43 protein-coding genes and 1 tRNA gene (1 of these 44 running past the window's edge) are annotated in these 57,671 nt (G+C 65.1%); 22 read left to right on the top strand and 22 right to left on the bottom strand.

What is annotated here, in order from left to right; translation table 11 throughout:
* The 6 genes from AVHM3334_RS05335 to AVHM3334_RS05310 all read left to right on the top strand — a co-directional run.
* Window positions 1-515, top strand: the 3' portion of a protein-coding gene (locus AVHM3334_RS05335; RefSeq protein ID WP_284410275.1) for a BMP family protein. The gene continues 496 nt to the left of window position 1, outside the view; only the last 515 of its 1,011 coding nucleotides appear in the window; its start codon lies off the left edge, out of view; the stop codon is at window positions 513-515.
* Window positions 512-2,149 carry an ABC transporter ATP-binding protein gene (locus tag AVHM3334_RS05330; RefSeq protein WP_284410273.1) on the top strand — a complete coding sequence of 546 codons (1,638 nt, stop codon included), beginning with the start codon at window positions 512-514 and terminating at the stop codon, window positions 2,147-2,149. Before AVHM3334_RS05335 ends, AVHM3334_RS05330 begins: the two co-directional genes overlap by 4 nt.
* Window positions 2,146-3,207 carry an ABC transporter permease gene (locus tag AVHM3334_RS05325; RefSeq protein WP_284410271.1) on the top strand — a complete coding sequence of 354 codons (1,062 nt, stop codon included), beginning with the start codon at window positions 2,146-2,148 and terminating at the stop codon, window positions 3,205-3,207. The genes AVHM3334_RS05330 and AVHM3334_RS05325 overlap by 4 nt, the downstream gene beginning before the upstream one ends.
* Before the next feature lie 109 nt (window positions 3,208-3,316).
* Window positions 3,317-4,240: an ABC transporter permease gene (locus tag AVHM3334_RS05320; protein ID WP_284410269.1), complete on the top strand. Its 924-nt coding sequence runs from the start codon at window positions 3,317-3,319 to the stop codon at window positions 4,238-4,240.
* Between the two features lie 115 nt (window positions 4,241-4,355).
* Entirely contained in the window at window positions 4,356-4,748 is a 393-nt protein-coding gene (locus AVHM3334_RS24015) for a hypothetical protein (protein WP_502869857.1), read from the top strand.
* A gap of 300 nt (window positions 4,749-5,048) precedes the next feature.
* The gene (locus tag AVHM3334_RS05310) at window positions 5,049-6,323 is read left to right on the top strand and encodes an amidohydrolase family protein (RefSeq protein ID WP_284410267.1); all 1,275 of its coding nucleotides are present in this window, start codon (window positions 5,049-5,051) and stop codon (window positions 6,321-6,323) included.
* Between the two features lie 45 nt (window positions 6,324-6,368).
* Here the strand turns inward: AVHM3334_RS05310 and AVHM3334_RS05305 are convergent, their stop codons facing one another.
* Together AVHM3334_RS05305 and AVHM3334_RS05300 are read right to left on the bottom strand one after the other, a co-directional pair.
* A complete protein-coding gene (locus AVHM3334_RS05305) occupies window positions 6,369-8,510 on the bottom strand; it encodes an NAD(P)-binding protein (protein ID WP_284410266.1) in 2,142 nt (713 codons plus the stop codon).
* Between the two features lie 84 nt (window positions 8,511-8,594).
* Window positions 8,595-10,139: a winged helix-turn-helix domain-containing tetratricopeptide repeat protein gene (locus AVHM3334_RS05300; protein ID WP_284410265.1), complete on the bottom strand. Its 1,545-nt coding sequence runs from the start codon at window positions 10,137-10,139 to the stop codon at window positions 8,595-8,597.
* A 150-nt stretch (window positions 10,140-10,289) separates the two neighbouring features.
* Between AVHM3334_RS05300 and AVHM3334_RS05295 the strand changes: the two genes are divergently transcribed.
* The gene (locus AVHM3334_RS05295) at window positions 10,290-10,805 is read left to right on the top strand and encodes a hypothetical protein (protein ID WP_284410264.1); all 516 of its coding nucleotides are present in this window, start codon (window positions 10,290-10,292) and stop codon (window positions 10,803-10,805) included.
* 155 nt (window positions 10,806-10,960) lie between these two features.
* Here AVHM3334_RS05295 and AVHM3334_RS05290 read toward each other — a convergent pair whose 3' ends face one another.
* Both AVHM3334_RS05290 and AVHM3334_RS05285 read right to left on the bottom strand, forming a co-directional pair.
* A complete protein-coding gene (locus tag AVHM3334_RS05290) occupies window positions 10,961-11,674 on the bottom strand; it encodes a YebC/PmpR family DNA-binding transcriptional regulator (RefSeq protein WP_092745062.1) in 714 nt (237 codons plus the stop codon).
* Window positions 11,675-11,930: 256 nt separating this feature from the next.
* A complete protein-coding gene (locus AVHM3334_RS05285) occupies window positions 11,931-12,326 on the bottom strand; it encodes a TfoX/Sxy family protein (protein ID WP_284410263.1) in 396 nt (131 codons plus the stop codon).
* Window positions 12,327-12,702: 376 nt separating this feature from the next.
* On the opposite strand from AVHM3334_RS05285, the gene adh reads away from it, so the two are divergent.
* The 3 genes from adh to AVHM3334_RS05270 all read left to right on the top strand — a co-directional run bounded on the left by adh (window position 12,703) and on the right by AVHM3334_RS05270 (window position 15,732).
* Window positions 12,703-14,223, top strand: coding sequence for an aldehyde dehydrogenase (gene adh / locus AVHM3334_RS05280; protein ID WP_284410261.1), 1,521 nt, complete (start codon window positions 12,703-12,705; stop codon window positions 14,221-14,223).
* Between the two features lie 106 nt (window positions 14,224-14,329).
* Window positions 14,330-15,292 (top strand): zinc-dependent alcohol dehydrogenase, encoded by a 963-nt coding sequence (locus AVHM3334_RS05275; protein WP_284410260.1) that lies wholly within the window; start codon window positions 14,330-14,332, stop codon window positions 15,290-15,292.
* Window positions 15,289-15,732 carry a DUF779 domain-containing protein gene (locus tag AVHM3334_RS05270; protein ID WP_284410259.1) on the top strand — a complete coding sequence of 148 codons (444 nt, stop codon included), beginning with the start codon at window positions 15,289-15,291 and terminating at the stop codon, window positions 15,730-15,732. The genes AVHM3334_RS05275 and AVHM3334_RS05270 overlap by 4 nt, the downstream gene beginning before the upstream one ends.
* Here AVHM3334_RS05270 and AVHM3334_RS05265 read toward each other — a convergent pair.
* The 3 genes from AVHM3334_RS05265 to sbcB form a co-directional block, all read right to left on the bottom strand.
* Window positions 15,707-17,905 (bottom strand): sigma-54-dependent Fis family transcriptional regulator, encoded by a 2,199-nt coding sequence (locus tag AVHM3334_RS05265; protein ID WP_502869860.1) that lies wholly within the window; start codon window positions 17,903-17,905, stop codon window positions 15,707-15,709. The genes AVHM3334_RS05270 and AVHM3334_RS05265 overlap by 26 nt on opposite strands.
* 223 nt (window positions 17,906-18,128) lie before the next feature.
* Window positions 18,129-19,049, bottom strand: coding sequence for an NAD-dependent protein deacetylase (locus AVHM3334_RS05260; protein ID WP_284410257.1), 921 nt, complete (start codon window positions 19,047-19,049; stop codon window positions 18,129-18,131).
* Window positions 19,050-19,072: 23 nt separating this feature from the next.
* Window positions 19,073-20,509, bottom strand: coding sequence for an exodeoxyribonuclease I (sbcB, locus tag AVHM3334_RS05255; protein WP_284410256.1), 1,437 nt, complete (start codon window positions 20,507-20,509; stop codon window positions 19,073-19,075).
* Between the two features lie 61 nt (window positions 20,510-20,570).
* Between sbcB and AVHM3334_RS05250 the strand changes: the two genes are divergently transcribed.
* Entirely contained in the window at window positions 20,571-21,968 is a 1,398-nt protein-coding gene (locus AVHM3334_RS05250; RefSeq protein ID WP_284410255.1) for a lytic murein transglycosylase, read from the top strand.
* A 136-nt stretch (window positions 21,969-22,104) separates the two neighbouring features.
* Here the strand turns inward: AVHM3334_RS05250 and clpA are convergent, their stop codons facing one another.
* The 3 genes from clpA to dnaE form a co-directional block, all read right to left on the bottom strand.
* A complete protein-coding gene (gene clpA, locus AVHM3334_RS05245) occupies window positions 22,105-24,453 on the bottom strand; it encodes an ATP-dependent Clp protease ATP-binding subunit ClpA (RefSeq protein ID WP_284410253.1) in 2,349 nt (782 codons plus the stop codon).
* Between the two features lie 57 nt (window positions 24,454-24,510).
* The gene (clpS, locus tag AVHM3334_RS05240) at window positions 24,511-24,879 is read right to left on the bottom strand and encodes an ATP-dependent Clp protease adapter ClpS (RefSeq protein ID WP_272563803.1); all 369 of its coding nucleotides are present in this window, start codon (window positions 24,877-24,879) and stop codon (window positions 24,511-24,513) included.
* 67 nt (window positions 24,880-24,946) lie between these two features.
* Window positions 24,947-28,495, bottom strand: a complete 3,549-nt coding sequence (dnaE, locus tag AVHM3334_RS05235) for a DNA polymerase III subunit alpha (protein WP_284410251.1) — start codon at window positions 28,493-28,495, stop codon at window positions 24,947-24,949.
* A 186-nt stretch (window positions 28,496-28,681) separates the two neighbouring features.
* On the opposite strand from dnaE, the gene AVHM3334_RS05230 reads away from it, so the two are divergent.
* Window positions 28,682-29,479, top strand: coding sequence for an outer membrane protein assembly factor BamD (locus tag AVHM3334_RS05230; RefSeq protein ID WP_284410249.1), 798 nt, complete (start codon window positions 28,682-28,684; stop codon window positions 29,477-29,479).
* On the opposite strand, the gene yoaA is transcribed toward AVHM3334_RS05230, so the two are convergent.
* Entirely contained in the window at window positions 29,442-31,547 is a 2,106-nt protein-coding gene (gene yoaA / locus AVHM3334_RS05225) for a DNA repair helicase YoaA (protein WP_284410468.1), read from the bottom strand. The two genes, AVHM3334_RS05230 and yoaA, sit on opposite strands and share 38 nt — an antisense overlap.
* A 200-nt stretch (window positions 31,548-31,747) precedes the next feature.
* On the opposite strand from yoaA, the gene AVHM3334_RS05220 reads away from it, so the two are divergent.
* Window positions 31,748-32,536: a PP2C family protein-serine/threonine phosphatase gene (locus AVHM3334_RS05220; protein WP_284410247.1), complete on the top strand. Its 789-nt coding sequence runs from the start codon at window positions 31,748-31,750 to the stop codon at window positions 32,534-32,536.
* Between the two features lie 65 nt (window positions 32,537-32,601).
* On the opposite strand, the gene AVHM3334_RS05215 is transcribed toward AVHM3334_RS05220, so the two are convergent.
* The 5 genes from AVHM3334_RS05215 to AVHM3334_RS05195 form a co-directional block, all read right to left on the bottom strand.
* The gene (locus AVHM3334_RS05215) at window positions 32,602-33,312 is read right to left on the bottom strand and encodes a hypothetical protein (protein ID WP_284410244.1); all 711 of its coding nucleotides are present in this window, start codon (window positions 33,310-33,312) and stop codon (window positions 32,602-32,604) included.
* A 14-nt stretch (window positions 33,313-33,326) separates the two neighbouring features.
* Window positions 33,327-34,424, bottom strand: a complete 1,098-nt coding sequence (gene zapE, locus AVHM3334_RS05210) for a cell division protein ZapE (RefSeq protein ID WP_284410242.1) — start codon at window positions 34,422-34,424, stop codon at window positions 33,327-33,329.
* 86 nt (window positions 34,425-34,510) lie between these two features.
* Complete coding sequence (gene lpdA / locus AVHM3334_RS05205) at window positions 34,511-35,938, bottom strand: dihydrolipoyl dehydrogenase (RefSeq protein WP_284410240.1); 1,428 nt, start codon at window positions 35,936-35,938, stop codon at window positions 34,511-34,513.
* An 87-nt stretch (window positions 35,939-36,025) separates the two neighbouring features.
* On the bottom strand, window positions 36,026-37,309 hold the full coding sequence (odhB, locus tag AVHM3334_RS05200; protein WP_284410239.1) for a 2-oxoglutarate dehydrogenase complex dihydrolipoyllysine-residue succinyltransferase: 1,284 nt from the start codon (window positions 37,307-37,309) through the stop codon (window positions 36,026-36,028).
* 51 nt (window positions 37,310-37,360) lie between these two features.
* Entirely contained in the window at window positions 37,361-40,240 is a 2,880-nt protein-coding gene (locus AVHM3334_RS05195; protein WP_284410238.1) for a 2-oxoglutarate dehydrogenase E1 component, read from the bottom strand.
* A gap of 233 nt (window positions 40,241-40,473) precedes the next feature.
* Here AVHM3334_RS05195 and AVHM3334_RS05190 point away from each other — a divergent pair, with 233 nt between their 5' ends.
* From AVHM3334_RS05190 to AVHM3334_RS05180, 3 genes are all read left to right on the top strand, one after another.
* The gene (locus AVHM3334_RS05190) at window positions 40,474-41,532 is read left to right on the top strand and encodes an AI-2E family transporter (protein WP_284410237.1); all 1,059 of its coding nucleotides are present in this window, start codon (window positions 40,474-40,476) and stop codon (window positions 41,530-41,532) included.
* 46 nt (window positions 41,533-41,578) lie between these two features.
* A complete protein-coding gene (locus AVHM3334_RS05185) occupies window positions 41,579-43,879 on the top strand; it encodes a diguanylate cyclase domain-containing protein (RefSeq protein WP_284410236.1) in 2,301 nt (766 codons plus the stop codon).
* Between the two features lie 110 nt (window positions 43,880-43,989).
* The gene (locus AVHM3334_RS05180; protein WP_284410235.1) at window positions 43,990-44,364 is read left to right on the top strand and encodes a FlxA-like family protein; all 375 of its coding nucleotides are present in this window, start codon (window positions 43,990-43,992) and stop codon (window positions 44,362-44,364) included.
* A gap of 135 nt (window positions 44,365-44,499) precedes the next feature.
* On the opposite strand, the gene AVHM3334_RS05175 is transcribed toward AVHM3334_RS05180, so the two are convergent.
* Genes AVHM3334_RS05175 through AVHM3334_RS05160 form a run of 4 tightly spaced genes read right to left on the bottom strand, consistent with a single transcriptional unit; the run spans window position 44,500 to window position 50,225 of the window.
* Window positions 44,500-46,209, bottom strand: a complete 1,710-nt coding sequence (locus AVHM3334_RS05175; protein WP_284410234.1) for an ABC transporter ATP-binding protein — start codon at window positions 46,207-46,209, stop codon at window positions 44,500-44,502.
* The gene (locus AVHM3334_RS05170) at window positions 46,206-47,285 is read right to left on the bottom strand and encodes an ABC transporter permease (protein ID WP_284410233.1); all 1,080 of its coding nucleotides are present in this window, start codon (window positions 47,283-47,285) and stop codon (window positions 46,206-46,208) included. The genes AVHM3334_RS05175 and AVHM3334_RS05170 overlap by 4 nt, the downstream gene beginning before the upstream one ends.
* A gap of 19 nt (window positions 47,286-47,304) precedes the next feature.
* A complete protein-coding gene (locus AVHM3334_RS05165; RefSeq protein ID WP_284410232.1) occupies window positions 47,305-48,339 on the bottom strand; it encodes a microcin C ABC transporter permease YejB in 1,035 nt (344 codons plus the stop codon).
* Between the two features lie 53 nt (window positions 48,340-48,392).
* Window positions 48,393-50,225 (bottom strand): extracellular solute-binding protein, encoded by a 1,833-nt coding sequence (locus AVHM3334_RS05160; RefSeq protein WP_284410231.1) that lies wholly within the window; start codon window positions 50,223-50,225, stop codon window positions 48,393-48,395.
* 121 nt (window positions 50,226-50,346) lie between these two features.
* Between AVHM3334_RS05160 and fabI the strand changes: the two genes are divergently transcribed.
* Together fabI and AVHM3334_RS05150 are read left to right on the top strand one after the other, a co-directional pair.
* Entirely contained in the window at window positions 50,347-51,144 is a 798-nt protein-coding gene (fabI, locus tag AVHM3334_RS05155; RefSeq protein ID WP_284410230.1) for an enoyl-ACP reductase FabI, read from the top strand.
* A gap of 75 nt (window positions 51,145-51,219) precedes the next feature.
* Window positions 51,220-52,077 carry a DNA ligase gene (locus tag AVHM3334_RS05150; RefSeq protein WP_284410229.1) on the top strand — a complete coding sequence of 286 codons (858 nt, stop codon included), beginning with the start codon at window positions 51,220-51,222 and terminating at the stop codon, window positions 52,075-52,077.
* 165 nt (window positions 52,078-52,242) lie between these two features.
* Here AVHM3334_RS05150 and AVHM3334_RS05145 read toward each other — a convergent pair whose 3' ends face one another.
* Complete coding sequence (locus AVHM3334_RS05145) at window positions 52,243-52,803, bottom strand: fasciclin domain-containing protein (protein WP_284410228.1); 561 nt, start codon at window positions 52,801-52,803, stop codon at window positions 52,243-52,245.
* Between the two features lie 188 nt (window positions 52,804-52,991).
* Complete coding sequence (locus tag AVHM3334_RS05140; protein ID WP_284410227.1) at window positions 52,992-55,370, bottom strand: arginine/lysine/ornithine decarboxylase; 2,379 nt, start codon at window positions 55,368-55,370, stop codon at window positions 52,992-52,994.
* 134 nt (window positions 55,371-55,504) lie between these two features.
* Between AVHM3334_RS05140 and AVHM3334_RS05135 the strand changes: the two genes are divergently transcribed.
* The 4 genes from AVHM3334_RS05135 to AVHM3334_RS05120 all read left to right on the top strand — a co-directional run.
* The gene (locus AVHM3334_RS05135; protein WP_284410466.1) at window positions 55,505-55,930 is read left to right on the top strand and encodes an NfeD family protein; all 426 of its coding nucleotides are present in this window, start codon (window positions 55,505-55,507) and stop codon (window positions 55,928-55,930) included.
* A gap of 81 nt (window positions 55,931-56,011) precedes the next feature.
* Complete coding sequence (locus AVHM3334_RS05130) at window positions 56,012-56,932, top strand: SPFH domain-containing protein (RefSeq protein ID WP_284410226.1); 921 nt, start codon at window positions 56,012-56,014, stop codon at window positions 56,930-56,932.
* Window positions 56,933-56,992: 60 nt separating this feature from the next.
* Window positions 56,993-57,082: transfer RNA gene (locus AVHM3334_RS05125), tRNA-Ser, on the top strand.
* A gap of 107 nt (window positions 57,083-57,189) precedes the next feature.
* A partial coding sequence (locus AVHM3334_RS05120; RefSeq protein ID WP_284410225.1) for a transposase domain-containing protein occupies window positions 57,190-57,671 on the top strand: 482 nt, incomplete at its 3' end.

Raw genomic sequence — 57,671 nt, 5'->3', positions numbered from 1 at the left:
CCGAGGTCAATCGCCTGATGCACGCCTTCATGGCCGGTGCCAAGGAAGTGAACCCGAAGGTGGAGTTCACCATCACGTTCATCAACAGCTGGTTCGACCCGCCGAAGGCCAAGGAGGCCACCTTCGCCATGATCGACAAGGGCGCCGACGTGCTGTACGCGGAGCGTTTCGGCGTGTCCGATGCGGCCAGGGAAAAGGGCAAGCTCGCCATCGGCAACGTGATCGACACACAGGCCCAGTACCCTGACACGGTGGTGGCTTCGGCGCTTTGGAACATGGAGCCCAGCGTGGACCGCGCGATCCAGCAGGTCAAAGAAGGCAAGTTCGCCGCAGAGGACTACGGCCCCTATTCGATGATGAAGCACAAGGGCTCCGAACTGGCGCCGCTGGGCACGTTCGAGAAGAAGGTGCCGGCCGACGTGGTGGCCAAGGTGAAGGCCAGGGAGGCCGACATCCTGGCGGGCAAGTTCACCGTGAAGGTGGACGACAGCCAGCCCAAATCGACGGCGAAGTGAGCGGTGAAGGGGCCAACGGCCCAAGCACCGGCGATGGCCCCGTTCTGCGCCTGAGCGGCATCACCAAGCGCTTCGGCCCGCTCGTTGCCAACGACGGCATCAGCCTGACGCTGGCGCGCGGCGAGGTACTGGCACTGCTGGGGGAGAACGGCGCGGGCAAGTCCACGCTGATGTCGATCCTGTTCGGCCATTACCGGGCCGATGCCGGACACATCGAGGTCTTCGGCCAGCCGCTGCCGCCGGGCCAGCCCCGCGCGTCGCTGGCGGCCGGCATCGGCATGGTGCACCAGCACTTCACGCTGGCAGACAACCTGAGCGTGCTGGACAACGTGATGCTGGGCAGCGAGCCGCTGTGGCAGCCGTTCTCCCGCAGGGCCGAGGGCCGTGCGCGGCTGATGGCGGTGTCGGCGCAGTTCGGGCTGCCGGTGGCGCCCGATGCCCGCGTGGGCAACCTGTCGGTGGGCGAGCGGCAACGCGTGGAGATTCTGAAAGCGCTGTACCGCGGCGCGCGCATCCTGATCCTGGACGAACCCACCGCCGTGCTCACGCCCCAGGAAAGCGAGGCGCTGTTTCGCACCCTGGCCCAGATGGTCGCGCAAGGGCTGTCGATCGTGTTCATCAGCCACAAGCTGGGCGAGGTTCTGCGCGTGTCGCACCGCATCGCCGTGCTGCGCCAGGGCAGGCTGGTGGCCGAGGCACCGGCGCAAGGCACCACGCAAGGGCAATTGGCGCAGTGGATGGTGGGCCATGCGGTGGATGCCGCCGCGCGCAGCCCCGCCATGGCGGTCGGCGCGGCGGTGTGCACGCTGGACGACGTGCGGACGCACGCTTCGTCTCCTGCGGCCCAGGATGCGCTGCGGGGCGTGAGCCTTACCCTGCATGCCGGCGAGATCGTGGCGATCGCGGGCGTGTCGGGCAATGGCCAGGTGGCGCTGGCCGACGTGCTGTGCGGCGTGCGCGTGGCGGTTGCAGGCACGGCCACGCTGCTGGGCGGGCCGCTGCAAGCGCGTCCGACGCGCTTGGTGGCGCAGGGCGTGGCCCGCATTCCCGAGGACCGCCACACCGTCGGCGTGGTCGGTGATCTGCCGGTGTGGGAGAACGCCGTCTCCGAGCGCTTGCCCAGCCGCTGGTTTTCGCGCGGATGGTTCACGGGGTTCTGGGTCCGGCGCGGTGCGGCACGCCAGCATGCGCGCCGCGTGGCCGAAACCTTCGACGTGCGCGGCGGTGGCCTGGATGCGCCGGCGCGCTACCTTTCGGGGGGCAACATGCAAAAGCTCATCCTCGGCCGGGCCCTGCTGTCGCCCGGGGACGGCACGCAGCCCACGACCGTGCCGCGCCTGATCGTGGCGCACCAGCCCACCTGGGGCCTGGACATCGGCGCGGTGACTTTCGTGCAGCGGCAACTGGTGGCGGCCCGCGACGCCGGCGCGGCCGTGCTGCTGATCTCCGACGACCTGGACGAGGTGCTCGCCCTGGGCGACCGGGTGGCGGTCATGCACGGCGGCCACCTGAGCGAAGCCCGTCCCGCAGTGGCCTGGACGCGCGAGGCCATCGGCCTGGCGATGGCCGGCGCGGCCGTGCCCGGCCCGAACATTTCTCCGCCGTCTTGCGGCCCTGAAAGCACTGCCCCATGAGGCTGGAAAAACGCGATCGCACTTCGGCCCTGGCTTGTGCAGCCGCCCCCATCGGTGCCGTGGCATTCACCCTGCTGGTGAGTGCCCTGCTGGTGCTCTGGGCCGGCGCGCCGGTGGGCCAGACCTATGCATTGCTGGCCAAGGGCGCGTTCGGGTCGGTGTTCGCGCTGACCGAAACGCTCACGCGCGCCACGCCGCTCATCCTGACGGGCCTGTCTGCTGCCGTGGCGTTTCGGGCACGCCTTTTCAACATCGGTGCGGAGGGGCAGCTGTACGCCGGTGCCATCGCGGCCGTGGCGGTCGGGGGCATGCACGCAGGCACGGGGCTGCCACTGCCATCGGCGGTGCTGTTCCCGCTGATGATGCTGGCGGCCGCGCTGGCCGGTGCAGCCCTGCTGCTGGGCCCGGCGCTGATGAAGGCGCGCCTGGGGGTGGATGAGGTGGTGACGACGCTGCTGCTGAACTTCGTGATGCTGCTTTTGGTGTCCGCCCTGCTCGACGGCCCGATGAAAGACCCGCTGGCGCTGGGCTGGCCGCAAAGCGTGGCGCTGCAAAGCGAGCTGGAACTGTCGCGCCTCGTGCCGCAGACGCGGCTGCACACCGGCCTGCTGTGGGCGGTGGGCCTGGCGGTGCTGCTGTGGGCGCTGCTGTCGCGCACGGTGCCGGGCTTTCGGATTCGTGCGGCCGGCGCCAACGCCCGCGCGGCGGCGTTTGCCGGTGTGCCAGTGACGCGCACGGTCGTGCTGGTGGCATTGCTCTCCGGAGGCCTGGCCGGGTTGGCCGGCGCCATCGAAGTGGCGGGCCGCACCAGCTACGTGACGCTCGACATGTCGCCCGGCTACGGCTACAGCGGCATCGTGATCGCCATGCTGGCGGGCCTGCATCCGCTGGGCGTGGTGGCTGCGGGCGTCTTCGTGGCCGGCGTGCTGGTGGGGGCCGACAGCATGAGCCGGGCGGTCGGCGTACCCACCTATATCGCCGATGTGATCGTGGCCGCCTCGCTGATCGCAGTGCTGGTGGCGGGCCTGCTCACGCAGTACCGGGTGCGCTGGAAATGAGCGCCGTGCATTCAACGGGCGATTTCGAGGCGAACATGCCCTCTGCCGCCGTATTCATTGCGCTGGCAGCTATGAATTCAATAGCAAAACTTTTCTGGCCTGTGGTGCGATGACCGAACTGTTCGACATTCTGGCCAATCCCGCGTTCTGGATCGCGACGCTGCGGGTGGCCACGCCGCTCATCCTGGGTACCCTGGGCGTGCTGCTGTGCGAGCGGGCGGGCGTGCTCAACCTGGGCATCGAAGGGATCATGGTCGCGGGGGCGTTCACCGGCTGGCTCACCGTGTATGCGGGCCATGGCCTGTGGACCGGCGTGCTGGTGGCCGCGCTCACCGGGGCGGCGTTCGGGCTGCTGCATGCCTGGCTCACCGTGGGTCTGGCGCTGTCGCAGCACGTGTCGGGCCTGGGAATCACATTGCTGGCCACTTCGCTCAGCTACTACGGTTACCGGGTGGGCTTCCCGAAGGTCACCACGCCCCCCACCATCGAGCCCTTCCAGCCCATGGCGTGGCTGGGCATTCCCATTCTTTCGGCACAGACGCCGCTGACTTTGCTGGCGCTGGCGCTGGTGCCGCTGCTGGCCTGGGCGCTGCTGCGCACGCCGCTCGGGCTGGCGGTTCGCATGGTGGGCGAGAACCCGCAGGCGGCCGAAGGCCAGGGCATTTCGGTGGCGGCCACGCGCACGGCGTCGGTGGTGGCGGGCTCGGCGCTCATGGGCGTGGCCGGGGCGTTCCTCACGCTGTCGGCTTTCAATGCGTTCTTCTTCAACATGGTGAACGGGCGCGGCTGGATCTGCGTGGCGCTGGTGGTCTTCGCCTCGTGGCGGCCGGGCAAGGCGCTGCTCGGCGCCCTGCTCTTCGCCTTTTTCGATGCGCTGCAATTGCGGCTTCAGCAAGCGGGCGATGCCTGGCTGCCGTATCAGGTGTACCTGATGCTGCCTTACCTGCTGTCGATCCTGGCGCTGGTGCTGGTGGCGCGCAAGGCGGCGTATCCGCAAGCGCTGATGAAGCCCTACCGCAAGGGCGAGCGGTAGAAAAAGCCGGGTGGCCGGGCGGCCGGGCGCCGGCCCGCCCCTCCCATCGCATCGCATCGCATCGGCGCATGCCGACATCCCTGCCCACGGAAACCTTCGTGCCCATCGCCCCGGCGTGACCTGCGTGCAGATCGACGCCCAGGGGGCCGCGCACTGGATGGTGTCGCATTTGCCGCAGCAGGCCTACGGCGTGCCCGCCGGCGCCGGTAAGGACTGGATGGGCTTTCGGCTGCACCTCGGCGTGGTGGTGGACACCGCCGCCCTGCTGCATGCCGTGCAGGCCATCGACCTGAACCGCGAACCGGCCGAAACCGTCGCCCGCGTGCACGCGGCGCTGGTGGACTTCACGCGGTGCGGGGCGCCCGCCACTGCGCGCTGCGGGTTCTTGCCAAGCCGGGCCATGAGCTTCAACGACGAGAACGCCAGCGCGGTGGCGCCCGTGTCCATCTCGCCGAAATCGCCTTCCTCGTGCACGAAGCGGCGCGACAGGCCGAAGGCGGCTTCGTAGAAGGCGACGGTGGCGGGCACGTCTTCGACGTAAAGAATGGTGTAGCCGAACTGCATGGGATTCCCTTCGGTAAAAAAGACAGGTGGATCGAACGTGCCCGCAGCATAGGTGGCCTTTTCCACCCCGTCTGGAAGAAATCCGACACATGCCGCCCCATCGTCTGCCCGTGTGGCCGCATCGGGCTGCGGCCTACACTGACAGACCGGCGGCGCTTTCCGGGCAAGCCTTTTGCATGCCTGGCCGCACCGCATCTCCCGCCACAAAAACAGCCCCTGTCCTCCCTCCAGCGCCATACACACCATGCTCGATCTGCTCATCCACAACGCCACCCTGCCCGACGGCCGCACCAACATCTCCGTGGCCGTGCAAGACGGGCGCATCGCGGAAGTGACCGAGGGGCTGAAAGCGCCTGCGCACGAAACCGTCGATGCCGCCGGCCTGCTGCTCAGCCCGCCATTCGTCGATGCGCACTTCCACATGGATTCCACGCTGAGCTACGGCCAGCCCCGCGTGAACGAAAGCGGCACGCTGCTGGAAGGCATCGCGCTGTGGGGCGAACTCAAGCCGGACCTCACGCAGGAGGCCATCGTCGAACGCGCGCTGCGGTATTGCGACTGGGCCGTGGCGCGCGGCCTGCTGGCCATCCGCTCGCACGTGGACACCAGCGATCCGCGGCTGCTGCCGGTGCAGGCCCTGATCGACGTCAAGCGCCGCGTAGCGCCCTACCTCGATTTGCAGCTGGTGGCCTTTCCGCAGGATGGCTTGCTGCGCGCCGCAGGCGGCCTGGACAACCTCAAGCGGGCGCTGGACATGGGCGTGGATGTGGTCGGCGGCATTCCGCATTTCGAGCGCACCATGGTGCAGGGTGCGGAAAGCGTTCGCATCCTGTGCGAGCTGGCAGCCAATCTGGGCAAGCGGGTGGACATGCACTGCGACGAGTCGGACGACCCGCTTTCGCGCCATGTCGAAACGCTGGCTTTCGAGACGCAGCGCCTGGGCCTGCACGGCCGGGTGACGGGGTCGCACCTTACCTCCATGCACAGCATGGACAACTACTACGTGAGCAAGCTCATTGCGTTGATCGCCGAGGCGCAACTGGGCGTGGTGGCCAACCCGCTCATCAACATCACCCTGCAGGGCCGGCACGACACCTACCCCAAGCGCCGGGGCATGACGCGCGTGCCCGAGCTGATGGCGGCCGGCCTGACCGTGGCGTTCGGCCACGACTGCGTGATGGACCCGTGGTACGGCGGCGGCAGCGGCGACATGCTGGAGGCAGCGCACATGGGCCTGCATGTGGGGCAGATGACCAGCCAGAGCGCCATGCGCCAGTGCTTCGAGGCCGTCACCAGCAACCCGGCGAAGCTGCTGGGGCTGGAAGGCTACGGCCTAGAAGCCGGCTGCCATGCCGATTTCGTGCTGCTGCATGCGCGCGATCCGGCCGAGGCCATCCGCCTGCGCGCCGCACGGCTGGCCGTGTGGCGTCGCGGCAAGAAGGTGGCGAGCAGCCCTGCCCCCGTGGCAGAGCTGTACCTGCCTGGCCGGCCCGGCCGCGCAGACTTCCTGCGCGGCTGAAAGGGCTGGCACCGGGCTGCAGGAGCCCTGCCCGCCCCCGGCTCTTCAATGGCTCTCTGAGGCAGCAGGCACGATGGTTGACGTGCCGCCCGACGCATCGGTGGCCGGATAGCCCACGATGTCGGCCAGCGCCGGGTAGCCGCTGATGGCATGGGCCGCCAGCCGTCCGCCCATGGTCGCGCCCTCCGCGCTGCCCACGTTCAGGCCGGTATAGATCCAGTCGCCTGCGAGCACCAGGTTGGTGAAGCCGGATTCCCAGGCCTTGAGCCGGGCTGCCGTGCTGCCCGGCGGGCTGATCACGTAGCGCTCGGACGGATCGATGTTGGCGCGCCAGAACTGCTGGTCGAACCGTTGCACGCCCAGGCCCGGATTGGCCGGATCGTGGTCTTGCAGCAGGCTGAAATCCATGCCGGTCGGATCGCCCGGCGGCGACACCGCATTGGTGGTGGACTTGGGCAGCAGCGGCCCCATGCACACCTGCAGGTACTGGATGCACTGCGCCTTCACCCGGGCGTGGGCGCGTGCGGGATAGTCGGTATCGGTCAGCGGTGGTGGCGGCTCGTAGTCCGCCATCGCACCCGAGAAGTACCAGAGCGATTTCGGCATCTGGGCGGCCGGCCAGGACTCCCACTGCAGCAGGTGGGTGAAGTCCACCTGCCCATCCAGCGGGTTCATGTAGGTGGCACCGATCACCGTGTCGGTGGGGTTCTTCATGGGAATGTCCCAGCCCAGGTCGGTCGTGGTGCGGTTCAGCCAGACCTGCATGGTCTGCGTCTGAACGGTAGGCACCTTCTCGACCATGTTGCGCCACGCGGGGCGGGCGGCCAGCAGTTCCTTGCACAGGTAGGGCACGGCGCCCACGGCGATGGCCAGCACCACCTGATCGAAGTCTTCGCCGGCCTTCAGGGTTTTCTCGCCCACGTTCTTCCACGGCGTCCAATACGACTCCAGGTCGATGTTCTGCTCGCGCAGCGCATCGCCCTGCACCAGTTGGTCGTAGCCGGGGCCCGAAGGCCAGGACGGCAGCCCCTCGACGGGCACCAGCGGCTCGTAGGGCGAGTCAGGCTTCACCAGCGTGGCCTGCACGCCCATCTGCACCGCGGCGACCGACTGGCCATCGGCCGACAGGGCCAGGTTCTCGACCTTGTGGAAAAACTCGAACTGCACGCCGCGCTGGCGCAGCACCAGGTACAGCGGCGCGATCACCGTCTCGCCGGTACCCGCCGCGAAGAGCCAGGCGAAAGCGCCCATGTAGGCGTAGCTGCGCAGCGACCAGTGCAGATAGGCCCCGGCCGCCATGCTGGCGGTGCGGGCCGTGTCGCCCTGCGGGTACTGGTACGACAGGTTCACCGTGTTGAGCGCCAGCGGCGAGGACACGGTCATCACCGAGGCGCCGTGGCGCGCCAGCCAGTCGCTGAAGTTCTCGTTGTCGATCACATCGAAGCCGCGTTCGATGATGTGGTCGGCCAGCACCCCCCGAACGATGGACAGCAGGTATTCCAGCAGGATGTACAGGTGCCGCAGATCGCCGTTCTCATCGATCAGCGCTTTCAGGTGCGACTGCAGCCATTCCCACACCTCGTCGAGCACCGGATGGGTTGCGCCCAGCTGGGTCGTTTCGTCGAGGATCGCGGTCTGCAGGCGCTCCAGGATCTCCTGGCCGGCGAGCAGCTCCAGCTTGTGCATCTCGCTCAGTCCCGGCGTGGCCTTCGGGTCGATCAGGCCCTGTGCGGTCTCGATCAGTCCGCCGATCCACTGGCGAATGGTCTGCAGCGACGAGGAATCGTCCGGCGTGAGCGCGTTGGTCGGCACGGTCATGGGCCAGCGCTTGAAGCCGCCGTTTTCGAACTCCCACATCAGCACGAAGCTCTCGGGAATGAAGGCCTGCTCGAACGTGGCCAGCTTGGCGTCCGCGGGACGGCCCAATGCCTTGTAGCAGTCGGCCATGAGCGGCAGCGCGTTGTAGTAGCTGCCCAGAAAACCGTGGATGCCGTGCTCTTCGATGCGGTTGTTGGGTCCCCGCTTGGTGGCGCACTTGCCGCCCAGGCGCCAGCCCATCTGGTAGATGGTGATGGCGTATCTATCCTGCCAGCCGGGCTGGCTGGTCAGTTCGTAGGCCGCCGTGAGGGCGGCCAGACCGCCCCCGAGAATGGCGATTTTCTGGGGTGAACGATTCGCGTCAGACATAACTTCTTCCCTCTTTCTCTCTCTTTGGATGGCCGGTGGCTTCTTGTCGGAACGTTTTCACGGTCCTGGCGTGATGGGTTCGCCTCACTCGCTCCAGCCCGCCTCCCGCAGGCAGTCGGTGTAGCGGTTGAAATGGTTTTCGTCCACGAAGGGGTGCCCGGCCTTCAGCGCCTGCAGGGAGTAGGGGCCGAACTTTTGCGCCTGCCGCAGGGTTTGCTGGGCGTTCTCTCGCAGCCCGGCCGCGACCTGGCAAGCCGCCAGCAGGTAATGGTTGAAGAACCAGTCCGGCCGTTTCGACAGGGCCTGCAGCGCGAACCCGAGCGCTGCCTGGTAATCCTCTTCGATGAAGCTGGCCAGCGCGCGCGTGCGAATCCAAAGGCTCAGGTGCGGATCGAGCGGGCTGGCCTCGCAGGCCTGCAGCGCGTAACCCGCGGCCTCCTGCGTGCGCCCGCAAAACGCCAGCAGGCGCCCCAGTTCGCCCGCCGCTGCGGCGAACTGCGGATAGATCGACAGCGCATGCTCCTGCTCGGAGATCGCCTGCGGAAAATTGTGCGAAAACGAAAGCACCGTGCCCAGCGTGAAATGGGCGAACGCGTCGGTGTCGTCGTGGCTCACCGCCAGCAAGGCGAGGCGGTTGGCCTCGGCGATGTCCATGCGGGCTGAATCGGACCAGCCCGCCCACACCCGAGACATCAGCACGAAGGCCATCAGCGCCAGGCTGGGCGGATCGTCAGGCTTGGTATCCAGCGCCTTCTGCGCGAAATACTCTGCCTTCTGCATGTGGTCGCGCGTGGACCGCCAGAAATGCCAGCGAGCGCGCATCAGCAGTTCCCAATGCTCCCGGTCGCGCGGGGTGGTCTGGCTGCTGACCCATTCTTCGCGCCGCAGATAGACCGGCTCGATCGCGCTCACGATGGCGGCCGATATTTCGTCCTGCACCTGAAAGAGATCGTCCACCGGGCGGTCGAAGCTTTGCGCCCAGATGGTCTCGTTGCGCGGGCCATCGATCAGCTCTGCGGTGATGCGAAGCCGGTTGCCGTTGAAACGGATCAGCCCCGTCACGAGGTAGCGCACGCCCAGTTGCTGGCTGATGGTGCCGTTGGGGGGCAGCGGATGCCGGTAGCTCACGGAGGAACTGCGGGCGATGACATACAGCCAGCGCGAGCGCGAAAGCCGGTTGATGATGTCCTCGGCCATGCCATCGGCAAGATAGCCCTCTTCGGCGACCCCACCCGCCACGCCGAAAGGCAGCACCGCCACCGACCGCGATGTACTCGGCGCCGCGATGGCCGCCGGCTCGGGCACGGCCTTGTCCGCTGCCAAGGCCTCCACCGGCGCAACGCGGGCGACGAACCGGTAGCCCTGCCCCGGAATCGTCATGATCAGTTCGGCGCCCAGCAGCTTGCGCAGCGAAGAGACGTGCACCTGCAGGTTGTTCTCCTCCACCACCATGCCGGGCCAGACCAGGTTGAACAGCTCCGACTTGGTCACCAGAGCGCCCGCCTTGTGCACCAGAGCGCACAGCACGTCGAAGGCACGCGCCCCCAGCAAGACGGGCTTGCCATGGTCCAGCAACTGGCGCTCATGGACTCTCAAAGTGAAGTGGGAAAACGTGAATTCAGTGGTCATTGCGCCTGCACAAGGTCTTGTTCCATGAAACGACCCGGCCTCCCCCGGTTGGAAGCCGACTCTACACCAAGATTGTTTCAGAACGCTTCAGGATTTTCCAAGGCTTGTTAAGGGCAAAGCACGGACGTGCCGCACAAAATCCGCCCACTCGTGAAACGCATTAAGGAGGGGTTTATTCAAGGGATAAAAAAAACCGTTGAATATTCTTTCAACGTGCGTCATGAGCCACTGCCCGGAAAAATACGCCGTATTTTCCGAAGCATTTTTCGCAAAGAAACAATAGAAAGCCAAGAGATGTCCGACTGTAACTGCAACCAAAACAACGTTCAATCCAACAGCAACGCAGAGCATGTGCCGAATTTCGCCGTCGCAGGTTTCGACGGAGAACATACGGCCAACTTCGATGCCATCGCTTCCGCATTCGAAGGGGTGGATGCGGCGCAGATCAAAGCCTGCGTCAGCGCGACCTACGATCCGGCCACGAAAAAGCTGTGCTTCAAGCTGCCGATCATCGGCCATTTTTGCATTACCCTGCCCATCCCCGTGCCATTCGGGGCAGACCTCAAGGTTTGCGCCCAAACGTGCGGCATTATTCCTCGCGGCGCGAAAATCACCGTTTATCTGAATGGCCATGCCATTTACAGCACGACCGTCGGCAAGTGCTGATTATTCGACGCATGGAGGGCAGCAAGGGTTAATCCCCCGAAACGGGACCGATGATTTATTCACCGGCATTCAACCTCCATTCGAAATAGAAAAAGGCCGCACTGGAACACTCCAGCGCGGCCTTTTTCATTCGATTCGAATGGCTGCTACTGTTTTCAACCCGCCAACGCCACGAAGACGTTCTGCACGTCGTCGTTGCCGTCGATGGCCGCCAGGAACGATTCGACCTCTTCCAATTGCTCGGCGCTGAGGTTGGCCGGGTTCACCGGGTTCTTGGGCCGGTAACCCAGCTTGGCCGCCAGCACCGTGAAACCTTGTGCCGGCAACGCCCGGCACACCAGGTCCAGATCGGTCGGGTCGGTCCAGAACGTGGTGTTGCCCTCTTCCTCGCCGGGCTCGAAATCCTGGGCGCCAGCTTCGATGGCGGCCATTTCGGGGTCGGCATCGGCAGAGGCTGGCTCTGCTTCGATGATGCCCACGTGGTTGAAGTCCCAGGCCACCGAGCCGGACGTGCCAAGCTGGCCCTTGCGGAACAGCACCCGCATCTCGGGCGCGGTGCGGTTCACGTTGTCGGTCAGGCACTCCACCATCACCGCGACCTGGTGCGGGGCGAAGCCCTCGTAGATGACCCGCTCGTAATTGACGGCGTCGCCAGAAAGGCCCGCGCCCTTCTTGATGGCACGCTCCAGCGTGTCCTTGGGCATGGACACCTTGCGGGCCTGCTCCACCACCAGGCGCAGCCGTGCGTTGCCCGCCGGGTCGGCGCCGCCGCGCGCGGCGACCATGATTTCCTTGACCAGCTTGCCGAACAGCTTGCCTTTGGCATCCGCGACCTGTGCCTTGCCCTTTGCTTTCCACTGCGCGCCCATCGTGACGATTCCTTGTGTTGCGGCGCTCCAAAGGCGTCCGGCTTCGTTGATTGGATGACAGGCCGGGCGGCGGCTCGGAAAAAAGGATCCTTGCGCCCAGCGGCGCGGCACGGGCGCCCGACCCGAAGGGCATCGGTTATACACCCAGGCACCCTTGCCGCCGCAGTCTCCGTGGCGATCTGAGCAAAAAAGACCTCCTGCCGCCGTATTGATTGCCTGCATAGCTATTAAATCGATAGCGCAATACGCCTCACCCTTATCGACTGCTCTCGCCCTCGCCCTCGCTGTCACCGTCACCGTCGCGCGGGCGCCGGCTCCGCGCCTGCGGCTTGGCGGCTGACCGCAAGACGGCCTCCCAGGCGCGGCTCGCCCATTCGATGGCCTCGGCAGGGCCTTCGTACATCTCTGCAGGGGCTTGCCGGTATGACGGAGCGACCGGGCGGCCGCTGCGCTCGTAGAAGAAGGGCCGCAACCCTTTTCGCTCGAAGGCCGGTTCCGTCTGCGCATCGGCCTTGAGGTACAGCGTGTCGTGAATCACCAGCGCCAGCATGAGCCCTTCGTGAAACACGCCCCAGCCTCCGAACATTCGGCGCAGCTGCACGGGCCTCCAGGGGGCGAAGACCGAGGGAAGTTCCTGCGCGAAAGCGCTCATGGGATTGGCAGGTGGTTTTTTCACGCGCGAAACGATCCTGAGGGGGGTAGTCGATGGGAGCGCGTTGTGTCCGCCCGGGCGAGCACGCTGTCGATGGGCTGAGGCATTGAACCGGTGTTGCGCACTGCTCACTGGCTGCTCCGTAACGGAACAGTCGGTACAGACCGGTTCAGAGCGGTACAGATCGGGCGGCTCATGCCGAGAAATATCAGACCCCATCAAAATCGGCACCAGCGCAATCAAAACCTTGTTTTATTGCTATCAATTTTGATATTCAACGGGGCAGAAGCCAACTGGCACGGGCATTGCGCGAATGTCCGGGCCCGCACCACTCGCCGTGGCGCGGAACACCAACCGTTCCAAGGAGACAAGCACCATGAACATGGCAGAAATCGCCAGCCTCGGCATCGCCAACCCTTACAAGAAGCAATACGGCAACTACATCGGCGGCCAGTGGGTGGCGCCCATCGACGGGCAGTATTTCGAGAACGCTTCGCCGATCAACGGGCAGGTGTTCACCTCCATTCCCCGATCCAACGACAAGGACATCAACGCCGCGCTGGATGCCGCCCACAAGGCCAACGCCGCCTGGGGCAGGACCTCCACCACCGACCGGGCCAATGCCCTGCTGAAGATCGCCGACCGCATGGAGGCCAATCTGCTCACCATCGCCGTGGCCGAAACGCTGGACAACGGCAAGCCGCTGCGCGAAACCATGGCGGCGGACATTCCCCTGGCCATCGACCATTTCCGCTACTTCGCCGGATGCATCCGCGCGCAGGAAGGCGGCATCAGCGAGGTGGACCACGAAACCATGGCCTACCACTTCCATGAGCCGCTGGGCGTGGTCGGACAGATCATTCCTTGGAACTTCCCCATCCTGATGGCGGTGTGGAAACTGGCACCGGCGCTTGCCGCCGGCAACTGCGTGGTGCTCAAGCCCGCCGAGCAGACGCCCGCCTCCATCCTCGTGATGCTGGAGCTGGTGGGCGACCTGCTGCCGCCCGGCGTGGTGAACGTGGTCAACGGTTTCGGCCTGGAAGCCGGCAAACCGCTGGCCAGCAGCCCACGGATCGCAAAAATAGCCTTCACCGGCGAGACCACCACGGGCCGGCTGATCATGCAGTACGCCAGCCAGAACATCATCCCCGTCACGCTGGAGCTGGGTGGCAAGAGCCCCAACGTGTTCTTCGAAGACGTGATGGCGGCCGACGACGGCTTTTTCGACAAGGCGCTGGAAGGGTTCGCGATGTTCGCGCTCAACCAGGGCGAAGTCTGCACCTGCCCGAGCCGCGCGCTGGTACAGGAGTCGATCTACGAGAAGTTCATGGAACGCGCGCTGAAGCGCGTGGCGGCCATCAAGCAGGGCCACCCGCTGGACAAGAGCACCATGATCGGCGCGCAGGCCTCGCAGGAGCAGCTGGAAAAGATCCTCTCGTACCTGAACCTGGGCAAGCAGGAAGGCGCCGAGTGCCTGATCGGCGGCGAGCGCAACCACCTGGGCGGCGACCTGGCCGGCGGCTACTACGTGAAGCCCACGGTGTTCAAGGGCCACAACAAGATGCGCATCTTCCAGGAAGAGATCTTCGGCCCCGTGCTGTCGGTGACCACGTTCAAGACCGAGGAAGAAGCCCTGGAGATCGCCAACGACACGCTCTACGGCCTGGGCGCCGGCGTGTGGAGCCGCGACGGCTCACGCGCGTTCCGCATGGGCAAGGGCATCCAGGCCGGCCGCGTGTGGACCAACTGCTACCACCAATATCCCGCGCATGCGGCCTTCGGGGGCTACAAGCAGTCGGGCATCGGCCGCGAGAACCACAAGATGATGCTGGACCACTACCAGCAGACCAAGAACCTGCTGGTGAGCTATTCGCAGGCGCCTTTGGGGTTCTTCTGACCGCTTGATCTGGGTCAGCACGCATGCGGGTGTCCGGGCCCAAGGTGAAAGGCCCGACACCCGTTCCCACCATTGCCTGCACTGCAGGCGAAAGGATCTTTTCACCATGACCGCCAAGACCATGAAGGCCGCCGTCGTCCGCGAGTTCGGCAAGCCGCTGGCCATCGAACAAGTGCCGGTTCCGACGCCCTCGGACGACCAGGTTCTCGTGAAGATCGAAGCCTCCGGCGTTTGCCACACCGACCTGCACGCGGCCGAAGGCGACTGGCCGGTGAAGCCCAGCCCCCCGTTCATCCCGGGCCATGAAGGCGTGGGTTTCGTGGCGGCCATCGGCAAGAACGTCAAGCACGCGAAGGAAGGCGACCGGGTTGGCGTGCCGTGGCTGCATTCCGCCTGCGGCCATTGCACCCACTGCATGGGAGGCTGGGAGACCCTGTGCGAATCGCAGACCAACACGGGCTATTCGGTCAACGGCGGTTTTGCCGACTACGCCCTGGCCGATCCGAACTTCGTGGGCCACCTGCCCAAGGACATCGGCTTCATCGAAATAGCGCCGGTGCTGTGCGCCGGTGTCACGGTCTACAAGGGGCTCAAGGTCACCGACACGAAACCCGGCGACTGGGTGGCGATCTCGGGCATCGGCGGCCTGGGCCACATGGCCGTTCAATACGCCAAGGCCATGGGCCTGAACGTGGCGGCGGTGGACGTGGAAGACGACAAGCTCGAACTGGCCCGCCAGCTCGGTGCGAGCGTGACGGTGAACGCCAGGACGACCGACCCGGCCGCTTACCTGCAAAAAGAGATCGGGGGCGTGCATGGCGCTCTGGTGACGGCCGTGTCGCCGAAAGCCTTCGAGCAGGCGCTGGGCATGGTGCTGCGCGGCGTGACGGTGCGCGGCTCCATCGTGGGCACCCAGCTCGACCTTCAGGAGTCGCTCGACTTCGCGGCGCGGGGACAAGTGAAAGCCACGGTCGCCAGCGAGAAGCTCGAAAACATCAACGACGTATTCGCGCGCATGCACCGGGGGCAGACCCAGGGGCGCATCGTGCTGGACATGGGGGCATCATGACGACGCCCCCCGCCGAATCCATCGAGCCGGCAGTGCCGGCCACATCCGCCGGGGCCGCAGATGCGCACGCCGCCTGCCGCGTGTCGGCCACGCCTGCGGCGGTCGCGCTCATCGAGCGCCTGGCCGCGCAGCACGGCCCGCTCATGTTCCACCAGTCGGGCGGCTGCTGCGATGGCAGCGCGCCGATGTGCTTCGCGCTGGGGGAGTTCATGGTGGGCGATGCCGATGTGCTGCTGGGCGAGATCGCAGGGACGCCGTTCTACATGAGCCGCTCGCAATTTGCGTACTGGGAACACACGCACCTCATCATCGACGCGGTGCCCGGCAACGGCGGCATGTTCTCGCTCGAGCGGCCCACGGGGCTGCGTTTCCTGACCCGGTCGCGGCTGTACAGCGATGCGGAATGGAAAGCCGTCAGCGCGCTCGGGCCGCCACGCTGAAGGTTGCGCGCGCCCCCATCGGCGGCTCGGCAGATGCAGCATGCGCGGCCTGCATCGCCTTCAAGTGGCGGTAGATGGTATTGCGTGACACGCCCAGCGCACGCGCAGCGGCGGACACGTTGCCGCCATGCGCGTCCAGCGCCCGCCCCAACGCCGCCGCGGTGGTGTCGCCCAGGCGTGGCACGGCAGTGCCGGAAACGGGAGCGCCCGAACGGAACGGCAAAGCATGCCCATCGGCAGTCCCCTGCGGTCCAGAAGACGCACTGCGGTGGAAAGCCGTTTCGCCCGCCGAGTCCGCCATGCCGTTCGCGTGCGCCAGCAACTGGTCGCAATCCTCCAGAAAATCTTCGGGCAGGTGCGTTCGCTGGATCACACCGCCATCGCCGCGCGCCATCAGCGCGCCGGTGCGCAGCACGCTGCTGAGCTGGCGCAGGTTGCCCGGCCAGGCATGCGCGGCGAAGAGCGCCATGGCTTGCGGCGCGATCCGCGGCACCGCACCGCCCGTGGACCCCATGGACCCCGTGGACTCCTCGGCCTGGGCGCGGAGGACGCGCTCGACGATCACCGCAAGATCGGTGCGCTCGCGCAGTGCCGGCAGCCGCACGACCAGGCCATTGAGCCGGTAATACAGGTCATCGCGGAACGTGCCTTGCGCCATCATCTCGCGCAGGTTGCGGTGGGTGGCGCAGACCACCGCGACATCCACCGGCACCTGCCTGGCTGAGCCCAGCGGCGATACGCTGCGCTCCTGCAGCACGCGCAGCAACCGGGCCTGCATCGACAGCGGCATGTCGCCGATTTCATCGAGAAACAGCGTGCCGCCATCGGCCTGAGCGATCTTGCCCACGCTGCCCTTGCGCCGCGCGCCGGTGAAGGCACCTTCGTCGTAGCCGAACAGTTCGGACTCGATCAGCGACTCGGGAATCGAAGCGCAATTGACCGCAACGAACGGCCCGCGGTGGCGAGGCCCGTCCTGGTGAATGGCGCGGGCCAGCAGCTCCTTGCCGGTTCCGGTTTCGCCGAGGATCAGCGTGGACACATCGCTGCCCAACAGCCGCGTCACCCGGTCGATGACCTGGGCCAGTTGCGCATCGCCCGTATCCAGGTAGCACAGGCTGGACAGCTTGCCCGGCATGGCCTGGCGGGGGCGCGCGGACCGGGGCATTGCGCCGTCGCCCGGCTCTGCCGCATCCGCCGAACGTGATGGCAGGCCTCGATGGTTCTTTGCGCATGCCGCATCGGTCAGGCCGCCCGCTTCATTGAGATCGTCGCGTTCACCCGCTTCGGCCATCGGCAGCAGCGTGCCCGACCGCAGGCGGAACTCCACCTGGGCCTGGACCGCAACGCCACCGGGCAACTGCAAACGCAACAGTTCCGGAACGGACTGCCGCGCATGCGCGAGCAGCGCGCCCATCGACAACCCGAACAGCGAGGGGAAGGTGTGCGCCTGCAGCGCGTTGGCAGACAGCCCCAGCTGGAACTGGCCGCTGCGGTTGGCCGCGAGAAATCGGCCATCGGGGGTGAACGCGGCCAGCCCTTCCACCAGCGTGCCCAGAAACTCCGGGCGGGCATGAAAGCGCAGCCGCACCGCGTCTTCGAAGACTTTGCCGAAAAGGTGGTTCTCCACCATCTTGGCCGACATGCGCACCAGCGCCAGGGTGTGGGCGCTCTGGCTGCGGTGGTCGCCGCTCACGTCGAGCGCGCCGATCACGCGGCCGTGCGGATCCAGGATGGGCGCGCACGAACACGTCAAAAAGTGGTTGGCTTGCAGGAAGTGCTCACTGCCATTGACCTGCAGCGCTTCGCCCAGTGCCAAGGCCGTGCCGATGGCGTTGGTGCCCTTGCTGCGCTCGGACCAAGCGGCGCCGGGGCGCAGGGCAACGCGGCTCGCACGGTCCAGGAATTCGTCGTCGCCCAGCGCGTGCAGCACCACGCCTCGCGCATCGGTCAGCAGCACCATGCTCTGGGTGCCGGCGATCTGGGCCGACAGCGTTTCCATCACCGGCCGCGCATGGGCAAAGAGGGCTTCGTTGCGGGCCACCATCCAGGCCAGGGCCTCGGCGTCCACCGGCTGCAGATCCGCCGCTTCGGTCCGCCGAAGGCCGAATGCGGTGGAGCGCTCATGGGCCCGCGCGATCTGCTGCGCTGCCAAAGCGGCCATTTCGCCCGGCATCGTGCCGGGCGCACCGAGGAATGCGTTCGTCTGCATGCTGTCTCCTTGGGGCTCAGTCGTCGCCCGGCATGGCTGGCGTGCCGGGGTGCCGGGGTGCTTGCGGCTGGCACCTTAGCACCAACGGCTTTCGCCGTCGCTCCCCAAAACCCTGGAGGCCCATCGGGCGGCCGGGCGCAGCGAGCACTGCGCCGCCAGACCCTACCGCGCAAACGCGGGAGAAGGCTCAACCCGCCCCGAGGGACGGCGCGCCCAGCGCGTGGGCCAAGGCGCCGAGCACCGCTCCGACCTCGTGCTCCACCTTGAGCGACAGCAGGGGATCGGCCCGCGTGCGCCCCCAGTTGACGGCGGCCACCGGCTTGCCTGCGTCCACCGCCATCTGAACGAAGCGAAACCCCGAATACACCATGAGCGAGGAACCAGCCACTAGCATGGCATCGGCCCGCAGCAACGCATCGCGCGCGGCCTGCACCCGCTCGCGCGGCACGCTTTCGCCGAAGAAGACCACGTCGGGCTTCAATACGCCGGTGCCGCAGCGGGGACACGGCGGCACGTCGAACGCACTGAAATCCTGCAGTTCCAGGTCGGCATCGCCGTCGGGTGCGGCCTGCGCCTGCAGCGCGGCCCAATCCGGATTGCGGCGCAGCAGTTCTGCCTGCAACTGCGCGCGGGGCATGCGGGCTTCGCAGGCCATGCAGCGAACGGTGTCGATGCGGCCATGCAGGTCGATGGTTTGCCGGCTTCCGGCCGCTGTGTGCAAGCCGTCCACGTTCTGGGTGAGCAGCATCTCCACCCGCCCTGCCGCCTCCAGTGACGCCAGTGCGTGGTGTGCTGCGGCAGGCTGTGCGCGGCCCATCACGCGCCAGCCGATGAAGCTGCGGGCCCAGTAGCGCTGCCGCGTGGCGACGTCGCCCATGAATGCCTGATAGGTGAGCGGAGGTGGGCGCTTCCAGTCCCCGTTGCCATCGCGGTAGTCCGGTATGCCTGCCGCGGTGCTGCAGCCTGCGCCAGTCAGCACGAACACCCGGGGGTGCGCGGCCATGAACGCCACCAGCGCAGGCAAACCGCTCGCAGATGACGTCGGCTCAACCGCGCTGGCAGAGGGTGCAGGCGCCGCACCGGGATCTCGGGGTGGGGTCAGGGACATCGGTTTTCGATTCAAGCTTGCGTTCACATCGCCGGCGCAATGCTCTCAGCGTAGTCGTACAGGGCACCCAGGATTTCTTCTCCCCGCTCATCGGCTTCGGCTCCCAGCTGGTCCAGCCGCGCGAACAGTTCGTCGAAGGTGAGTGCGCCGCCAGAGCCTTCCATCAGGCAGGCCACGCGATGGGTTTCCCAGCGTTCCTGGTCCGCCGCATCCAGCGTGTGCGGAAAATTGCGCGCACGGTAGCGCCACACCAGCTCTTCCAGCCGCTCATCGTCAAAGCCTGTCTTGGCCGCAGCCAGTGCTTCGGGCGGCAGGGTGCGCAGGCGGTTCAGTCGGCGCCGATCCTCATTGCCCAAGAAGCCGCCGTACAGGTCCTGATCCACGTCGGGCGCGGCTTCTTGCGGGCGGGTAAACACGCTGGCCCAAATGGCGCTCATGTCGGGCAGGTCGCGCGCCACCTCGGCGTGGCCGGCCGCCCGCTCCAGGTCGATGGACCAGCGCTCGGCCATTTGCGCCGTGAGGGTGTTGACGTTGCCCACCACCATCGGCGACTTGTTCAAATGCACGGTCTTGATGGGCAGACGCGCCACGCCTTCAGGCAGGGCATCCGTCCGGCTGAACAGGCGCTCGCGGATCGCATCGGCGCCCAGCAGGGCCAACTCCGACGGGTCGTGGGCCAGGTCCCAGGCGATCAACTCGTTCTTGTTGGTCGGGTGGCTGGCCAGCGGCCACATGACCGCCACACAGCCGCGCTCGGCAGAGAACATGCCCGAGATGTGCAGAAACGGCCGCGCCGTTTCTGCCGTTGCCGGCAAGCGCAGTTCGGCAGCGACGCGGTCCTTCTTGTGCAGCCCGAGCGCGAACTCGAACAGCTTGGGCTGGCGATCGCGGATCAGCCGCGCCAGCGCGATGGTGGCGCGAACGTCGGACAGCGCATCGTGCGCTGCCTCGTGCACCAGGCCATTGGCCTTGGACAGGTGCTCCAGCTTGAAGCTGGGGGAACCGTCTTCCTTCTTTGGCCAGACGATGCCGTCGGGCCTCAGCGCGTAGCACATGCGCACTACGTCGAGCAGATCCCAGCGGCCGCACTGGTTCTGCCATTCGCGGGCATACGGGTCCATCAGGTTGCGCCAGAACATGAAGCGCGTGATTTCGTCGTCGAACCGAATGGTGTTGTAGCCGACCCCGATGGTGCCGGGCAATGCCAGTTCGGCCTCGATACGGGCGGCGAATTCATGCTCCGGCAGACCACGCTCCAGCGCCAGTTGCGGCGTGATGCCGGTGATCAGGCACGACTCGGGATCGGGCAGGTAGTCGGGCGCGGGACGGCAGTAGACCATCAGCGGCTCGCCGATTTCGTTCAGCTGCGCATCGGTGCGAATGCCGGCGAATTGCGCAGGCCGGTCACGGCGCGTGTTGGCGCCAAAAGTTTCGTAGTCGTGCCAGAAAAAGGTATGCATGAAATCGTGCAGCCAGTAACACCAAAGCCCGCAAGTATGCCGGGGCGCCGGATAATGAGGCATGCACCGACGCCTTGCCCCATCCTCGCCCCGTCCCCTCCATCCCCACCGCGGCCCCACGGCAGCGACCTGGTTGGCGCCTCTCATCGCCGCGCTGGCTTTGGCCAGCTGCGCCTCGGAGCCCCGCGCCCAGGGACCGCAGGCGCTGCCAACCGCTCCACCGGCCGCAGTTCCGGTGCCCCAGCCGCAACCCGCCCCTGTACCTCCCACCGAACCGGCCGCGCCGGTGGTGCCCCCCACCGCTGCGCCCCCCACGCCTGAGGAGGCGGCCGCCGAGCAGGCCGGCTTCACCGCCTGGATTGCGGCATTCACCCAAGAGGCGCTGGCCGCGGGCATTCGCCCCGAGACCGTGCAGGCCGCATTGGCAGGCGCCCAATTGCAACAGCGCGTAATCGAACTGGACCGCGCGCAACCCGAGTTCACCCGCACGCCGTGGGCCTACCTCGACAGTGCCGTCTCAGCCCAGAGCATCGCCCAGGGCCAGGCCAAGCTGGCCGAGTACGCAGCGCCGCTGCAAGCGGCGGCTGCGCGGTATGGCGTGCCCGCATCGATCATCACGGCCATCTGGGGCATTGAAAGCAACTACGGCAGCAACTTCGGCACCTTCCGTGCGGTCGATGCGCTGGCGACCCTCGGTTTCGAAGGCCGCCGGGCCCAATGGGCGCGCACCGAACTGATGGCAGCGCTGCGCATCCTCGACCAGGGCGACATCGCCGCCGAGCGGATGATCGGCTCCTGGGCCGGTGCCATGGGACACACGCAGTTCCTGCCTTCGGCGTTCCTCGCCTATGCCGTCGATGCCGATGGCGATGGCCGCCGCGACATCTGGGGCAGCATTCCCGACGTCGCCTCGTCCACGGCCAACTACCTGGCCAACTCCGGCTGGCGCACGGGCCAGCCATGGGGGGTCGAGGTGCAACTGCCCCCCGGCTTCGATCACGCACGTGCCGAAACCACGGTCCGACAATCGGCAGCCCAGTGGGCGAGCGAAGGGGTCGTTACCATCGACCGCCAGCCATTGCCGGACCTGGGCGCGGCCTCCGTCATCGCCCCAGCGGGTGCGCGGGGGCCCGCATTCCTGGTGGGCGACAACTTCCGCAGCATCCTGCGCTACAACAACTCCGTGAATTACGCGCTGGCCGTGGGGTTGCTGGCGCGGCAGATCGAAGGCGGTAACGGCGTGGTCGCCCCATGGCCACGGGATCTGCAGCCGCTGTCGCGCAGCCAGGTCAAGGACCTGCAGACGGCGCTGAACCAGCGCGGGTTCGCCACCGGAACGCCGGATGGCGTGATGGGGCCTGCCACACGGGGCGGCCTGCGCCAGTACCAGCAGAGCATCGGTGCCATCGCCGATGGCTATCCCACCCTGGAACTCCTGCAACGCCTGACAGCGCCTTGATGAGCGGCTGGGAATTGCCGGTGCCTTCATGAAGGCAAAGCATCCGCCCGGACGCCAATTAAAAAACCCGCGACGAACGCGGGTTTTTTATTGAACGATTGAACACATCGGCCACCGGCAGCCGTGGCACTGGCGGTCAGTCGGTGGTGGCCTCTTCCGGCTCGGCGGGTTCCGACTTCGCAGAGCGCTCCCTCTTGGGCAGCGGCTGAATATCGAGCAACACGTCGGGCGTTTCCACGCCTTTGTCGTCCGTCTTCACCTCGATGTCCACCGTCAGGCGGCCCCCTTCGGTCAGTCGTCCGAACAACAGTTCGTCGGCCAGCGCACGGCGGATGGTGTCCTGGATCAGGCGCTGCATCGGGCGGGCACCCATCAGCGGATCAAACCCCTTCTTGGCCAGGTGCTTGCGCAAGGTGTCGGTGAAGGTCACCTCCACCTTCTTCTCGGCCAACTGGGTTTCGAGCTGCAGCAGGAACTTGTCCACCACGCGCAGGATGATCTGCTCGTCCAGCGCCTTGAAGTTCACGATGGCATCCAGCCGGTTGCGGAACTCGGGCGTGAACAGGCGCTTGATGTCGCCCATTTCATCGCCTGCCTGCCGCGGGTTCGTGAACCCGATGGTGGCCTTGTTCATGGTTTCGGCCCCCGCATTCGTCGTCATGATGACGATGACGTTGCGGAAGTCGGCCTTGCGCCCGTTGTTGTCGGTCAGCGTGCCGTGGTCCATCACCTGCAGCAGCACGTTGAAGATGTCCGGGTGCGCCTTCTCGATCTCATCGAGCAGCAGCACGGAGTGCGGCTTCTTCGTGACGGCCTCGGTCAGCAGGCCGCCCTGGTCGAAACCGACGTAACCCGGAGGCGCGCCGATCAGGCGGCTTACCGCATGTCGTTCCATGTATTCGGACATGTCGAAGCGGATCAACTCGATGCCCATGATGTAGGCGAGCTGCTTGGCCGCTTCGGTCTTGCCGACGCCAGTCGGGCCGCTGAACAGGAACGAACCGATCGGCTTGTCGCCCTTGCCCAGGCCGGAGCGCGCCATCTTCACTGCGGACGCGAGCACCTCCAGCGCCTTGTCCTGGCCGAAGACAACGCTCTTGAGGTCGCGTTCGATCGTCTGCAGCTTGCTGCGGTCGTCGTTGGAGACGTTCGCGGGCGGAATGCGCGCGATCTTCGCCACGATTTCCTCGATCTCGGCCTTGCCGATGGTCTTCTTGCGCTTGCTGGCAACCTGGATGCGCTGGGCCGCACCGGCCTCGTCGATCACATCGATGGCCTTGTCGGGCAGATGGCGGTCGTTGATGTACTTGGCCGACAGCTCGGCCGCTGCCTGCAGCGCCGCAGCCGCGTACTTCACGCTGTGGTGTTCCTCAAATCGGGACTTGAGACCCTTGAGGATGTCCACCGTTTCCTGCACGGTGGGCTCCACCACGTCCACCTTCTGGAAGCGCCGCGACAGGGCCGCGTCTTTTTCGAAGATGCCGCGGTACTCGGTGAACGTGGTCGCACCGATGCACTTGAGCTGGCCGCTGGAGAGCGCCGGCTTGAGCAGGTTGGAGGCGTCCAGCGTGCCGCCCGAAGCAGCGCCAGCGCCGATCAGCGTGTGGATTTCGTCGATGAACAGCACGGCGTTGGGCTTGTCCTTGAGCGACTTGAGCACGCCCTTCAGACGCTGCTCGAAATCACCCCGGTACTTGGTGCCCGCCAGCAGCGCACCCATGTCGAGCGAGTACACCACCGCTTCGGCCAGGATTTCCGGCACGTCGTTCTGCGTGATGCGCCAGGCCAGGCCCTCGGCAATGGCCGTCTTGCCCACGCCGGCCTCACCCACCAGCAGCGGGTTGTTCTTGCGGCGACGGCACAGGATCTGGATCGTGCGCTCCACCTCGTAGTGGCGCCCGATCAGCGGATCGATCTTGCCGTCCTTGGCCGCCTGGTTGAGGTTCTGCGTGTACTGCTCGAGCGGCGAGGCCTTTTCGTTGCGTTCGCCACCACCGCCCTCTTCGCCCTCGGCCTGGTTTTCAGGCTTGGCGGGTTCTGGCGGTTCGCCCTTCTTGATGCCGTGGGCAATGAAATTGACCACATCCAGCCGCGTCACGCCCTGCTGGTGCAGGTAGTAAACCGCATGCGAATCTTTTTCGCCGAAGATCGCCACCAGCACGTTCGCGCCGGTGACTTCCTTCTTGCCGTTGCCGGTGGACTGCACGTGCATGATGGCGCGCTGGATCACGCGCTGGAAACCCAGCGTGGGTTGCGTGTCCACCTCGTCCGTGCCGGCGACCTGAGGCGTGTTGTCTTTGATGAAGTTGGCCAGCGATGAACGCAGATCATCGATATTGGCCGAGCATGCGCGCAGCACTTCGGCTGCGCTGGGATTATCGAGCAGTGCAAGCAACAGATGCTCCACGGTAATGAACTCGTGGCGCTGCTGGCGGGCCTCGACAAAGGCCATGTGCAAGCTGACTTCCAGTTCCTGGGCAATCATGTGAACTCCTTTGTGCTTGCGTGGAAGGGATTACTGTAGATCGGGACCAAAGGCCGTTTATTCAACAGGCTCACTGAGGCATTGCAGCGGATGCCCCGCTTTGTGGGCCGCCTCGCGCACCTGCTCCACCTTGGTCGCCGCGACGTCGCGGGAATACACCCCACATACGCCTTTGCCGTCCAAATGGATTTTCAGCATGATCTGCGTGGCGGCTTCCCGGTCTTTGCTGAAGAATTCCTGCAGCACGACGATGACGAATTCCATCGGCGTGAAGTCATCATTGAGCATGACCACCTGAAACATCTGTGGCGGCTGGGTCTTTTGCGTGCGCCGTTCGAGCACGACCGAACCGCCGTCGTCCCGCGCTGGCGTCCTGGTGGGCGGAGCGGGGGTGGGGGAAGGTGGTTTAGTTGCCATGGATTTCATTCTACCGAGCCACGGCGATCGCCGCAGCCTCTCCCATGTAGTGATCACCCAACGGTGTTTCAAGCCTTCAGCCTGCGTCATACACGACATTGACCGAACCCGTGCCGGCTTGCGCGCTCCATGCAGCCAAAGCGGCATCGGACGGAAAGAACCGGCTGCCCTCGCCCAACTGCAATTCGGCCGTCGCCTGGCCCGGCCCTCCCTTGCACCGGACCCCCATTCGCACCCGCAGGCCGTGGACCAGGACCTCGCCCTGCTCGGTTTCCTGGCGGCGCGGAGGGAACTCGCGCACCAGCCGCTGTACATCGGGTGCGGTGTCGCCGATGGCGACCTGCAGATACCGGCCGAATTTGGCCCGGGCCCCCGCCAGATCCCACACCTGCTGCACCTTCACCCGAAGGCCACCGCTGAAATGGTCGAGCTGAAGGCGCCCGCTCATGACCACGAACTCGTCGTCCTTGAGCATGTCGCGGTGCGCATTGACGACGTTCTCGTCGGCCGAAGCTTCGATGGTGGCGGACTTGTCGTCCAGCTTGAACAGGGCCAGCCGCCCGCGCTGGCCATTGATCACCCTGAAGTCGCTGATGATGCCGGCCAGGATCTGTGGCTCGCGGCTGTCGAGCAGCTCGTCGATCTGGGTGCGCACGAAGCGGCGCACTTCGCTGGCGACCTCATCGAACAGGTGGCCGGACAGGTAAAAGCCCACTGCGGTCTTTTCCATCGTGAGGCGCTCTTTGACGCCCCACGGGGTCATTTCCACCAGCTCGGGCTCTTGCGTGCTGGAGCCGTGGACGTCCTCGCCCATCATGTCGAACAAACCGCCCTGGTTGGCATTGGCCAGCGTGGCGTTGGCGAAATCGAACGCCCGGTCGATCGACGCGGCGAGCGAAGCCCGGTTCATGTTCATGGCGTCGAAGGCGCCCGCCTTGATCAGCGCCTCCAGCGTGCGCTTGTTCAGGCGAGTGCGGTCCACGCGCACGCAGAAATCGAACAGGCTCGTGAACGGACCTTTCGTATCGCCTCGCGGCCCTGCGCCCCGCCCTTCCCTGGCGGCGATGATGGCTTCGATGGCCTGCTGGCCCGTGCCCTTGATGGCGCCCAGGCCGTAACGGATGACCTTGTCGGTCACGGGCTCGAACCGGTACATGCCCCGGTTCACGTCCGGCGGCTCGAACGACAGGCCGAAGTTCTTGATGGCGTCCTCGAACAGCACCTTGAGCTTGTCGGTGTCGTCCATTTCCACCGTCATGTTGGCGCAGAAGAACTCGGCCGTGTAGTGCACCTTGAGCCAGCCGGTCTGATAGGCCAGCAGCGAGTAGGCGGCTGCGTGCGACTTGTTGAAGCCGTACCCCGCGAACTTCTCCATCAGGTCGAAAACTTCGTCGGCCTTCTCCTGGCCGATGTTCTGCTTGGCGGCGCCCGCGCGGAATATCTCGCGGTGCTCGGCCATCTCTTCGGCCTTTTTCTTGCCCATGGCCCGCCGCAGCATGTCCGCGCCGCCGAGCGAATAGCCGCCCAGCACCTGGGCGGTCTGCATCACCTGCTCCTGGTACACCATGATCCCGTAGGTTTCAGACAGCACCTTCTCGACCAGCGGATGCGGATACTCCACCACTTCCTTGCCGTGCTTGCGGTTCACGAAGCTGGGAATCAGGTCCATCGGGCCTGGCCGGTACAGCGCGTTCAAGGCGATCAGGTCCTCCAGGCGGCTGGGCCGGGCTTCCTTGAGCATGCCCTGCATGCCGCGGCTTTCGAACTGGAACACGGCTTCGGTTTTGCCGTCGGAGAACAACTGGTAGGTGCGAGCATCGTCCAGCGGAATGTTCTCGAACGTGAAGTTTTCCTGGCCCTTGTGGCGCTTGACGATGAATTCCTTGGCGATCTCCAGGATGGTCAGGGTGGCAAGGCCCAAGAAGTCGAACTTCACCAGGCCGATGGCCTCCACATCGTCCTTGTCGTACTGGCTCACGGCAGAATCGCTGCCCGGCTGCTGGTAGAGCGGACAAAAATCGGTGAGTTTGCCCGGTGCGATGAGCACACCGCCGGCATGCATGCCGATGTTGCGGGTCATGCCTTCCAGCTTTTGCGCCATCTCGATGATGGTCTTGACGTCTTCTTCCTTCTGCACGCGCTCGGCCAGCAGCGGCTCCAGCTCCAGCGCGTAGTTGTTCTTGTCACCCTCCTTTTTCGGATTGGGGGGGTATTGCAGCGTGTACGACATGCCGGGCTTGCCCGGCACGAGCTTGGAGATGCCGTCGCAGAACGTGTAGCTCATGTCCATCACACGGCCCACATCGCGGATCGCCGCCTTTGCAGCCATGGTTCCGAACGTGGCGATCTGGCTCACGGCATCCTTGCCGTACTTGTCCTTCACGTAGTCGATGACCCGGTCGCGGTTGGACTGGCAGAAGTCGATGTCGAAGTCGGGCATCGACACCCGCTCGGGGTTCAGGAACCGCTCGAACAGCAGGTTGTATTGCAGCGGGTCGAGATCGGTGATCTTGAGCGCATAGGCCACCAATGAGCCCGCGCCAGAGCCCCGGCCCGGCCCCACCGGACAGCCGTTGTTCTTGGCCCACTGGATGAAGTCCCCCACGATCAGGAAATAGCCCGGGAATCCCATCTTCAGGATGGTGTTGATCTCGAACTCCAGCCGCTCCAGATAGCGCGGCCGCTCCTTGTCGCGCTCCGCCTCCTTGCGGTACAGGTGCGCCAGCCGCTCTTCCAGGCCCTGCAGCGAAGCCACCCGGAAATACTCGTCGATGGGCATGCCGCCCGGCGTGGGAAAGTCCGGCAACTGCGGCTTACCCAGCACCAGCGTGAGGTTGCAACGCTTGGCGATTTCCAGCGTATTGGCAATCGCGGACGGAACGTCGGCGAACAGCGCCTCCATCTGCGCGCTCGATTTGAAGTACTGCTCTCGCGTGAACTTGCGCACCCGCCGCTGGTTGCCCAGGATTTCGCCCTCGGAAATGCAGACCCGAGCCTCATGGGCTTCGTAGTCGTCGGCGGTCGCGAACTGCACGGGATGGGTCGCCACCACCGGAAGATTCAACCGTGCGGCCAGTTGCACGGCCGAGATCACGTGCGCCTCGTCGTCGGCCCGACCTGCCCGCTGGATTTCAAGGTAGAAACGGTGCGGAAACAGACCTGCCAAACGCAAGGCCAGGCGCGCAGCGCCCGCATCGTCGCCCTTCACGATCGCCTGGCCCACCGGGCCGGCCTGTGCACCTGCCAAGGCGATGAGGCCTTCCCCCAACTCTTCAATCCAGGCCCAGGTGCAAAGGGGCTGGTTCTTCACCACGTTGCGCGTCCACGCACGGGCGAGCAGTTCCGACAGGTTCAGATAGCCCTGCTTGCCCTGCACGAGCAGGATGATGCGGGACGGCGGATTGCCGGGCTCTTCGGGCTCCAGGAACACTTCGGCGCCCAGCACCGGCTTCACGCCTTTGCCACGCGCTTCCTTGTAAAACTTGATGGCGCCGAAAAGGTTGTTGAGGTCGGTGATCGCCAGGGCAGGCTGGCCGTCTTTGGCAGCTGCCTTGGCTACCTCGTCGATGCGATTGGTGCCGTCGACGACGGAAAATTCGGTGTGCAGGCGCAAATGAACAAACATGGCGGGTATTGTAGGAATGCTGGCCACCCGTCCCGCGCCAGAGCCCCGGAGTTGCGTTCGGGCTGGCGGCCAGCGCGCCGGTACAATCCGTCTCCTGCCCGATCGCCGCCCGAGCCCCTGTGGCCCAGGCGGCTTGTCGATCGGAAGCGGGAACCGATGCCCTTCTATTGCCTGAAAGCTGCCTTCATGCCGCGTTTTCCCCTGCCCCTGTTGTCCGTCCTGCTGGCCGCCGGCCTGATGGCGGGCTGCTCCAGCACCCCCGAAGACAAGACCGCCGGCTGGAGCCCCAATCGCATTTACTCCGAAGCCCGCGACGAACTCAACAGTGGCGGCTTCGACAAGGCCGTGCCTTTGCTGGAAAAACTGGAAGGCCGTGCTGCAGGAACGCCTTTGGCCCAGCAGGCGCAGCTGGAAAAAGCTTACGCCCAGTACAAGGCGGGTGAAAAAGCCCAGGCCATCGCCACGCTGGACCGCTTCATGAAGCTGCACCCTGCCAGCCCTGCTTACGACTACGCCCTGTACCTGAAGGGCTTGGTCAACTTCAATGACAACCTGGGGCTGTTCTCCTGGCTGTCGCGCCAGGACCTCTCCGAGCGCGACCAGAAAGCCGCCAAGGACTCCTTCGAGTCCTTCCGCGAACTCACCACGCGGTTTCCAGACTCGCGCTATGCCCAGGATTCGCGCCAGCGCATGACCTACATCGTCAACTCCCTGGCGCAGTATGAAGTGCACGTGGCCCGCTACTACTACGAGCGCGGCGCCTATGTGGCCGCTATCAGCCGTGCACAGATCGCCTTGGCCGACTACAAGGAAGTGCCTGCGCTCGAAGAAGCCCTGTACATCCTGGTGAAGTCCTACGACGCGTTGGGCATGATCCAGCTGCGGGACGACGCGCAGCGCGTCATGGTCAGCTCCTACCCCCAGAGCGAACTGAACCGCGAAGGCATCAAGGCCAAGGCGGAACCATGGTGGAAGGTGTGGTGAGCGCGCTCAGGGCTGCATCGAATTCCTGCGCCGACTGAAGGCGCCGCATCGGGGGCAGCGCTGCCAGCAAGCGCTTGCCATACCCCATATCGACCAACCGGGTGTCCGCCACCACGAGCACGCCCCGGTCGGTTTCGCTGCGAATCAACCGTCCTGCGCCCTGCTTGAGGGCAATCGCCGCCTCCGGCAGCGAGAAATAGCGGAACGCACTGCGCTTGGCCTGCTCCAGCCGCTGAGACCGTGCTTCTACCAGCGGGTCACCCGGCGGCGGAAATGGCAGCTTGTCGATCACGACCAGTTGAAGCGCCTCACCCGGCACATCGAAGCCCTCCCAGAACGAGGCGGATGCGACCAGCACGCACCCGGCCCGCCCCTCCGAAGCACCTTCGCGAAAGCGCTCCATCAAACGCCGCTTCGGCCATTGGCCCTGTACGAGCACTTCGATGCCAGGCGCTGCGGCAAACCGCGCCTCAAGCGCCTCGCCGATGATGCGCAGGGCCTTGAGCGTGGTGGTGAGCACCAAGGTGCGACCACCCAGCACCTGGACCGCTTCGCCCACCCAGGCCGCCAGTGCCACGCTGTGCGCGGGGTCCGCAGGCTTGGGCAACTCCCGCGGCACGTAGAAGGCCGCTTGCGATGCATAGTCGAACGGGCTCTCCACCGTCAGAACGCGCGCGTCCTGCAGGCCACAGGGTTCGGTGAACCAGCGCAGGGTCGCGTCGTCGCCCAGCGTGGCAGAGGTAAAGATCCAGGCGCGGGGCTTGCCCTGCGGGGCTCTTTCTGCCGCAGGCTCCTCCCAGGCCGATGCGTCGGCCTGGGCATCGGGTTCGCCGTCTCTCGTCGATTCGCCGGTCGGCAGATGCCACAAAGACCGCATCGGACCTGCGATGTCCAGCGGTGCTTCCACCAGGCGCAATGCAGCCGATACATCCACCCATCGCACCGCATCCTGATTGCAGGCCTGTGAAAAGCCATCCATGCGCTCCATGAGTTGCACGGCGCGACCGTGCAGGCGCACGAAGTCTGGTGCGATTTCGCTGACCGAATCCAATGCCGCCAGCGCGGCGCGGCAAGCGCCCACCACCTGGCGCATGGCCGCATGCCATTCGCCGGGTTCTACCCCGTCGGGAACTTCGTCAGTCCAGCGCAGCCGGGCACCGGCAGCCACACGGCCGACCGCCAGCCGCAGATCACGGGCAGCCCGGTCCAGCGCAGCCGCGATCGTCAGCCAATCCACCAGCCCACGCGCGAACTGCAACCCGGCAGCCATCACATCGCGGGAAAAATCCAGAAGCTGTGCGGTGGACGCCTGTCGCCCCATGAACTGAACGCCAGTCTCGTTCAACTGGTGCGCTTCGTCGAAGATGACGACGCGCACCGTGGGCAACAGCTCGGCCATGCCGGAATCGCGTATGGCCTGATCGGCAAAAAAGAGATGGTGGTTGATCACCACAACGTCGGCAGCAAGCGCCTCGCTCCGGGCGCGATGCACGTGGCAGGCCCGAAAACGCGGGCACGGAGAACCCAGGCAGTTCTCCCGGGTGGAGGTCACCAGTGGAATCACGGGCGAACGCTCGTCCAGGCCCGGCAGTTCGGCCAGATCGCCGCTCACGGTGCTCTGCGACCAGGTCTCCACGCGGGCCAGAACGCGGGCCACGGAGGCATCGTGCGCTGCGCCGTCCTGCCGTGCCAGCTCCATCCGGTGCAGGCAGAGATAACTGGCCCGGCCCTTCAGCAAGGCCGTGCGGACGGGCAGCGCGAAGGCGTCCACCAGGCGCGGCAGATCCCGTGCGAAGAGCTGATCCTGCAAGGCCTTGGTGGCGGTAGACACCAGCACCCGCTCACCGCTGAGCAAAGCGGGCACCAGGTAAGAGAACGTTTTGCCGACGCCTGTGCCCGCTTCCACCACCAGCGAACCGCCCTGCTCGATGGTCTGCGCCACCGCGACAGCCATTTCGGTCTGACCGGCACGCGGCTTGAAGCGCTCGTGTGCCAGCGTGAGCACGCCGCCCGGCGCGAACGCCGCCTGCACGCCGTGGACCAGTGATTCGATGCGAGGCAACTCCATGCCGGTCAGGCGTTGCATCGCCAGGCAATCGGCACCGCCCACTCCGTGGGATTGCGGCATGGCAAAGAGAAAGAAAGGCAGGGCAAGGAAAGAACGCTGAGGGCGCGTCGCATGGCAAAACCGCCACGGGGCGCCCGATAATACGTGCTCACCCGCCCCTTCGCCCGGCCCGCGGCTCCCAGCCCCACACGATCCCCGCCATGACCAAACCGTTTCGCCTCACTGCGTCAACCGGCATCCACAAGGGCGACCGCGAATACCAGCAAGACCAGGTAGCGCTGATCGCCCATCCCCGCTACAACGGCTGCGTGCTGGGCGTGTTGGCGGACGGCATGGGAGGCCGCAGCGGCGGGCGCAAGGCCTCCGATCAGGTGATGCTCACGGCCCGCCAGTGGTTCGAGCGGTATTCGCCGGACAGCGACGACACCGCCGCAATGCTCAAGCACATGGTGGAAGAAGCCCACATCGTGATCCGGCTCACCGCCATCTCCGCCGAGCAGGAGCCGCACAGCACCGTGGCGGCTTTCATCATCAATCCGCGCGGCGACTGCCACTGGGCGCATGCAGGCGACTCGCGCATTTATCACTTCCAGGGCGCGCGGCTGGCCTTTCGCACCAGCGACCATTCCTACGTGCAGGCGCTGGTGGACCGCGGAGAAATCACCGAAGCTGAAGCCAACACCCATCCGCATTCCAACATCCTGGTGGGGTGCCTGGGCACCGAGAGCGATCCCCCGGTGACGCAGCACATGATTCCGCAGCTGTTGCCGGGAGACGTGCTGCTGGCCTGCAGCGACGGGGTCTGGCACTATTTTTCGCCCACCGAATTGGCCTCGGTGGTGGACTCGCTGTCACCGCGCGAAGCGACCGAATTTCTCATCGAAAAAGCGCGGTCACGGGCGCGTGGCGGCGGCGACAACCTCTCCCTCGCGATCGTGAAAATCGAAGCATTGACCGAAGAAAAGAAGCCTGCCCGGCTGGTGCGCTGATCATCAACGCCTGAGGGCGAGCCCCCTGGCGCGCAGTCAGCCTGGCCTGGCCCGCGGTACCCCTGTCAAGGCGCGGCGCTGGCTGGAGACAGTGGCGCAGGCGGTGGAGGTGGCAATGCAGCCGCTGGCTTGCGGCCCTGCCCAGCGGCTTCGGCCTGGGCCTTCTCATGTTTTTCGCGCCGTTCCTGCGCGGCCTTTTGCTTGGCCTCGTAACGGGCACGCGCCTCGGAAATGGCGGCGGGCTGTCCGGCTGCCCGCTGGGCTTTGGCGGCATCGTGCGACTCTTCACGGGAGTGCTGCTGGGCCGCGCGCTGCTGCGCTTCGTGCTCGCGCTCGGCGCGGCCTTGAGCCTGCGACTGGGCACGCGAGGCCGCCTGCATGGGCGCGGGACGCTCTCCGCCTTCGATCTTTTCACGCTGCTCTTGCTGCTTTTGCTCGATGGACTGCTTGCGCAGGTCGGCTTTTTCGCGCCGCCCCGCATCGTTGATCGCAATCTCTCGCTGGCGCAGCGCGGTTTCCTGGTCCCGTGCCTGCGCCCGCACTTCGGCCAGGCAGCCCTCCACGGCAAAGCGCTGGTAGCAAACGCTCTCTTCCTTCGTGCGGCGGGCCTGCAGGGCGCGCCGATCCTTCTGGATCTGGTCGAGTTCGGCGCGGCGCTCGGCCTGGGCCGCATCGGCTGCCGACCGGGCCCCGTCCAGCGGAGCCTGGGCAGCAGCCAGCGAAGCGGCCAACGCGACCGAAGCGGCAATGAAAAGGCGATGGAAGGAGGATGGCATGTTGAAAGATGGGGTCAGGTGAGCCCTGTGTCGACGGTTCGCCGCTCAAGGGCCAGGAATTCCTTGGACTGCATTTCATTCAGCCGCGACACGGTGCGGGGAAACTCGTGCGCCAGCGGGCCTTCGGTATAGAGCTCCTCGGGCGGCACGGCTGCGGAGAGTATGAGCTTCACGCGCCGGTCGTACAACACGTCCACCAGCCAGGTGAACCGCCGCGCTGGCGACGCCATTGCCACGGGCATGTGGGGCACGTCGGACAGCAGCACGGTATGGAACTGCGTGGCGATTTCGAGGTAATCGTTCTGCGAGCGCGGGCCGCCGCACAGCACGCTGAAATCGAACCACACCACGCCGCCCGCCTTGCGCCGCGCACGGATTTCGCGGGCCTCGATGTGCAGCACAGGGTCTTCGTCGCGCACCTCGGCCAAGTGGTCGAACGCCTCGGACATTTCGGCATCCGCCTGCGGGCCGAGCGGCGTGTGATACAGCCGGACGAGCTCCAGCGTGCGCCGACGGTAGTCGGTGCCGTTGTCGACGTTGACGACTTCCATGCGCTGGTTCAGCAATTCGATGGCCGGCAGGATGCGGTCGCGGTGCAGGCCGCCGGGGTACAATCCGTCAGGCTCGAAATTGGACGTCGTCACGAAGCCGACACCGTTCTCGAACAACGCGGCCAGCAGGCGGTGCAGGATCATCGCGTCGGTGATGTCGGCCACATGGAATTCGTCGAAGCAGATGAGCTTGTAGCGCTTGGAAATGCGCTCGCCCAGCACGTCGAGCGGATTGACCGTGCCCTGCAGGCCAGCCAACTCACGGTGCACTTCGCGCATGAATTCGTGAAAGTGCAGCCGTACCTTGCGGCGAATCGGCACTGCGTTGAAAAAGCAATCCATCAGAAAGCTCTTGCCCCGCCCCACGCCGCCGTACATGTAAACGCCACGGGGCACTTCGGGCCGGTTGATGAGCTTTTTCAGAGCGTTGGAGCGGCGCTCCTTGTACAGCGCCCAGTCGTCGGCACAGCGCTGCAATGCCTCCACGGCGCGCAACTGGGCCGGATCGCTTTGGTAGCCCTTGCTGGCCAACTCCGCTTCATACGCCTGCTTCACATTCACACGCACACTCCAAACGCTATAAAAAATATAGCTGCCTGCGCCAGTGTTTCAAGCGCTGGCAGCCATTTTTGCTCAAATTCCCGGAATCAGAAGTTCAGCGTGCGCTTGTCAACGGCCAGGGCCGCTTCCTTGGTGGCTTCGCTCAGGCTGGGGTGAGCGTGGCAGATGCGCGCGATGTCTTCGGCGCTCGCCTTGAACTCCATGGCCACCACGGCTTCTGCGATCAGCTCGCTGGCCATCGGGCCGACGATGTGCACGCCCAGGATTTCGTCCGTGGTCGCGTCGGCCAGGAACTTGACCATGCCGGTCGTGTCGCCCAGTGCCCGCGCGCGGCCGTTGGCCAGGAACGGGAACGTGCCGGCCTTGTACTTCACGCCGTCCGCCTTGAGCTGCTGCTCGGTGCGGCCCACCCACGCGATCTCGGGGTTCGTGTAGATCACCCAGGGGATGGTGTTGAAGTTCACATGGCCATGCTGGCCCGCGATGCGCTCTGCGACCGCAACGGCTTCTTCCTCGGCCTTGTGCGCCAGCATCGGGCCGCGCACCACATCACCCACCGCCCACACGCCGGGCAGGTTGGTCTTGCAGTCGGCATCGACCACGATCGCGCCGCGTTCGTCGAGCTGCAGACCCACGGCCTCGCCATTGAGGCCGATGGTGTTGGGCACCCGGCCGATCGAGACGATGAGCTTGTCCACTTCCAGCGACTGGGCTTCGCCCTTGGCGTTGGTATAGGCGACCGTCACGCTCTGCTTGCCGGTCTTGATCTCGCCGATCTTCACGCCCAGCTCGATCTTCAGGTTCTGCTTGTCGAACGCCTTCTTGGCTTCCTTGGCGATCTGTTCGTCCACCGCGCCGAGGAACGTCGGCAGGCCTTCCAGCACGGTCACTTCGGCACCGAGGCGGCGCCAGACCGAACCCATTTCCAGGCCGATCACGCCGGCACCGATCAGGCCCAGCTTCTTGGGCGTCTCGCCAATGCGCAGCGCGCCGTCGTTGGAGAGAATGAACTCTTCGTCGAACGGCACGCCAGGCAGCGCGCGGGCGTTGGAGCCCGTGGCCAGAATGATCTGCTTGCCGGTAATGGACTCTTCGGCCGCACCGGCGACCTTGATCTCATAGCCGCCGTCGGCCGCCTTCACGAACGAACCGCGGCCATGGAAGAACGTGACCTTGTTCTTCTTGAACAGGTACAGGATGCCATCGTTGTTCTGCTTCACCACGCTGTCCTTGCGGGCGATCATCTTGGTCACGTCCATGCGGACGTCCTTGACCTCGATGCCGTGGTCGGCGAAGTGGTGGTTGGCCTGGTCGAAATGTTCGGACGATTGCAGCAGAGCCTTGGAGGGAATGCAGCCCACGTTGGTACAGGTGCCGCCGGGTGCGGGACCGCCCTTGCCGTTCTTCCACTCGTCGATACAGGCCACGTTGAAGCCCAGCTGTGCAGCGCGGATGGCAGCGATGTAGCCGCCGGGGCCGCCGCCGATCACGATCACGTCGAATTGTTTGCTCATGTCAATCTCACTCAATCGGTTGAAAGAAAAACCCACCGGCGGGCGCGGCCAACGGCCGGGCCACGCGGGTGGGTCATTCCAGGGGGATCAGATGTCGAACAGCAGGCGCGATGGGTCTTCCAGCGCTTCCTTCATGGCCACCAGGCCCAGCACGGCTTCACGGCCGTCGATGATGCGGTGGTCGTACGACATGGCCAGGTAGTTCATCGGGCGGATGACGATCTGCCCGTTTTCCACCACGGCGCGGTCCTTGGTGGCGTGCACGCCCAGGATGGCCGACTGGGGCGGGTTGATGATCGGCGTGGACAGCATGGAGCCGAACGTGCCGCCATTGGAGATGGAGAACGTGCCGCCCGTCATCTCTTCGATGCCCAGCTTGCCGTCCTTGGCCTTCTGGCCGAACTCGGCGATCTTCTTTTCGATATCGGCGAACGTCATCTGGTCGGCATTGCGCAGGATCGGCACCACCAGACCACGGGGCGAGCCCACGGCGATGCCGATGTCGAAGTAGCCGTGGTAGACGATGTCGTTGCCATCGACCGAGGCGTTCAGCACCGGGTACTTCTTCAAGGCGTGCACGGCAGCCTTCACGAAGAAGCTCATGAAGCCGATCTTCACGCCGTGTTCCTTGGTGAATGCGTCCTGGAACTTCTTGCGCATGTCCATCACGGGGGCCATGTTCACTTCGTTGAACGTGGTCAGGATGGCATTGGTCGACTGCGATTGCAGCAGACGCTCGGCCACGCGGGCGCGCAGGCGGCTCATGGGCACGCGCTGCTCCGGACGGCCGCTCAGGTCTTCCTTGGCGGCCGGTGCGGCCACCTGGGGCAGCGCCTTGGTGGGCACGCCGGTAGGAATCGCAGCGGGTGCGGCGGCGGGCTTGGCAGCGCCGGAGGCCACGGCGCCCAGCACGTCGCCCTTGGTCACGCGGCCATCCTTGCCCGTGCCGGCCACGGCCGAGACGGAAAGGTTGTTGTCGGCCAGCAGCTTGGCGGCGGCCGGCATGGCCACATCGCCCTTGGAGCCGCCAGCGGCGGCAGGGGCCGCAGCCGCGGCTGGCGCGGGTGCAGCGGCAGTTGCGGGAGCGGCGGCAGGGGCTGCCGCGGCAGGCGCAGCGGCGCCGGCCTTGCCTTCGGTGTCGATCCTGGCGATCAACTGGTCGGCCACCACGGTGGCGCCGTCGCCTTGGACGATTTCAGCCAGCACGCCGGCCGACGGTGCGGGCACTTCGAGCACGACCTTGTCGGTTTCGATTTCGATCAGGATCTCATCGATGGCGACGGCCTCGCCGGCCTTCTTCTTCCACGTGAGCATGGTGGCTTCCGCCACGGATTCGGACAGTTGGGGAACTTTGACTTCTACGATAGCCATGGGAATTCTTTCGGGGAATGTTTCTGCTTTTGTGTGATCGGGTTTCCGGCCTTACTTGGTCAGGACAAACCCCTTGAGCTTGGCGAATGCACCGTCCACCAGAGCCTTTTGCTGCTCCTGGTGCAGATGCGAATAACCGACCGCGGGCGATGCCGAGGCGGCACGGCCGGAGTAACCCAGCTTCTGGCCGTCGAGCATGTTCTCGTGGATGTAGTGCTGCACGAAGAACCAGGCGCCCTGGTTCTGCGGCTCGTCCTGGCACCAGACGATGTCGGTGGCGTTCGGGTACTTCTTCAGTTCGGCAGCGAAAGCCTTGTGCGGGAACGGATAGAGCTGTTCCACACGCAGGATCACCACGTCGTCGGCTTCCTTCTCTTCGCGCTTCTTGACCAGGTCGTAGTACACCTTGCCCGAGCATGCGATGACGCGCTTGATCTTGTCGGCCTTCTTGTCGATGGCTTCGTTCTGCTCCGGAATCACCGTCTGGAAGCTGCCCTTGGTGAACTCGGACAGCGGCGAGGTCGCGTCCTTGTTCCGCAGCAGCGACTTCGGCGTCATGATGATCAGCGGCTTGCGCAGGTGGCGGACCATCTGGCGGCGCAGCACGTGGAAGATCTGGCTGGCCGTGGTGGGCTGCACCACCTGCATGTTGGCATCGGCCGACAGCTGCATGAAGCGCTCCAGGCGGGCCGAGCTGTGCTCGGGGCCCTGGCCTTCGTAGCCGTGCGGAAGCATCAGCGTGATGCCGTTCACGCGGCCCCACTTTACTTCACCGGAGGCGATGAACTGGTCGATCACGACCTGCGCGCCGTTGGCGAAGTCGCCGAACTGCGCTTCCCAGATCACGAGCGTGTTGGGGTCGTTGGAGGCGTAGCCGTATTCGAAGCCCAGCACCGCCTCTTCGGACAGGATGGAGTCGATCACGACGAACGGAGCCTGGTTCTCGCTCACGTTCTGCAGCGGCACATACGTGCCCGTATCCCACTTCTCTCGCTTTTGGTCATGGATGACCGAGTGGCGGTGCGTGAAGGTGCCGCGGCCGCAGTCTTCGCCCGACAGGCGGACCGGGAAGCCGCTGGCCACCAGGGAGGCGAAGGCCATGTGCTCGCCCATGCCCCAATCCACGGGAATGTCGCCACGGCCCATGGCGGCGCGGTCGTCGTACACCTTCTTGACCAACTGGTGAGGCGTCACGCCTTCAGGGATGGTGGTGATCTTTTCCGACAGACGCTTCCACTCGGCGAGCGGAATGGCGGTGTCGCCGGCATCGGTCCACTTCTTGCCAAGGAACGGGCTCCAGTCCACGGCGTACTTGCTCTTGAAATTGGTCAGCACCGGATCGACCGTGTGCTTGCCCGCGTCCATGGCGGCGCGATAGGCCTTGGCCATGTCGTCGCCCAGGGTTTCGCCCAGGCCTTGCGTGGCAAGCTTGTCGGCGTACAGCTTGCGGGTGCCGGGGTGCGCACCGATCGTCTTGTACATCAGCGGCTGGGTGAGCGCCGGGGTATCCTGCTCGTTGTGGCCCAGCTTGCGAAAGCAGATGATGTCCACGACCACGTCCTTCTGGAATTCCATGCGGAATTCGAGAGCGAGTTGCGTGGCGAACACGACGGCTTCGGGATCGTCGCCGTTCACGTGCAGCACGGGGGACTCGATCATCTTGACCACGTCCGTGCAGTACAGCGTGGAGCGGCTGTCGCGCGGGTCGGAGGTCGTGAAACCGATCTGGTTGTTGATCACGATGTGCACCGTGCCGCCCGTGGAGTAGCCACGGGTCTGGGCCAGCGCCAGCGTTTCCTGGATCACGCCCTGGCCGGCGAAAGCGGCATCGCCGTGCACCAGCACGGGCAGCACCTGCTTGCCATGCGGGTCGGCGCGGCGGTCCATGCGGGCGCGCACGGAGCCTTCCACGACGGGGTTCACGATTTCCAGGTGGGACGGATTGAAGGCCAGCGACAGGTGCACCGGGCCGCCAGGGGTGCTGACGTCGGAACTGAAACCCTGGTGGTATTTCACGTCACCGGCAGGCAATTCTTCCGGAGCGGTGTGGTCGAACTCGGCGAACAGGTCCTTGGGCATCTTGCCCAGCGTGTTCACCAGCACGTTCAGGCGGCCACGGTGGGCCATGCCGATCACGATTTCCTGGACGCCCTTGGTGCCGGCGACCTGGATGAGTTCGTCCATGGCGGCAATGAAGCTTTCGCCGCCTTCGAGCGAGAAACGCTTCTGGCCGACGTACTTGGTGTGCAGGAAACGCTCGAGGCCTTCAGCGGCCGTGAGACGGTCCAGGATGTGCTTTTGCTTGTCAGGACCGAAGCTGGGCTTGCTGCGTATGGTTTCGAGCCGTTCCTGCCACCAGCGCTTTTGGTTCTGGTCGGTGGCGTACATGTACTCGACGCCGATGGAGCCGCAGTACGTCTCGCGCAGCGCATTGATCAGCTCGCGCAGCGGCATGGCTTCCTTGCCGAAGAAGGTGTTGCTCGTGTTGAACACCGTTTCCTGGTCGGCATCGCTGAAGCCGTAGAAAGAGGCTTCGAGCTCGGGGATCGCGGGGCGCTCGGTGCGCTTCAGCGGATCGAGGTCGGCCCAGCGTTGGCCGACATTGCGGTAGGCGGAGATCAGTTGCTGGACAGCGGTGCGCTTGCGGCCCATTTCGGAGTCTGCGCTGGTGGCACCGACGACCTTCGTGCCACCTTGCTTGGCACGTTCTGCGAACGCGTTGACCACGGGCAGATGGGGCACATCCTTGGCATTCGAGCCATCGACGGCGGGCACGTGCTGCAGCGCGTCGAAGTACTCACGCCACGTGTCAGGCACGCTGCCGGGGTTGACGAGGTAGTTCTCGTACATCTCTTCGACATAGGGCGCATTGCCGCCGAAGAGATAGGTGTTGCCTTGGTAGGCTTGGTATACGGATGTCGTATCGCTCATATTCCGCTGACCTCCGCTTCCCTTGGGGAAGCATTAGCTGGTGGGTAAACCTTCCGCGACACGGCTGAACCGATTGGCGGATGCGACTGTGGCTGGGGAAGGGCCGGGGGTGCGGGCGCCATTGTGCCATCGAACGATGGAGAGCGTGCCCCCTACAGGGCGTAAGCGCATGTTCCCGCTCGGCCTTGTTCCACGGGTCGCTTACATTTCTGCTTTCGCTGTTACTGCTCTTTATGAACTCACCCACCCTGCAAAGCCGCACCCTTTTGCTTCTTCTCGTCGCGGTGACGATTGCGTTTTTCGCCATCCTGTGGCCGTTCCACGGAGCAGTCTTCTGGGGGGTGATTCTGGCGATTCTTTTCACGCCACTGCACAGGCGGCTGCTGAGGCGCATGCCCCGTCGGCGCAATCTGGCGGCGCTTTGCACGCTGGGACTGTGCCTGGTGATCGTGATCCTGCCCATGACCTTCATCAGCATTTCGCTGGTGCAGGAGGCCGGGCTGATCTACGAGCGCATGAAAACCGGGCAGCTCAACTTCGGCGCCTACGTGCAGCAGGTGCTGGGTGCCCTGCCCTCCTGGCTGCTGGGGCTGCTGGACCGTTTCAACCTGACCACCGCCGCAGAGGTGGAGGCCAAGCTGTCCTCGGTTTCGGTACAGGCCGGCCAGTTCGTGGCGACGAAGGCGCTGGACGTGGGCCAGAACACGCTCCAATTCATCGTGAGCTTCGGCATCATGCTGTACCTGCTGTTCTTCCTGGTGCGCGACGGCAGTTCGCTGGTCAACCGCATCCGGCAGGCGGTGCCGCTGGACGAAGAACACAAGCGCCAGCTGGCCAGCAAATTCACCACGGTGATCCGCGCCACGGTCAAAGGCAACATCGTGGTGGCGGCCGTGCAAGGCGCGCTGGGCGGCGGCATCTTCTGGATTCTGGGCATCCAGGGACCTATCCTGTGGGGCGTGCTGATGGCCTTCCTGTCCCTGCTGCCGGCCATCGGCGCAGGTCTGATCTGGGGACCCGTGGCGATCTATTTCTTCGCCACAGGCGCCATCTGGCAGGGCTCGGTGCTGGTAGCGTTCTGCGTGTGCGTGATCGGGCTGGTGGACAACGCGCTGCGTCCTGTGCTGGTGGGCAAGGACACCCAGATGCCTGACTACATCGTGCTCATTTCCACGCTGGGCGGCATGGCATTGTTCGGACTCACAGGCTTCGTGATCGGCCCGGTGATCGCAGCGCTTTTCATCGCTACCTGGGACCTGTTCTCGCAACCGCCTGAATCCTCGCTAAAGTAGCCTGCACTGCGGCACCTGCCGGTACCCTTGCCGGCTGCCATCCGCCATGCCCCAGATTTCGCCCCGCCGCCTCGTCTTGCTGGCCCTCGTGCTGTCGGCAGGCATCGGTGCGCTGTTCGCGCGAGCGATTCTCACGATACGCGACGACGCCTGGTCTCACGCGCTGAACACCAATGCCAGCCTGGCGCGCACGCTGGAGCAAAACATCAAGCGCACGCTGGATGGCTTTGACTACTCGTTGATCGGGGTGGCCAAGAGCCTGTCCGATCCGGGCCTGCCGAATCTCAGCCCCGAAATGCGCAACACCTTCCTGTTCGATCACTCGCTGCACACGCCGGGCCTGGGCACGGTGGCCGTGCTGGACGACAAGGGAAACGTCTTGATGCGCTCCACCAGCGTGGAGCCGGTCACCCTCAACCTGGCCGACCGGGAGTATTTCCAGGTCCACAAGACCGTCGAGCGCGAGGGGGTGTACGTCGGCAAGCCCATTCAAGGCCGGCTGACGGGCATGTACAGCCTGCCCATCAGCCGGGCCTACTTCCGGTCCGATGGCAGCTTTGGCGGCGTGGTGGTGGGAACGGTACGGATCAGCTACTTCAAGGAACTGTTCGCGTCGATCGACGTGGGGCCGCTGAGCCGTGTGGATCTTTGGAGCACGCGGGACGGCGTCGCGGTGGCCCGCTTTCCTTATGAGGAAAAAGACGTCGGCCAGCCGATGAACGACGCCAGCCAGCTCGCCCGCCTGCAAGCCTCCGACAGCGGCAGCTTCACGGCGCAGGACGTTCAGGACGAAACCGAGCGGCTGCACGCGTTTCGCCGCATCGGCGGCTACCCGCTGGTCGTGAGCGTGGGCCAGTCGGCGGACACCATTCTTGCCAAATGGCGCGCCAGTGCCAAGGTGCTCGGGGCCTTCGCGGTGCTGCTGATGGCCGCGTGTTTGGGTTTATCCGCCCTGTTCGCGCGGGAGCTGCAGCGCCGCCAGGCCATCGCTGCCCAGTTGAAGCAGGCCGAGCACGACATGCGCACCATTCTGGACAACCTGCCATCCCTGGTGAGCTATTGGGACAAGGACCAGCGCAACCGTTTCGCCAACCAGGCCTACATGGACTGGCTGGGGGTATCGCCGGAGCGCATGCCCGACGTGAAGCTGCTGGATGTGCTCGATCAAACCACCTACAACCACCACGCGCTGACGCACATCCAGCAGGCCCTGAGAGGACACAAGCAGGTGTTCGAACGCACCGTACCGCTACCCTCGGGCGACGTGCGCCACACGCTCGTCTCGTATATCCCCGACAAGGACGGAGACGAGGTGCAGGGCATCTTCGTACAGATCGACGACCTGACCGACCGCAAGCGCATGGAAGACCTGCTGTTCGAAGAAAAGGAGTTGATCCGCCTGACCCTCCAGTCCATCGGCGATGCGGTCATCTGCACCGACGCCGAGGGCCGGGTCACCTACATCAACCCGGTCGCCGAAAAGATGACGGGCTGGCAGGCCTTTCACGCCGCAGGATCGGACATCGACGACGTCGTGCCGCTGCTGCAGCCGGGCAGCGAAGGCGGCATGAGCCCTACGCGCAAGGCGCTGGCAGACGGCACGCCCCAGCCGTCCGAGCGCGGCATCGTGCTGCAGTGCCGGGATGGGCGGCGCATCGATATCGAAAAATCGGTGAGCCCGATCATGGACCGCCACGGCCACGTCACCGGGACGGTCATGGTGCTGCGCGATGTGACGGAAGCGATGGAAATGTCCCGCCGGATGGCCCATCTCGCGCAGTACGACGTGCTGACGGACCTGCCCAACCGCGTGCTGCTGCAGGACCGCGCCCAGCAGGCCATCGCGCATGCGGTGCGCGACGGGCGCAGCCTGGCACTCATGTACATCGACCTGGACGGGTTCAAGCAGATCAACGATGCGCTCGGCCACGACGCTGGCGATGTGTTGCTGATCCAGGTAGCGCGCCGCTTCAAAGGCGCCGTCCGGGATTCCGACACCGTGTGCCGCCAGGGAGGCGATGAGTTCGTCGTGCTGCTGCCCAAGCTGGACAATGCGGACCAGGCCTGCCTGGTGTCGCAAAAAATCATGGCGGCCTGCGAGCCTCCGTTCGATCTGCAAGGCGAGGTCAGGCAGATCGGCCTGAGCGGCGGCATCGCCCTCTTTCCGCAACATGGCCGCAGTTTCGAAGAGTTGGCCCGCAGCGCCGACATGGCCATGTACGCTGCCAAACGGGCGGGACGCGGGCACTTTCGGCTGTATGCCGGCGCGGATCAGGAACCCACCGTCGTTTCGGCATTCCGTGCGGCCGAGGCGGCCGAACCCTCCGCCATGCCAACCGAGGAATAGCGGCGAATGCGGATCAGACCATCCCGTCGCCGGCAACGCCCACTGCCGCGCCAAAAATAAAAACGGGGCCAGCCCTTCAGTTGTCTGCCGTCGTAACCGATATCACCCACATGTCCCTCTCCATCGCATCGGCCTCTGGCACTTCCTCCAACGTTTCGGCCGGCCGTTCTTCCGGCCCATCGAACAGCGACATCGCAGCCCTGCAAAAACAGCTCAAGGACCTGACGGCCGACCTCAAGCAGGCGTCGGCAGAGGCAGGCCAGTCCTCGGATCCGAGTGAAGCCAAGGCCAAGCAGCAGAGGATGCAGGCACTGCAAAACCAAATCCAGCTGGTGCAGCAGCAGATTCAGGCCATCCAGCAAGCGCAGCAGCAGGAACAGCAGCAAAAAGCCATGGAAAAGGCGATGCAGCAAATGCAATCGGCCGAGAAGAAAAAGCCGCCCTCCCCGCCCAATCTGGGCACGCAGGTGGATACGTACGCCTGATGTCCACAGCGACCCTGGCGCAGTTCATCGCGAAAGTGCCCGGCAAGCGTCGCTGCCCCCAGGCTCACCAATTTGCTACTAAATCAATAGCAACATAGGCAATCAAACCGGCGGCAACGGGCTAAATCACTCCGATCAGGCGAGGCCATCCAACCCGGCAGCCGACACCAGCCGCTGCGTGTACGGGTGCCGGGGGGCATCCAGCACGGTATGCACGGGGCCGGCTTCGAGCACTTCTCCGTCTTTCATCACGATCACGTCGTGGGCCATCGCACGGATCACCGCCACATCGTGCGTGATGAGCAGGTAGCTGAGCGAGCGCTCCTTTTGCAGCCGCTGCAGCAGCGTCAGCACCTGCTGCTGAATGGTGACATCGAGCGCGCTGGTGGGCTCGTCCAGCACCAGCAGGCGCGGGCTCAGGATGAGTGCCCGGGCAATGGCCAGCCGCTGGCGCTGTCCGCCGGAAAACTCGTGCGGGTAACGCGCGAGCAAGCCCGGGAACTGCCCTTCGGTCAAGCCCACGTCGTGCAGGGCCGACTGCACGCGCGTGCGGCGCTCGGCAGGCGCCAGGCCGGGTTCATGCACCAAGAGCCCTTCACCCACGATCTCTTCCACGGTCAGTCGCGGCGACAACGAGGAAAACGGGTCCTGGAACACCACCTGCACCTGCCGCCGCAGCGCCTGATTGGCGGCGCTGTTGCGCTGGGCCGGCTGTTGCCAGCCCTGCCCCGATATATCCAAGGTTCCCTGGAAAGGGAGCAGCCCCAGCAGCGCCTGGGCCAGCGTCGATTTGCCCGAGCCCGATTCGCCGACCACGCCCAGGGTCCGTGCGGGCTCGACAGAAAAGTCGGCCCCTTTCACCGCCACGAACTCGCCGCGCCTGAACCAGCCGCGCACGCCGGGCAGGGGCGTGGCGTAAGCCACGCGCAGACCTTGCGCTCGCGCCGCAGGGACCGCGTCGGCCAGGGGCGCAGCCTCGACCACATCGCGCCGCGGAACGCTGCCGATCAGCCGCTGGGTGTAGGAATGCCGTGGCGCGCTGAACACGTCAGCCACCGCACCGCGCTCCACCAGCACGCCGTGCTCCATCACGGCCACCCGATCGGCGAAACGGCGCACCAGATTCAGGTCGTGCGTGATGAGCAGCACGGCCATGCCGGTCTGGCGCTGCAGATCGGACAGCAGTTCGAGAATCTGGCCACGCAGCGTGACATCCAGCGCGGTGGTCGGCTCGTCGGCGAGCAGAAGGCGCGGCCGGCTGGCAAGCGCCATGGCGATCATCGCGCGCTGGCGTTGCCCGCCCGAAAGCTGATGGGGGAACGCGCCCGCACGCCGGGCCGGTTCGGGGATACCGGTGCTGGCCAGCAATTCGATGGCCGCCCGTGCGGCCTGCGAGCGCGACAGAGCCTGCTTGAGCTGCAGCACTTCGGCCACCTGATCGCCCACCGACATCAACGGATTGAGCGCGGTCATGGGCTCCTGGAACACCATGGCGATGTCGCCGCCACGCACGCCGCGCATCTCACGCTCGGACAGTGCGAGCAGATCGCGGCCAGCCATCAGCGCCCGGCCACCGATCGTGGCCTCGCCCGCCAGCCGCAGGACCGACAGCGCGGTGATGGTCTTGCCGGAGCCCGATTCGCCCACCAGCGCGAGCTTCTCGCCAGCCGCGATGTCGAAGCTCACCCCGCTCACCACCTCCTTGTCGCCGAACCGCACATGCAGGTCCTGCACTTGCAGCAGGGCTGCCCCCTGCGCATCGCCCGCCGCAGCGGCCCGGCCGATCGCATGAAAGGGCGCCGAAGAAGCGTTCGGTGTGGCGCCGTGCGCGCGTTCGTCGGTCATGAATGGTCTGCCTTGCGAGGGTCGAGCGCATCGCGCAGCGCATCGCCCATGAAGGTGAGCAGCAGCAGCGTGACCACCAGTGCCGCAAAGGTGAACAGCGAAATCCACCAGGCGTCGATGTTGTTCTTGCCCTGATTGAGAAGCTCGCCCAGCGAAGGGGTGCCGGGCGGCACGCCCAGCCCCAGGAAGTCGAGCGAGGCGAGCGCCAGAATGGCCGCGCTCATGCGAAACGGAAGGAAGGTGACGACCGGCGTCATGCTGTTGGGCAGGATGTGGCGCCAGATGATCTGCCCGTTCGGCACGCCCAGCGCGCGGGCGGCCTTCACGTAGTCGAGCTGCCGGTTGCGCAGGAACTCCGCACGCACGTAGTCGGACAGGCCCATCCAGCCGAACAGCGATAGCAGCACCAGCAGCAGCACCACGCTCGGCGCGAACACGGCGCTGAAGATGATGAGCAGGTACAGCTCGGGCATCGAACCCCAAATTTCGATGAACCGCTGGAATGCCAGGTCGGTCTTGCCACCGAAAAATCCCTGTATGGCCCCGGTGATGACGCCCAGCAGCACACCCACCACGGTGAGCGCGATGCCGAACAGCACGCTCACGCGAAATCCGTAGATCAGTTGCGCGAGCAGGTCGCGCCCTCGGTCATCGGTGCCCAGCCAGTTCTGGGCCGTGGGGCCGGAGGGATTGGGTGACTTCGCGAAGTAGTTCAGCGTGTCCGGGCCGTACGGGTTGAGGGTATACAGCGCCCAATTGTTGCCCTGCCCCAGCCGCTCGCGAATGAAAGGGTCCAGGTAATCGGTGGGGGTGTCGAAATCGCCACCGAACGTCTTTTCGGAATAGTCGTGGAGCATGGGCAGATAGGTCTGCCCTTCGTAGCGCACGATGAGCGGGCGGTCGTTGCTGATCAGCTCGGCCATCAGGCTCAAGGCCACCAGCGCGCTGAACAGGATCAGGCTCCAGTAACCGAGCCGGTTGCGCTTGAACCGGCGCCAGGCCCGGCGCCCCGGCGAGAGCGAAGGCGCGGCGATGTGGCGGGCATCGCCGGCTGGGACGCGCCCGACCGGTGCCACGGTTTTTTCGGCGGGGGGGTTAGTCGAACTTGACACGCGGATCCACCCATACGTAGCAGAGATCGCTCACCAGCTTGGTCACCAGCCCGATCAGCGTGAAGAGATACAGCGTGCCCAGCACCACGGGATAGTCGCGGCGGATCACGCTTTCATAGCTCAGCAGGCCCAGGCCGTCGAGCGAAAACAGCGTCTCGATCAGCAGCGACCCGGTAAAGAAGGCCCCGATGAAGGCGGCCGGAAAGCCGGTGATGATGGGGATGAGCGCATTGCGGAACACATGCCTCCACAGTACCTGCCGCTCCGACAGCCCCTTGGCGCGGGCCGTGAGCACGTATTGCTTGCGGATCTCTTCAAGAAAGGCATTCTTGGTCAGCATGGCGGTCACCGCGAAGCTGCCCAGCACCATGGCCGTGATGGGCAGCGTGATGTGCCACAGATAGTCCACGATGCGGGCGCCCCAGGTCATCTCGTCCCAGTTCGCCGATGTCAGTCCGCGCAGCGGGAACCATTGCAATTGCCCGCCGAAGATCACCAGCAGCGCCACGCCCAGCACGAAGCCCGGAATCGCGTAGCCCACCAGCACGATGAGCGTGGTGATGAAATCGAAGCGCGAGCCCGCGCGCACGGCCTTGGCCACGCCGAGCGGCACGGCCACGAGGTAGCTGATGAAGAAGGTCCACAGCCCCAGGCTGATCGACACGGGCAGCTTTTCCTTCACGAGTTGCCACACGTCCTTGTTTTGAAAGAAGCTGCGGCCCAGGTCGAAGCGTGCGAACTGCCCCAGCATCTGGAAAAAGCGCTCGTGCGCCGGCTTGTCGAAGCCATACAGCGCCTTGATCTGGTCCAGGCGTTTCGGATCGACGCCCTGCGCCCCCCGGTAGGCCAGGCCGCCGCCCTCCGCCCCGCCGCCACGGCCCATTCCGGCCTTGGATTCGGCGAGGTACTGCTCGACCGGCCCCCCCGGCACGAACTGAATCACCACGAAGGTCAGCAGCAGCACGCCCAGCAGGGTGGGCAGCATGAGCAGCACGCGCTTGAGGATGTAGGCGAACATGGTGGCGTTGTGGCGTCGGGAAATGAAGCGGACGGTGGATCGCTAGCGGCCGGTCAGCGCCGCACGGGGCCGGGCTCCGTCTGGGGCGGCATGCGGGCCCACCACGTATCGATGGCCCAGGCCTCGCCCGTGGAATACGGGGGCAGCGTGGCGGGCCGCTCCAGGCGCCAGGCGTTGTAGACCATGCGGTGCGACGCTGCCTTGTACTGGGGAATGAGGTAATGCTCGTGCGCGATGACCCGCTCCAGGGCATGGCACGCCGGCAAGAGCTGGTCCAGCGTCTTGGCTGAAACGATGCTGCGGATCATCGCGTCCACGGCCTTGTTCTTCACGCCCGGAAAATTGCCCGAGTCTTCCGTGTCCGCCGCCTGCGAGCCGAACATGTCTGCCAGCTCCTGGCCCGGATTGTTGGTGCCCTGGTAGGCGATGGTGACGATGTCGAAGTCGAACTTGCTCAGACGCTGCTGATACAGCGCGAAGTCCACCGCCCGGAAGTTCAGCGTGATGCCGAGCTTTTGCAAATTGCGAATCCAGGACGACAACGAACGCACGCCGCCCTCGCTGCTGTCCAGGTATTCCAGCACCATGGGCTGGCCCTGCGCGTTGCGCAGCGCGCCGTCCTTGACCTCCCACCCCGCTTCTTTCAGCAGTGCCTGGGCCCGCCGCAGGTTGTCGCGCAGTGTCGTGCCGCCTTCGGTGCGCGGCGGAACGGTCATGGGCCCGAAGGCTCTGGCCGGAATGCTCTGGCGCCAGGGCTCCATCAAGGCAAGTTCCTCGGGAGAGGGCGTACCGCGGGTCTCGCACAGGGTGTTGCCGAAAAGCCCGTTGATGCGCTGGTAGGTGCCATAGAACAACTGGCGGCTCATCCACTCGAAGTCATACGCAAGCCCCAGCGCCTCTCGAACGCGGGCGTCCTTCAGCAGCGGCCGGCGCGTATTGAGGACGTGGCTTTGAAAGCCCGAAGGCAGCTTGTGCGCGAAGTCGCCCTTGACCAGTTCACCGCTGTCGAACTTGCGGCCCGTGACCCGCCGGGCCCAGTCACCCGCGCTGAAAAACCGCATCAGGTCGAACTCGCCGGCCTTGAGAGCCTCCAGCCGCGCCGTGTTGTCGCGATAGATCTTGACGAGGATGCGGTCGAAATTGGCCGTGCCCTTGCGAACGTTGAGATCGCGCCCCCAGTAACCGGGATCGCGCACGTAGGTGATGTCTTTGCCGAAGCGCACCGGGCCGATCTTGTAGGGGCCGCTGCCGATGGGGATGTCCATCACCACCTGGTCGAAACGCTTGGCCTTGCCGTTTTCAACGCCCCAATCGCGGCTGAATACCGGCAGCCCACCCACCGTCAGCGGCAGTTCGCGGTTGGGGTGCTTGAAGCGGTAGCGCACCGTGCGGTCGTCCACCACATCGATGCCCGCCACATCGAACAGCGCCGTCTTGTACGCCGGCGAGGTGTAGGGGCCCATCAGCGTGTCGTAGCTGAACTTCACGTCCTGCGCCAGCACCGGCTTGCCGTTGTGAAAGCGCGCTTCGGGCCGCAAGCGGAACACCACCGACAGGCCATCGGGCGCGACCTCCACGTCCTGCGCCAGCAGGCCATAGCCCGTGGCGGTCTCGTCGAGAGAGCCGGTGAGCAAGGTGTCGAACATCAGGTCCGACAGATAAGCCGGCGCATTGCCTTTGATGGTGAACGGGTTGTATTTGTCGAAGGTGGAGACGCGAAGGTTGCTCACCAACCGCAGCTCCCCGCCCTTGGGGGCATCGGGGTTCACGTAAGCGAAATGGTCGAAGCCCGCGGGCATGCGGGGCTCGCCCCAGAGCGCATAGGCATGCCCGGCCCAGACGGGCATCGCACTCCCCCACAGCAACAAGATCGGCCAAAGACGCATGCGACAATTCTGCACTACGCTGGCGGCGCCCGGCGTTTCGTTGTCACATGCCCCGAAAGGCCTATCGGCGGCACCTGCGCCGCCAAAGCCACCAATCCCCCGCATTCACAGGAGAAGAACCATGGGTTTTCTGACCGGCAAGAAGCTGCTTATCACCGGCGTGCTGTCCAATCGCTCGATCGCCTACGGCATCGCCAAGGCCTGCCACGCACAAGGCGCAGAGCTTGCCTTCAGTTACGTGGGCGAGCGCTTCAAGGACCGCATCACCGACTTCGCGGCGGAGTTCGACTCCAAACTCATCTTCGATTGCGACGTGGGCAGCGATGAACAGATCGAACGCATGTTCGCCGACCTGTCTCAGGCCTGGCCCAAATTCGACGGCTTCGTGCACAGCATCGGCTTCGCACCCCGCGAGGCGATCGCCGGCGACTTCCTGGAAGGGCTGTCGCGCGAGTCGTTCCGCATCGCGCACGACATCAGCGCCTACAGCTTTCCCGCCATGGCGAAGGCCGCACTTCCCTTCCTCAACGAAAAATCGTCCGTGGTCACGCTGAGCTACCTGGGCGCGCTGCGCACGGTGCCCAACTACAACACCATGGGCCTTGCCAAGGCCAGCCTGGAAGCCAGCGTGCGCTACCTGGCCGAATCCCTGGGCCCGCGCGGCATGCGTGCCAACGGCATCAGCGCCGGGCCCATCAAGACGTTGGCCGCCAGCGGCATCAAGGACTTCGGCAAGTTGCTGGGCGTGGTGGCCGGCGCCTCGCCCCTGCGCCGCAACGTGACCATCGAAGACGTGGGCAACGCCGCCGCCTTCCTGCTGTCGGACCTCGCCAGCGGCGTGACGGCCGAAATCATGTATGTGGACGGCGGCTTCAGCCAGACCGGCGGCATCAGCCGCGACAGCGGCGAACTGTCCTGAAACCTTGGTCAAAACAGCCTCCAGCGCAATCAATACGCCGGCATATAGCTATCAATAACATAGCAAACTGAAGCCATGCTGCGCCGCGCTGCGATCATCGCCTTGCTGGGCTGCTGCGTGGCGTCCGCCGGGGCGCAGACGTCGTCTCCCCCATCGCTTTTGCTGGCCAGCGTGTATCGGCCCGGGCTGCCTCTGGCGGACTATTGGGTGAGCGAAAAGTACGACGGGGTACGCGGTTACTGGGATGGCACGCGGCTGCGCACGCGCGGTGGCGAAAGCGTGAATCCGCCCGCGTGGTTCACGCAAGGCTGGCCAGCCACGCCGATGGATGGTGAACTCTGGGCCGGCCGTGGCCGCTTCGCGCAGGCGCAATCGACGGTGCGGCAACAACGGCCCGACGATGCGGCATGGCGCCACATCCAGTTCATGGTGTTCGATCTGCCGTCGCAGGGGGGAACTTTCGACGAGCGCCTGCCCGCGCTGCAAACCGTGGTGTCCGGCATCGGCCAGCGCTGGGTCCAGGCGGTTGCGCAGCAGCGAGTGGGCACCGATGCCCAGCTGCAGGCGTTGCTGCACCGAACGGTGCGCGCAGGCGGCGAAGGGCTGATGCTGCACCGCGGTGCGTCGCTCTACAAAGCAGGTCGCGGCGACGACCTGATCAAGCTAAAAACCCACGAGGACGCCGAAGCGAAGGTCGTGGGGTATGTGCCCGGCAAAGGCCGTCACCAGGGCCGCATGGGCGCCCTGCTGGTCGAGATGCCCACCGGCCAGCGCTTTCGGCTCGGCGCCGGCTTCAGCGATGCGGACCGTCAGCATCCGCCGCCGCTGGGCAGCTGGGTCACGTACCGGTTTCGTGGCATCCATGATGGCGGGCTGCCGAGGTTTGCCAGCTTCATGCGGGTGCGTGAAGACTTCCGTCCCACGTCTCCCTGAACTGAATACAAGAGCCAAGAGAAGCAAAAAGCAAAAAGGCTGCAGCGCCCCCGAAGCGGGTACGCATGCAGCCTTTTTTGTGCCCATTGGCGACTTCGCCGCTTCACGGCGAAACCGAAGGCCGGCACCGACATCCATCGGTGCCATGCGCCTTGCTCACTTCACTTATTTGGGCAGCAGGACCTTGTCCACGACGTGGATCACACCGTTCGACTGGTACACATCGGCAATGGTCACGGTGGACGTGCCACCCTTTTCATCCGTCAGCGCGATGGACGAGCCGCTCGCCTTGGCCGTCAGCGTGCCACCTGCCACGGTCTTGAGACTGGCCGAGCCCTTGCCGTCGGCAATCATCTTGGACAACGACGCGGCATCGACCTTGCCTGGGACGACGTGATACGTCAGCACCTTGGTCAGCGTGGCCTTGTTCTCGGGCTTGAGCAGCGTATCCACGGTGCCGGCCGGCAGCGCTGCGAACGCTGCGTTGGTGGGCGCGAACACAGTGAACGGGCCCGGGCCTTTCAGCGTCTCCACGAGGCCCGCGGCTTTCACGGCAGCCACCAGCGTGGTGTGGTCCTTGGAGTTCACCGCGTTGTCGATGATGTCCTTGGTGGGATACATAGGCGCGCCACCGACGGTCACCTGGGCGAAGGCTGGCATCGCGGCAGCCGACAAAGCAAGCGTGAGGCCGGCAGCAGCCAGGCGGGCGTTCAGACGAAAGGTCATGGAAATCTCCGATGTGATGTTGGTAGACCATGCCGCTCGAAAATTCGCGCGGCCGAACACTCATACGGCCGCTCGCGTCCCGTGGATTCACGCCGTGACATTCACACACAAATCCAATGCGATGGGCCCGGTGGCGCTTTCGCACCACCGGGCCCATCGGGCTTGACAGCGGCTCTCGCCGCCAGCGATCAGATCTTGCGGCCGAAGGGGCCGTCGCTGCCCACTTGAACGATGTCCTCGGCCGCCGGGGCGTTCTTGCGGCTCTTGCGCGCCGGTGCCGCCTGCGGCGCTGCAGCCACGCAATCGGCGTAGTAGCGCACGTTGCCGCTGTCGTCCTCGATCTCTACCAGGCCGTGGATGTCGGTTTCGAAGCCCGGCGACAGCTTGGAGAACTCGCGCGAGAACTTGAGGTAGTCCACGATCTTCTTGTTGAAGACCTCGCCCGGAATGAGCAGCGGAATGCCGGGCGGGTACGGCGTGATGAGGCTCGTGGTGATCCGGCCTTCCAATTGGTCGATCTCGACGCGCTCGGTCTTGCGGTGGGCAATGTGCGCGTAGGCGTCGCTCGGCTTCATCGCCGGCGTCAGGTCAGACAAATACATCTCGGTCGTCAGGCGCGCGATGTCGTACTTGGCATAGAGCTGGTGCACGTGCTGGCACAGGTCTTTCAGGCCCATGCGCTCGTAGCGTTTGTGCAGTTGGCAGAACTCGGGAAGGATGCGCCACATCGGCTGGTTCTTCTCGTAATCGTCCTTGAACTGCTGCAGCGCGGTGAGCAACGTGTTCCAGCGGCCCTTGGTGATGCCGATGGTGAACATGATGAAGAAGCTGTAGAGCCCCGTCTTTTCCACCACCACACCGTGCTCGGCCAGGTACTTGGTCACGATGGACGCAGGAATGCCCGTCTTGTCGAACTTGCCGTCCAGGTTGAGGCCCGGCGTGACGATGGTGGACTTGATCGGGTCCAGCATGTTGAAGCCGTCGGCCAACTGGCCGAAGCCATGCCACTTGCTGGCGTTCTTCTTGCCTTTGCCATCGCTGCGAATGATCCAGTCCTCGGCACGGCCCAGGCCTTCGTCCACGAGCTTGTCCGGGCCCCAGACCTTGAACCACCAGTCGTCCTTGCCGAACTCTTCCTCCACCTTTCGCATGGCACGGCGGAAGTCCAGGGCTTCGAGCAGGCTTTCTTCCACCAGCGCCGTTCCACCGGGCGGCTCCATCATCGCGGCGGCCACATCGCAACTGGCGATGATGCTGTACTGCGGCGAGGTCGAGGTGTGCATCAGGTACGCCTCGTTGAACAGCGGGCGGTCGAGCTTCACCGTTTGCGAGTCCTGCACCAGCACGTGGCTGGCCTGGCTGATACCGGCCAGCAGCTTGTGGATGGACTGCGTGGCGTACACCACCGAATGCTTGGGCCGCGCACGCTTCTTGCCCATGGCGTGGTAGGTGCCATAGAACGGGTGGAAGGCCGCGTGCGGCAACCAGGCTTCGTCGAAGTGCAGGTTGTCCACATAGCCGTCGAGCATTCCCTTGATGGTTTCGGTGTTGTAGACCACGCCGTCGTAGGTCGATTGCGTGAGCGTGAGCACCCGCGGCTTGACCGCTTTCGCATCGACGCCCTTCAGCAGCGGATTGGCGCGAATCTTGGCCTGGATGGCCTCGGGCTCGAACTCGCTCTGCGGGATCGGCCCGATGATGCCGAAGTGGTTGCGCGTGGGCTTCATGAACACGGGAATCGCGCCCGTCATGATGATGCTGTGCAAGATGGACTTGTGGCAGTTGCGGTCCACGACCACCACATCGCCCGGGGCCACCGTGTGGTGCCACACCATCTTGTTGGAGGTGCTGGTGCCGTTGGTCACGAAGAAACAATGGTCCGCATTGAAGATGCGTGCGGCATTGCGCTCGCTCTCGCCGATGGCCCCGTTGTGATCAAGCAGTTGGCCCAATTCCTCGACCGCATTGCACACGTCCGCGCGCAACATGTTTTCGCCGAAGAACTGGTGGAACATCTGGCCCACGGGGCTCTTGAGAAACGCCACCCCACCGGAATGGCCAGGGCAATGCCAGCTGTACGACCCGTCTTCGGCATAGTCCAGCAGCGCCTTGAAAAACGGTGGCTGCACGCTTTCGAGGTAGCTCTTGGCCTCCCGGATGATGTGGCGTGCCACGAACTCCGGCGTGTCCTCGAACATGTGGATGAAACCATGCAACTCGCGCAGGATGTCGTTGGGCAGATGGCGGCTGGTCTTCGTCTCGCCATGCACGTAGATCGGAACGTCGGAGTTCTTGCGCCGCACCTCGGCGATGAACGTACGCAGGCTGAGCACGATGGGGTCCAGTCCCGATCCCAGCGTGAACTCTTCGTCATCGATGGACAGGATGAACGCGCTGGCCCGGCTTTGCTGCTGCGCGAACTGCGACAGGTCGCCATAGCTCGTGACACCCAGCACCTCGAAGCCTTCCGACTCGATGGCCTGCGCCAGCGCGCGGATACCCAGGCCGGATGTGTTCTCGGAACGATAGTCCTCGTCGATGATGACGATGGGGAAACGGAATTTCATGCGCAGCCTCCGAGCGAGCGGGCCCAAAAAACGAAACAGGCGCGAAGTGTAAGGAATAACGTTGTCACGCCTTTGACGGCCCGGTCTTTTGACCCAGAATGTGATGCACTAAACACAACGAGGAGCATGCAGTGATAGAGCAATCCACCCTCTGGTGGCTGATGGCGGGAGGGGCCGTTGCCGTAGAACTTTTCACGGGCACGTTCTACCTGCTCATGCTGGCCGTTGGCCTGGCCGCCGGCGCCCTCGCCGCCCATGCGGGCGGTTCGGTCGCGGCACAACTGCTGGTCGCTGCCGCGGTCGGATTGGCGGGCGTGGCGGGGTGCTATGTGTTTCGAAAAAAGAGCCCTGGCGCCCAGCCCGCATCGAGCAATCGCGACGTGAACATGGACGTGGGCGAGTCCGTGAACGTGGATATCTGGAACTCCGATGGCACCGCGCAGGTGCGCTACCGCGGCGCGCAGTGGACCGTGGTCCTGCGCCCCGGCAATGCACCCTCCTCCGGCATGCACCGCGTGGCGGAAGTCATCGGCAACCGCCTGCTCGTCGACAAGCTTTGAGCTTGGCCTCTGCGATCCACCGCCATGCTGGCGCCAACGCCACCCACAGTTAACTGACTCTTCATCATCGCAAAGGACCCCATGGAAATCATCGCTCTCGTCATCGTCGTCATCGCCGGCATCTTCATTGCACGCTCAGTGAAGGTCGTTCCTCAGCAAAACGCATGGGTCAAAGAACGGCTGGGCAAATATGCAGGCACTCTTACACCAGGGCTGAACTTCCTCGTGCCGTTCGTCGACCGCGTGGCCTACAAACACAGCCTCAAGGAAATTCCGCTGGACGTACCGAGCCAAGTCTGCATCACGCGCGACAACACCCAGTTGCAGGTGGACGGCATCCTGTACTTCCAGGTGACCGACCCCATGCGGGCCAGCTATGGTTCCAGCAACTACATCATGGCCGTAACCCAGTTGGCACAGACCTCGCTGCGCAGCGTGATCGGCAAGCTCGAACTGGACAAGACGTTCGAAGAGCGCGACATCATCAACGCGCAGGTCGTTCAGGCGATCGATGAGGCCGCATTGAATTGGGGCGTGAAAGTGCTGCGCTACGAAATCAAGGACCTCACCCCACCGGCTGAAATCCTTCGGTCCATGCAAGCGCAGATCACTGCAGAGCGCGAAAAGCGCGCGCTCATCGCCGCATCGGAAGGTCGCCGCCAAGAACAAATCAATATCGCTACAGGCGAACGCGAGGCTTTCATCGCCCGGTCTGAAGGCGAGAAACAGGCCCAGATCAACAATGCCCAAGGCGAAGCCGCATCCATCACTGCAGTGGCGGAAGCCACGGCACAGGCCATCGAACGGATCGCAGCCGCCATTCGCCAGCCAGGCGGCGAGCAGGCCGTGCAACTGAAGGTGGCCGAACGGGCGGTGGATGCCTATGGCAAGGTAGCCGCCGACGCCACCACCACGCTGATCGTGCCCAGCAACATGCGCGAAGTTTCAGCACTGATCGGCTCTGCGATGAAGATGGTTCAAACCACGCAACGCGCCCCTTAACCAGCGTTGCAGCGGTTTTTCTAAAAACAGGCCGAAACCACTGCTACAATCGCGGGCTTCGGAGAGGTGGATGAGCGGTTTAAGTCGCACGCCTGGAAAGCGTGTGTGGGCTAATCCCCACCGCGGGTTCGAATCCCGCCCTCTCCGCCAGTAAGCAAGCAAAAAAGCGCCTCTCGGGGCAATGCCAGTCAGTTAAGCCCCCAGGCCAACTGATGCAGTAAGAAGGGAACGTGTTCAACACGTTCCCTTTTTGCTTGATGAGCCTGCTTCGGAGCGCGCTGCGCGATACCTTGCCCCGAGTTCCAGATCGGCTCGATGAACTCAGCGCGTTGATAGACCCCGGCTGGATCGCGCAGGCGCTTGCGGCCAGCGGCAAGGCCTCCATCCGGCGGCGCAAGCTGCCTGCCGAGCATGCCGTGTGGTTGGTGATCGGACTGGCGCTGTTTCGAGATCGACCGCTGTGGCAGGTGGTGCAGCAGCTGGATTTGAGCCTGGACGCACAAGCGCTGCCCGTGCCAAGTGTCAGCGTGCAGGCCCGCCAGCGCCTGGGCGAGGAGCCGTTGGCCGAGCTGTTCGGCCTGTTGACCCATGCCTGGAGCCGTCCCGCAGTCGATGCGCAGCAGCCCCTGCGCGTGCTGGCCGTGGATGGCGTGGTCTGGTCGGCACCGGACACCCCGGAGAACCGAGCCGAACTGGGTAGCTGTGGCAACCAGCATGGCCCTTTGTCCTGGCCGCAGAT

The sequence above is a fragment of the Acidovorax sp. SUPP3334 genome (assembly GCF_030159055.1).
Taxonomy (GTDB): Bacteria; Pseudomonadota; Gammaproteobacteria; order Burkholderiales; family Burkholderiaceae_C; genus Paracidovorax.
Note: the sequence above shows the minus strand (reverse complement) of the source record. Positions and strands in the feature narration are given on the sequence as shown.

Bases quoted from the DNA above. Each gene is read 5' to 3' on its own strand.
- AVHM3334_RS05145 (WP_284410228.1), bottom strand. From the start codon at position 52,803: ATGACCTTTCGTCTGAACGCCCGCCTGGCTGCTGCCGGCCTCACGCTT.
- AVHM3334_RS05260 (WP_284410257.1), bottom strand. From the start codon at position 19,049: ATGTCCCTGACCCCACCCCGAGATCCCGGTGCGGCGCCTGCACCCTCT.
- AVHM3334_RS05265 (WP_502869860.1), bottom strand. From the start codon at position 17,905: ATGCCGGGCGAAATGGCCGCTTTGGCAGCGCAGCAGATCGCGCGGGCC.
- AVHM3334_RS05285 (WP_284410263.1), bottom strand. From the start codon at position 12,326: ATGAGCGCTTTCGCGCAGGAACTTCCCTCGGTCTTCGCCCCCTGGAGG.
- AVHM3334_RS05275 (WP_284410260.1), top strand. From the start codon at position 14,330: ATGACCGCCAAGACCATGAAGGCCGCCGTCGTCCGCGAGTTCGGCAAG.
- dnaE (WP_284410251.1), bottom strand. From the start codon at position 28,495: ATGTTTGTTCATTTGCGCCTGCACACCGAATTTTCCGTCGTCGACGGC.
- AVHM3334_RS05215 (WP_284410244.1), bottom strand. From the start codon at position 33,312: ATGCCATCCTCCTTCCATCGCCTTTTCATTGCCGCTTCGGTCGCGTTG.
- AVHM3334_RS05175 (WP_284410234.1), bottom strand. From the start codon at position 46,209: ATGACCGACGAACGCGCGCACGGCGCCACACCGAACGCTTCTTCGGCG.
- sbcB (WP_284410256.1), bottom strand. From the start codon at position 20,509: ATGCATACCTTTTTCTGGCACGACTACGAAACTTTTGGCGCCAACACG.
- AVHM3334_RS05185 (WP_284410236.1), top strand. From the start codon at position 41,579: ATGCCCCAGATTTCGCCCCGCCGCCTCGTCTTGCTGGCCCTCGTGCTG.
- AVHM3334_RS05300 (WP_284410265.1), bottom strand. From the start codon at position 10,139: ATGACCACTGAATTCACGTTTTCCCACTTCACTTTGAGAGTCCATGAG.
- AVHM3334_RS05150 (WP_284410229.1), top strand. From the start codon at position 51,220: ATGCTGCGCCGCGCTGCGATCATCGCCTTGCTGGGCTGCTGCGTGGCG.
- AVHM3334_RS05305 (WP_284410266.1), bottom strand. From the start codon at position 8,510: ATGTCTGACGCGAATCGTTCACCCCAGAAAATCGCCATTCTCGGGGGC.
- AVHM3334_RS05325 (WP_284410271.1), top strand. From the start codon at position 2,146: ATGAGGCTGGAAAAACGCGATCGCACTTCGGCCCTGGCTTGTGCAGCC.
- AVHM3334_RS05290 (WP_092745062.1), bottom strand. From the start codon at position 11,674: ATGGGCGCGCAGTGGAAAGCAAAGGGCAAGGCACAGGTCGCGGATGCC.
- AVHM3334_RS05250 (WP_284410255.1), top strand. From the start codon at position 20,571: ATGCACCGACGCCTTGCCCCATCCTCGCCCCGTCCCCTCCATCCCCAC.
- AVHM3334_RS05140 (WP_284410227.1), bottom strand. From the start codon at position 55,370: ATGAAATTCCGTTTCCCCATCGTCATCATCGACGAGGACTATCGTTCC.
- AVHM3334_RS05190 (WP_284410237.1), top strand. From the start codon at position 40,474: ATGAACTCACCCACCCTGCAAAGCCGCACCCTTTTGCTTCTTCTCGTC.
- clpS (WP_272563803.1), bottom strand. From the start codon at position 24,879: ATGAAATCCATGGCAACTAAACCACCTTCCCCCACCCCCGCTCCGCCC.
- adh (WP_284410261.1), top strand. From the start codon at position 12,703: ATGAACATGGCAGAAATCGCCAGCCTCGGCATCGCCAACCCTTACAAG.
- AVHM3334_RS05220 (WP_284410247.1), top strand. From the start codon at position 31,748: ATGACCAAACCGTTTCGCCTCACTGCGTCAACCGGCATCCACAAGGGC.
- AVHM3334_RS05310 (WP_284410267.1), top strand. From the start codon at position 5,049: ATGCTCGATCTGCTCATCCACAACGCCACCCTGCCCGACGGCCGCACC.
- AVHM3334_RS05165 (WP_284410232.1), bottom strand. From the start codon at position 48,339: ATGTTCGCCTACATCCTCAAGCGCGTGCTGCTCATGCTGCCCACCCTG.
- AVHM3334_RS05270 (WP_284410259.1), top strand. From the start codon at position 15,289: ATGACGACGCCCCCCGCCGAATCCATCGAGCCGGCAGTGCCGGCCACA.
- odhB (WP_284410239.1), bottom strand. From the start codon at position 37,309: ATGGCTATCGTAGAAGTCAAAGTTCCCCAACTGTCCGAATCCGTGGCG.
- AVHM3334_RS05230 (WP_284410249.1), top strand. From the start codon at position 28,682: ATGCCGCGTTTTCCCCTGCCCCTGTTGTCCGTCCTGCTGGCCGCCGGC.
- AVHM3334_RS05130 (WP_284410226.1), top strand. From the start codon at position 56,012: ATGGAAATCATCGCTCTCGTCATCGTCGTCATCGCCGGCATCTTCATT.
- AVHM3334_RS05195 (WP_284410238.1), bottom strand. From the start codon at position 40,240: ATGAGCGATACGACATCCGTATACCAAGCCTACCAAGGCAACACCTAT.
- lpdA (WP_284410240.1), bottom strand. From the start codon at position 35,938: ATGAGCAAACAATTCGACGTGATCGTGATCGGCGGCGGCCCCGGCGGC.
- AVHM3334_RS05180 (WP_284410235.1), top strand. From the start codon at position 43,990: ATGTCCCTCTCCATCGCATCGGCCTCTGGCACTTCCTCCAACGTTTCG.
- fabI (WP_284410230.1), top strand. From the start codon at position 50,347: ATGGGTTTTCTGACCGGCAAGAAGCTGCTTATCACCGGCGTGCTGTCC.
- clpA (WP_284410253.1), bottom strand. From the start codon at position 24,453: ATGATTGCCCAGGAACTGGAAGTCAGCTTGCACATGGCCTTTGTCGAG.
- AVHM3334_RS05160 (WP_284410231.1), bottom strand. From the start codon at position 50,225: ATGCGTCTTTGGCCGATCTTGTTGCTGTGGGGGAGTGCGATGCCCGTC.
- AVHM3334_RS05320 (WP_284410269.1), top strand. From the start codon at position 3,317: ATGACCGAACTGTTCGACATTCTGGCCAATCCCGCGTTCTGGATCGCG.
- yoaA (WP_284410468.1), bottom strand. From the start codon at position 31,547: ATGGAGTTGCCTCGCATCGAATCACTGGTCCACGGCGTGCAGGCGGCG.